Consider the following 57,671-nt stretch of genomic DNA (forward strand, 5'->3'; position numbering starts at 1 on the left):
GGTGTTATCGAACGGAAAAAACGGAAAAGGCAGAATCAATCGTTTTTGGTTTAACCCAAAATCGTTTTTGAAGTACCCGCCTTTATCCGCACGTTTCCGTCAAATCCGTGTGCGATGGTGTTATCGAACGGAAAAAACGGAAAAGGCAGAATCAATCGTTTTTGGTTTAACTCAAAATCGTTTTTGAAGTACCCGCCTTTATCCGCACATTTCCGTCAAATCCGTGTGCGACGGTGTTATCGAACGGAAAAAACGGAAAAGGCAGAATCAATCGTTTTTGGTTTAACCCAAAATCGTTTTTGAAGTACCCGCCTTTATCCGCACATTTCCGTCAAATCCGTGTGCGATGGTGTTATCGAACGGAAAAAACGGAAAAGGCAGAATCAATCGTTTTTGGTTTAACTCAAAATCGTTTTTGAAGTACCCGCCTTTATCCGCACATTTCCGTCAAATCCGTGTGCAATGGTGTTGTTTTTTCGAGGTAATAAATGTCTTTCAGAACCATAGAGTGGCGCGACAACAAGGTGATCATGATTGACCAGACCCGGCTCCCGGCCGAGGAGGTCTACAACGAATACACGGACTTCCAGGGGGTCGCCGAGGCGATCCGCGGCATGGTGGTCCGCGGGGCCCCGGCCATCGGCATCGCCGCCGCCATGGGGGTGGCCCTCGGCGCCCGCGAGATCATCGCTGACAGCTTCGACACCTTCTACCGCCAGCTCGAAAACGTCTGCGACGTGCTGGGCCGTACCCGCCCCACCGCGGTCAACCTGTTCTGGGGTCTGGAGCGCATGAAACGGGTGGCGCTGCAGCACAAGGAACTCGACCTCCACTCCATCCGTGAAATCCTGAAAGCCGAGGCGATCAGCGTCGAGGCGGAGGACCTGGCCATCTGCAAGGAAATCGGCCGCCACGGCGCCGCACTGGTCAAGGAAGGCGCGTCCATCCTCACCCACTGCAACGCCGGGGGCTTGGCCACCGCGGGTTACGGCACGGCGCTCGGCGTCATCCGCGGCGCGCACGAGGCGGGCAAGAACATCCGCGTCTTCGCCGACGAAACCCGCCCCTGGCTCCAGGGCGCGCGCCTCACCGCCTGGGAACTGATGAAGGACTCCATCCCGGTCACCCTCATCTCCGACAACATGGCCGGCTGGCTCATGAAGAGCGGGCAGATCGACTTCTGCGTGGTCGGCGCCGACCGCATCGCCGCCAACGGCGACACCGCCAACAAGATCGGCACCTACTCGGTCGCGGTCCTCGCCAAGGAAAACCGCATTCCCTTCTACGTGGCCGCACCGATCTCCACCCTGGACCTGAAACTCGCCAACGGCGACCAGATCCCCATCGAGGAACGCAGCTCCGAAGAGGTCACCAAGGTACAGGGGGTCACCATAGCGCCCGAAGGTGTCAAGGTGCGCAATCCCGCCTTCGACGTCACCCCCGCCCGCTACATCACCGGCATCATCACGGAAAAAGGGGTGGTGCGCGGCGACTACGAGAGAGAGCTGAAGGCACTGGTCGGACTATGAGCCGCATCGCCGACCTGGCCGCGCTGCTGCTTTCCGCGCTCTCGGAGCCGGACAAGGGGGACCTGTCCCACCAGTTGGAACAGGTCGGCTTCAGCTACGGCGCGCGCACAGTCGAAAACCTGAGGCTCCTCTCCGAACTGCTGCCGGGCGAGCGCCTGGTCGAACTGGCGCTCGCCGCCCTGGGCACCCCGCTTCCGGACATGGCGCTGAACGGCTTCGAGCGCATCAGCACCGTGGTGCCGCGCGAAATCCTGCTGGAGATCTGCTCCCGCCGGGCGCTCAACATCCAGTTGATGAACATCTGCGGTTCCTCCCCCTTCCTGACCAACATCATCTGCCGCGATCCATCCTACCTGCAGCGCCTCTTCATCGAGCGCGAAATCATGCAGCGTCGCAGCGAAGACGAGATGCTGCAGGCCCTGCGCGACCGCATCCCGGAGGGGACCAGCTACGCCGATCTCTTCTCGCACCTGCGCCGCTTCAAGTACGCCGAGATGCTGCGCATCGCCGCACGCGACCTCAACGGCCTCGCCACCCTGGAGGAGGTCACCGACGAACTTTCCTCGCTCGCCGCGGCCACCCTGCAAGTCGCCTACGAGTCAGCCTTCGCACAATTGGTGCAGGAGCACGGCACGCCGATGGAACTGGGCCCCGACGGCCCGGTGCAGGCGGAATTCACCATCATCGGCATGGGCAAGTTCGGCGGCAGGGAATTGAACTTCTCCTCCGACATCGACCTGATCTACTTCTACTCTTCCGACAAGGGAGAGAGTACCGGCATCCCGGACGGACGCGGCGGCTTCAAGGCCAAGCTCTCATTGCACGCCTTCTTCGTGAAGCTCGGCGAAATGGTGAGCCGCGCCATCTCCCAGGTCACCGAGGACGGCTTCGTGTTCCGCGTGGACATGGGGCTCAGGCCCGACGGCAAGGCCGGCGACCTGGCCAGTTCCATGCGTTCCGCCGAGGTCTACTACGAAGCGTGGGGCCAGTCCTGGGAGCGCGCCGCCATGATGAAGGCGCGCCCGGTGGCGGGCTCCATCGAGCTTGGTGAGCGGATCCTCGCCGCGCTGACCCCGTTCATCTACCGCCGCTACCTCGATTACAACCTGATCGAGGACATGATGGCGATGAAGAAGAAGATCGACGCCTCCCTGGCCAGGAACCAGGAGGGAGAGATCAACATCAAGCTCGGGCGTGGCGGCATCCGCGAGATCGAGTTCTTCATCCAGGCGCTGCAGCTGGTCTACGCCGGCAAGAACCCGCAACTGCGCGAGCGCAACTCCCTCAAAGCCCTGCAGACGCTGCATCAGGCCCGCATCATCAAGGAAGCCGACTGCACCGCCCTCTCCGACGCCTACCGCTTCCTGCGCACCGTGGAGCACCGCATCCAGGTGGTGCAGGAGCGGCAGACGCACGCCCTGCCCCGCAAGGACGAGGAACTGCACGCGCTGGCCAGGCGCTGCGGCTACCTCAGAAAGGACGGGCTTGAGCGCTTCCGGGAGACCCTGGAAGGGCACCGGCGCGCCGTCTCCGCCATCTACGGCGACCTCTTCCTCTCCCGCGACGAGAAGATCAAGGAGGAGGTGCTCCCCGAGGTGCACTTCTTCTTCGACCACAACGCCGACCCGGACCTGATCAAGGACATGCTCGAAGAGCGCCACTTCGAGCACCCCGACGCCGCCTACCAGAACCTCCTGGTGCTGCGCGACGGCCCGGCCAAGGTGAACCTGACCGAACAGGGGCGGCGCACCCTGGAGAAGATCGCCCCGCTGTTTCTGCAGGAGGTCTTCCACAGCCCCGACCCCGACCTGGCGCTGACCAACCTGGAACGCTTCCTCTCCTCGCAGAGGACCCGTTCCTCCATCTACGCCCTTTTGGCCGAGAACCGCGACATCCTGAAGCTCCTGACCTCCATGTTCGGCATGTCCGAGTTCCTCTCCAAGATCTTCATCGGCCACCCGGAACTGTTGGACAGCATGACCACGCGCGGCTACGCCTACCTGCAAAAAGAACGCGCCGCCATGGCCAAGGAACTGGACGATTTCATCACCCAGGCCGACGGTCTGGAAGAACAGTTGGATGCGATGCGCAGCTACCGCCACGAAGAGTTCCTGCGCATCGGCATGAACGACATCTACGGCAAGATGAAGCAACCCGAGGTGGCGCAGCAGTTGACCGACCTCGCCGACGTCACCCTCGCCACGGCCTGCTGCATAGCGACCGGGGAACTGGCCCGTTTCGGCCGTCCCATGGTGGTCGAGGAGGACGGTACCAGGCACGAGGCGGCCTTCGCCATCGTGGCCATGGGCAAGCTGGGCGGCTTCGAACTGAACTACCACTCCGACCTCGACGTCATCTACATCTACGACGGGCAGGGCTTCACCGACGGCGAGAAGAGCATCACCAACCGCGAGTACTTCGCCAAGCTTGGGCAGAAGATCATCCTGGTGCTGACCACCCAGACCCGCGAGGGCTACGCCTACAAGATCGACACCCGGCTGCGCCCCTCCGGCAACGCCGGGCCGCTGGTCACGTCCCTCGAATCCTTCCAGGCCTACCATGCCACCGAAGCCCAGATCTGGGAGCGCCAGGCGCTCACCAAGGCGCGTGTCACCTACGGCGATGCGCGGCTGAAGGAAAAGGTGGAACAGGTCATCGAGCAGACCGTGTACGGCTCCAGCGCCGACGACTCGGTACGCAAGGAGATCCACCGGCTCAGGATGCGCATGGAGAACGAGCTCGCCAAGGAATCGACCGGCAGCTACAACATCAAGACCGGCCGCGGCGGCATGGTCGACGTCGAGTTCATCATCCAGTTCCTGCAGTTGAAATACGGCTGCGAGCACCGCGAGATCCGCAGCTCCAACTCGCTGGAAGCGCTCGACGCCATGCGCATGCTCGGCATCGTTTCCGAACCCGATTGCCAGTCGCTGGCCGAGGGGTACCGTTTCCTGCGCCGCCTGGAGAACCGTCTCAGGATCATCCACGACTATTCTATGAACGACCTGGGCGGCCCGCTCAAGTACCTGAACAAGCTGGCCCGGAGGCTCGGCTATGACCCGATGCTGAAGAACCCCGGGCAGGCGCTCATGGCCGATTACGAGCGGGTCACCGAGGCGGTGCGCGAGGTGTACGGCAGGATACTGGGGGAGGAAAACACCAAAGGCGGTTAACAGGGATAAAGGGGATACAGGGGATAAGATCTAAAACCAATCTTTTGGTTTGAGACCAAAGTCCTTTATGCCTTAAAGGCCTTTATCCCCTTTATCCCCTTTATCCCTTTTATCCCTTTTATCCCTGTAAATGATGTTTTTTGGAGGTTTGCATTGGAAGTACGGATTTACTACGAAGACACCGACGCAGGCGGGGTGGTGTACCACTCCAACTACATAAGCTACATGGAAAGGGCCAGGACGGAATTCCTGAGGACGCACGGGCTCTCCGTGCGCGAGATGCACGACATGGGCATCATCTTCCCCGTGGTCCACATCGACGCCAACTTCCGCGCACCGGCCCGGCTGGACGACCTACTGGTGGTGCGCACCCAGATTGCGACGCTGAAGAACAGTTCCTTCACCGTCGCGCAGCAGGTGGTCAGAAAGGAAGACGACAAGCTGCTGGTGGAGGCCAAGGTGACCCTGGCCTGCGTCAGCCCGGAGATGAAGGCGCGCCGCCTGCCCAACGAGATCAGGGAGTTGTTTGCGAGGTTGTTGGAGGAGAACGGCTAGATGAGGAGAAGGGACAGGCTCCGTCAGGTGCCTGTCCCTTTGGCGGAACGCTTCTTTCAGCTCAGCCAGCTTCACCAAAAACAAAGGGGACAGGCACCTGACGGAGCCTGTCCCCTTTTAGCAAAGGAAACGGTCAGTGCGCGTCCGGGGTGGGCGGGTTCTTCTTCTCCCTGCGCTCCTCGAGCAGCATGTCCACCGCCAGGATGAAGACACCGACGCAGATGGCGGAGTCGGCGATGTTGAAGGCGGGCCAGTGGTGTCCTTTCCAGTGCACGTCCAGGAAGTCGATGACCTCGCCCAGGCGGACGCGGTCGATCATGTTGCCCAGCGCGCCGGAAAAGATCAAGGACAGCGAGGCGACGTTCCAGGTCTGGTCGTCCCGCATCTTGCTGACCGCCACCAAGATCACGATCACCGCGATGCTCGAAACCAGCAGGAAGAAGGGAAGCCGGTAGCTCGAAGAGGCCAGGATGCCGAAGGCGGCTCCCTTGTTGCGCAGATAGGTGATGTTGAAGAATCCCTCGATGACGGGATAGGAACTGTGCAGGGTCATGCTCTTGTCGATATAGAGCTTGCTCCACTGGTCCAGCACCAGCACCAGCGCCGAAACCGCCGCGAGGATCGAGTATTTTGGTTTCATAGCATCCTTTAGAAGTTGGCCCCAAGGTCCCCTCTCCCTCCGGGAGAGGGCTAGGGTGAGGGTATTGGCGGTGGCACCGCCCTCACCCGCCCTACGGGCACCCTCTCCCGCCTGCGGGCCGAAGCCCTGCGGTGGGCGTAGGCCCGGGGGGAGAGGGTATGGACGTTCCGAATTAGGTAATTCCTTCTTATTTCACCGCCGCGAGGCATTTCGGGCAGATGCCCGGGTGCCCGGCGTCTTCGCCCAGCTGCTCGCTGTAGCACCAGCAGCGCTCGCACTTGTCGCCGGGGGCCGCGCTGACACCCACCTCGAGCCCTTCCACCCCTTCCGCAACGTACACCTCGCCGGAGACTGCACCGGCAAGCTCCGCCTTGGAAACGATGAAGATCTCGGCCAGTTGATCCGCGTACTCCTTGAGGAGCGCTTCGGTCTCGCCGGACGCCTTGATGGCGACGGCGGCGTCGAGCGAGTGCCCGATCACCTTCTTGACACGGGCCAGTTCGAGCGCCTTGGAGACCTCGGAGCGGATCTTGATGATCTTCTCCCAGCGCACGGCCAGCGCCTCGTCCTTGACCTCCGGGGTGAGCGCCGGGAAGAGCGCCAGGTGCACGCTGCTCTCGCGGGTGCCCGGCATCTCGGCCCAGACTTCCTCGGCGGTAAAGGAGAGTACCGGCGCCACCATGCGCACCAGGGCGTCGAGCACCCTGTACATCACGGTCTGCCCGCTTCTTCTCGCCAGCGAATCCTTCTTCGAGGTGTAGACGCGGTCCTTGAGGATGTCGAGGTAGAAGGCGCTCATCTCGACGGTGCAGAAGCCGTTCACGGCGTGGTAGAGGATGTGGAACTCGCTGTCGGTGTAGGAGGCGAGCACCTTCTCCTTCAAGAGCTCCAGTTGGTGCATGGCCCAGCGGTCCAACTCCGGCATCTGCTCGAACGGGACGCAATCGGTGTCCGGGTTGAAGTCGTGGATGTTGCCCAGGATGTAGCGGCAGGTGTTCCTGATGCGGCGGTAGCTCTCGGAGAGCCGGGTCAGGATCTCCTGGGAGATGCGCAGGTCGTCGCGGTAGTCCTGTGCGGCGACCCACAGGCGCAGCACGTCGGCGCCGAACTTCTTGATGACGTCTTCGGGCGCCACCACGTTGCCCACGGACTTGCTCATCTTCCTCCCGGCGCCGTCCATGACGAAGCCGTGGGTGAGCACGTTCTTGTAGGGAGCGCGGCCGCGGGTGCCGACGCTGGCCAAAAGCGAGGAGTGGAACCAGCCACGGTGCTGGTCGCTCCCTTCCAGGTACATGTCGGCCGGCGAGCCGAGGTTGTCGCGCAGTTCGAGCACGGCGGCGTGCGAGGTGCCGGAGTCGAACCAGACGTCGAGGATGTCCCCTTCCTTCTCGAACTCGTTCTTGCCGCAGGAGGGGCAGGTGGTCCCTTCCGGCAGGAACTTGGCGGCATCCCAGTCGTACCAGATGTCGGAGGTGTGCTCGGCGAAGAGGTCGGCGACCTGGTGCATGATCTTGCCGTCGGCCATGACATGGCCGCAGCTCTTGCAGTAGAAGGCGGCGATGGGCACGCCCCAGGAACGCTGGCGGGAAACGCACCAGTCGGGGCGGTTCTCGATCATGCCGTAGATGCGCTCACGCCCCCACTTCGGGATCCAGTTGACGTTGTTGATCTCGGTGAGCGCCTTGCCGCGCAGGTCGTTCTTCTCCATGGAGATGAACCACTGTTCGGTGGCGCGGAAGATGACCGGCTTCTTGCAGCGCCAGCAGTGCGGGTAGGAGTGCGAGATCTCCTTGGAACCCAAAAGCGCGCCGACCTCGGTCAGCTTCTCGATCACGTTCTTGTTGGCGTCGAAGACGAACTGGCCGCCGAAGAACTCGATGTTCTCGTAGAAGCGGCCGCGGTTGTCGACCGGGTTGTAGATGTCGAGGCCTTCAGCCAGGCCCAGCTCGTAGTCTTCCTGGCCGTGGCCGGGCGCGGTGTGGACGCAGCCGGTACCGGCTTCCAGGGTGACGTGCTCGCCCAGGAGGATGATGGAATCCTGGTCGTAGAACGGGTGCCGGGCCAACTTCTTCTCCAGCAGCTTGGAGGGGAACTTGGCCAGCACGGTCCCCTCGGCGCCGATCTCCTTGAGGAAGCTCTCCTTGAGGCCGTCGGCCACGATGACCACGTCGCCGCTGTTGAGGGCGAGCGCCACGTAGTCGAGCTCCGGGTGCAGGGCGATGGCGAGGTTCGCCGGCAGGGTCCACGGGGTGGTGGTCCAGATCACCATGGACGGCTTCTTGCCGGCAAGCTCAGGCACCGCGCCGCCCAGGTCCTCTTTCAGCGGGAACTTCACGAACACGGAGGGGGACTTGTGGTCGGCGTACTCGACCTCGGCCTCGGCCAGCGCCGTGCCGCAGGAGGAGCACCAGTGTACCGGCTTCTTCCCCTTGTACAGGCCGCCGTTCTCGGCGAACGTGGCCAGTTCGCGGGCGGTAGCCCCTTCGTAGCTCGCGTTCATGGTCAGGTAGGGCTCGTTCCAGTCGCCGAAAATGCCCAGGCGCTCGAACTCGGCGCGCTGGATGCCGACGAACTTGGCGGCGTACTCGCGGCAGAGCTTGCGCATCTCCAGCTTGGAGATCTCGTGCTTCTTGGAACCGAGGTTCTTCTCCACCTGCAGTTCGATGGGGAGGCCGTGGCAGTCCCACCCCGGGACGTAGGGAGCGGCGAAGCCTTCCATACGCTTGCTCTTCAGCACGATGTCCTTGAGGATCTTGTTCAGCGCGTGACCGATATGGATGTGACCGTTGGCGTAGGGAGGGCCGTCGTGCAGCACGTAACGCGGCTTGCCTTTGCCGGCCTCCTCGATCTTGTTGTGTATGTCAACCTCGGCCCACTGCTTGAGCATCTCGGGCTCGCGCTGGGGAAGATTTCCCTTCATCGGGAAGTTGGTGATCGGGAGATTGAGTGTGTCCTTGTAATCCATGTAAGCGGCCTCCGCACTGTCAGTTTAAGCCATGAGAGAAACGACTTAAGCTACAAGCAATAGGGAGGAATGTCAAGCGCAAACAAGGATTTCCGCCCCTTACGGGATAGCCGGCGCCGGCCGCCGGGTAGGCTTTTTCGAACGGGAGGTGACAAATCCAACGGCAATGGTGTATAAGTTCGCTTGCGCCGTCAGTGCACCGGCTTCTGACGCACTATGACAGTCTTCTCTTGTTACGCTGGAGTTTTATGAGCCAAAAATCCGAGCTTTCCTACTGGGGCGGCATCGTCAAAGCGCTCGGCCTCGTGTTCGGCGACATCGGCACGAGCCCCATCTATACCCTCACCGTCGTCTTCACCCTGACCAAGCCCACCCTGTCCAACGTGTACGGCATCCTGTGCCTGGTGTTCTGGACCATGACCATCCTGGTCACCGCGGAGTACGCCTGGCTCGCCATGAGCCTGGGCAAGAAGGGCCAGGGGGGCGAGATCGTGCTCCGGGAGATCATCATCAAGCTCTTCCGGCAGGGGCGCGTGCTCGCCTTCGCGGGCTTTCTCTCCTTCCTGGGCGTCTCGCTCCTTTTGGGTGACGGCGTCATCACTCCCGCCATCTCGATACTCTCCGCAGTCGAGGGCCTGCTGCTCATCCCGGGACTCGAGACGACGCCACAGGGTGTGCTGGTCGGCATAGCCGCGCTGATCGCCCTCACCCTCTTCTTCTTCCAGTCGCGCGGCACGGACAAGATCACCGGCATCTTCGGGCCGATCATGATCCTGTACTTCGGCGCGCTCTTCGTCTCCGGACTGGTCTCCGTTTCCGGCACGCCGGAGATCGTCGGTGCCATCAACCCGATGCACGCCTTCAACTTCTTCCGCGAAAACGGCGTCGCCGGCTACTTCGTCCTTTCCGAGGTCATCCTGTGCGCCACCGGCGGCGAGGCCCTCTACGCCGACATGGGACACCTGGGCAAGAAACCGATCGTGCGCGCCTGGTACTTCGTGTTCGCAGCGCTCTACATGAACTACCTGGGCCAGGGCGCGTACCTGCTGCAGCACCCGGACAGCAAGAACATCCTGTTCTCCATGATCCAGAGCGAGTCGTCGCTGTTGTACATCCCGTTCCTGATCCTCACCATCTTCGCCACCATCATCGCGTCCCAGTCCATCATCAGCGGCGTGTTCTCCATCGTCTACCAGGGGATCACCACGCGCCTCATGCCGCTGTTCAAGGTCGACTACACCTCGACCCACATGCAGTCGCAGATCTACATCGGCGCCGTCAACTGGACCCTCATGTGCGCGGTCATCTTCGTCATGTTCTTCTTCCAGAAGTCGGGCAACCTGGCCGCCGCCTACGGCATGGCGGTCACCGGCTCCATGACCATCACCGCCATCATGATGATCATGGTCTTCTCGCGCACCACCAAGAAGTGGAAGGTGCCGGTGGTCTGCGTCATCGCCGCCATCGACGTGATCTACTTCACCTCGACCTTCCCCAAGTTCGTGCACGGCGCCTACTGGTCCATCATCCTGGCCTCGATCCCCTTCATCACCATCCAGGTCTGGACCCACGGCCAGCGCCACCTCTACCGCGCCCTGCGCCCGCTCGACCTCGACATCTTCCTGCTCTCCTACGAGCAGATCTACGCCAAGGCCAAGAACATCCCGGGCACCGCACTCTTCTTCATCAAGGCGCTCGACGTCATCCCCCCCTACATCGTGCACTGCATGATCCGCTCGAACATCATCTACGAGAGGAACGTGCTCATCTCCATCGTGCGCACCGACGAACCCTTCGGCAACATCGCACGCCACAAGAAGGACGTGGGGACCGGGCTGGAGTTCTTCCAGATCAGCGCGGGGTACATGGAGGTGCTGGACATAGAGAAACAGCTCAAGGAAAACGGGATCCAGGAGAAGGTCATCTTCTACGGCGTGGAGGACATCGAGACCAGGAACCCGGTCTGGAGACTGTTCGACCTGATCAAGAAGGTCACCCCGAACTTCGTGCAGTTCAACAAGCTTCCCGCCGCCAAGCTGCAGGGCGTGGTGACCCGGGTGGAAATGTAGATACTCCGGTACGTTGCGCGGTTTTTCTTGTCAGCCGCGCAGAGCGGTGCTATAAGTTGCGCGCTGTTACCTACCGGAGGCGTGCTCCATGCAGAAACACGAACAATCATACTGGGGCGGAGTAGTGAAATCGATGGGCCTTGTTTTCGGCGACATCGGTACGAGCCCCATCTATACCCTTTCCGTCATCTTCGCCCTCACCAAACCGACCCCCGACAACATCTACGGCATCCTGTCGCTGATCGTGTGGACCCTGTTCGTCCTGGTCACCGTCGAGTACGCCTGGCTCGCTATGAGCCTCGGCAGAAAAGGGGAAGGGGGCACCATCGTCCTGAAGGAGATCCTGGTCCGCCTGCTCAAGGGAGGGCGCGCCATGGGGTTCATCGGCATGCTCTCCTTCATCGGGGTCTCCCTGCTTTTGGGCGACGGCGTCATCACCCCCGCCATTTCCATACTCTCCGCGGTCGAGGGCCTGGAACTGATACCGGTCACGGCGAACCTCTCCGAGGCCGGCGTCATCGCCATCGCCGCCACCATCGCCATCATCCTCTTCATCTTCCAGTCCAAGGGAACCGACAAGGTCGCCGGCGCCTTCGGCCCCCTGATGGTGCTCTGGTTCTCGGCGCTCACCGTCTCCGGGTTGATCGCCATCGCGGGGCATCCCGAGGTGCTCAAGTCCATCTCCCCCTGGTACGCCATCAAGTTCTTCCTGGACAACGGCATGTCCGGCTTCTTCGTCCTCTCCGAGGTCATCCTGTGCGCCACCGGGGGCGAGGCGCTCTACGCCGACATGGGACACCTGGGGAGAAAGCCGATCGTACGGGCCTGGTATTTCGTCTTCGTCGCCCTGGTGATCAACTACCTGGGCCAGGGCGCCTTCCTGCTGGAGCACCAGCACGAGAAGAACACCCTGTTCGCCATGATCCACGGGCAGGCCCCATACCTGTACATCCCCTTCCTGCTGCTCACCATCCTGGCCACGGTGATCGCCTCGCAGGCCCTGATCAGCGGCGTGTTCTCCATCATCTACCAGGGGATCACCACCAGGATCATGCCGCTCATGAAGGTGGACTACACCTCGAGCCACCTGAAGTCCCAGATCTACATCGGCTCGGTGAACTGGACCCTGATGGTGCTGGTCCTCTTCATCATGCTGCTGTTCAAGAAGTCGGAGAACCTGGCGGCGGCCTACGGCCTCGCCGTCACCGGCAGCATGGCCATCACCGGGATGATGATGACCATGATCTTCGCCAACACCACCAAGAAGTGGAAGGTCCCCATCGCGGTCGCCGTCACCGTGGTCGACTTCGTCTTCCTGATCGCCAACCTGAACAAGCTGCCGCACGGCGGCTACTGGTCGCTGATCCTCGCCTCGGTGCCGTTTTTGACCATCCTGCTCTGGACCAAGGGGCAGCGCGCCCTGTACCGGGCCCTCAAGCCGCTGGACGTGGAGACCTTCCTCATGTCCTACGAGCAGATCTACGCGAAGAACCGCACCATCCCCGGCATCGGCCTGTTCTTCACCCGCGAGTGGGCGGTGGTGCCGCCGTACGTGGTGCACTGCATCATCCGCAGCAACATCATCTACGAGCGCAACGTCTTCATCTCCATCATCAGGACCGACGAGCCCTTCGGCGTCTCCTACAAGCTGACCGAGAACCGGGGCACGGGACTGGACTCCTTCGAGATCTTCGCCGGCTACATGGAGGTGATCGACATCGAGACGCTGCTCAAAAAGAACAACATCCACGAGAAGGTCATCTTCTACGGCGTCGAGGACATCACCACCAACAACCCGATCTGGAAGGTGTTCAACGCCATCAAGAAGCTGAGCCCGAACTTCGTCCAGTTCAACCAACTCCCCGCCAGCAAGCTGCAGGGGGTACTCACCCGGGTCGAAATGTAAGTCGCTTTTCCCCTCACCCTTTGGGAGAGGGGCAGGGGTGAGGGCGTCGCCATGGGCAACATGCTGCTGGTGCCATCTCCCTCACCCGCCCTGCGGGCACCCTCTCCCGCCTGCGGACCGAAGCCCTACGGTGGGCGAAGGCCCGGAGGGAGAGAGAACCTGAGACAGAACCTGAAAACGTAGACGCAAAAGGGCCGCCCCCTCGATGGGGGCGGCCCTTTTGCTATTGTGGCGCTTGGGGCTTGAGGGAGACTGGCTCCGTCAGGTGCCTGTCCCCTTTGCCTGAGGGGGACTGGCTCCGTCAGGTGCCTGTCCCCTTGTGCCTGAGGGGGACTGGCTCCGTCAGGTGCCTGTCCCCTTGTGCCTGAGGGGGACTGGCTCCGTCAGGTGCCTGTCCCCTTTGTGCTGGTGAAGATGGCAGAGCGCAATGGAGCGTTCCGCTAGAGGGACAGGCACCTATCGGAGCCAGTCCCTTCTCTCTAGACGGTGTCCAGCAGATGGCCCCAGTCGTCCTTCATCTGGATCCGGTGCAGGGCGTTCAGGCCGTTCACCTCGTAGAAGATCTGGTCCGCCTCCTCCTGGGAAAGCCCCACCTTGGGACGCACCCCCATCCAGTGACTGAAGCTGCCGGAGGGGGACTCCAGCGGGCGCGGCAGCGGCGGCCCGGGCTTGTATTTCCCTTCCACGAAGATCGCCGCCTCGTACTGGCGGCCGTGCTTCACCAGGCAGATTTCCAGCAAAGAGCCCGTGTTCTGCAGCACGCGCTCGATGATAACTTCCTGCACTTCCATATCGTCCGGCATCTCCGTGTATTCGCTCATAGCATCTCTCCGTTTCCCCGCTCAGGGGCATGTGTTTGATCCTTCCCTCTCTTCGGCGTACCGGCTCCTCGACTTTAGGTCTTTTGGCATTATTCGCTGCTGTTTCACTGACGGTCACGGCTCCTCCCGGCTTGCCAGGCGCAGCTTCACGATCAGCGGCAGGTGGTCCGAGGCGACCTGGGTCAGCTTGGTGCGCGGGATCAGTTCGCTCTCGACCGCGAGGTCGGGCGAAATGAAGATGTGGTCGAAGCGGACGATGGGCATGTTGCTCGGGAAGGTGAACTGGGTGTGCCCGAACTTGAGCCGCTCCTGCTCGTCCTGCAGCGCGTTTCTCAGGCGCTTGTGGATGCTCCAGCTGGGGAGGGCGTTGAAGTCGCCGCACAGCACCAGCGGGGGGCGGCAGTCGGGGTGCGCGAGCCACTCCGGGCCGGTCAGGACCTTGGCCTGGTAGTTGCGCTCCTGCGGGGTGAGTCCCAGGTGGGTGTTCACCAACTGCAGCTTCTGTCCGTACACGTCGATCTCCACCCAGATCACGCCCCGCGGCACCATGGTCCGGTAGCGGTTCTCAGGGTGCAGCCCCCCGGCCCGGACCAGCCGCATCGGGAACCGGCTGAAGACCACCTTGCCCCACCGCTCCCGTTCCAGGCTGTAGTGCACGTCCCTTCTGGAGAGCAGTGCCAGTTCATGGGCCAGGTCCTGGCAGGCGCCCCCGATCTCGGGACGAAAGCGCGCGCCGGGGAGCTCCTGGAGCGCCACGATGTCGGGCTGGTAGGTGTCGATGACCTGTGCGATGCGCGCGGCCGAGGTGTGCCGGTCGTTGCCGGTCAGCCGGTGCACGTTGTAGGTCATCACGGTGAAGGTGCCATCGTTTTCGGACATACGAGCCGCCCTTTTTGTGCCGAGGCCAGCGGAACGTAAAAAACAACGACAGGAATTATACCGGGTTTTACGATGGGTGCGGGGTGGAAGAGATCAAGCAGGCGGGATCAGGAGGATGGGGAGCAGCAGAAGGGACTGGCTCCGTCAGGTGCCAGTCCCTTTGGCGGAACGCTTTTTCAGCTCAGCCAACTTCCCCAGCAGTAAGGGGACAGGCACCTGGCGGAGCCAGTCCCCTCCAGCGGCAGGGGGGCATGCGTTGGTGGTGGGGTCAGTCCTTGGCGGACGAGACGTCGAAGCGGTCGATCTCGTTCTGCAGGACGCCGATCTGGCCGGCCAGCGCCGAGGTGCTTTCGCCGAGCACCTTGACCGCGCCCAGGTTGCTCTCGGTGGCGGACTTGATGCTCTCCACGGCCGGCAGCACCTGGTCGGCGCCCCTGCTCTGCTCGTCGCACGCCCTCTGGATGCGGCGGATCATCTCGGTGATGTTCTCGGTGGACTTGGCGATGAAACCGCCGACGTTGCTCTGCTCGCGGGTCGAACTCTTCACCTGGTCGGTGAGCATCTTCATCTTTTCCACCGCGTTCAGCACCAGGCTGCTCCCCTCCCCCTGCTCGCGGGTGGAGATCGCTATCTGGCGCACCATGGTGGTCACCTTGTCGGTGGTCTCCCTGATCATCAGGCTGCCGCGCGCCTGCTCGGCGGTGGCCCGGGCGATGCCGTTGACCTGCTCGGTCGCCTGCTGCACGCCGGCCACGATCTTCTCCAGCGCCTCCCCGGACTTGCGGGAGAGCTCCTCCCCCTGGGCAATGTTCTGTTCCGCCTGCCGGATGGCGCCGACCGCGCGGTCGGTTTCCTCCAGGACGCCGTTGATGACGTCGGAGATCTTCCTGGTGGATGCGCTGGTGCGCTCGGCGAGCTGCTTGATCTCGCCCGCCACGACCGCGAAGCCCTTGCCGTGCTCGCCGGCCTGCGCCGCGATGATGGCCGCGTTGAGCGCCAGCAGGTTGGTCTGCTCGGCCACGTCGTCGATGACCGAGAGGATGGTGCCGATGTCGCCGGCGCGCTGGGAAAGGGTCGCGATGACCTCCGAGGTGATGCGCGAGGAGGCCTTGATGGCGCTGATGCCGAGGATGGTGGACTCGACCGCGCTCTTGCCGATCTCGGCGTCCTGCTTGACCGCTTCCGAGATCTGCACCGTGTTGAGCGCGTTCTTTTCCACCTCTTTGATCGAGCTGTCCATCTCGACGATGGAGGAGGAGTTGATGCTGGCCTCTTCGAGGAGCAGGTCCGCGTTGCGACCGACCTGCTTGATGGAGGCCGCCATCTCGATGATGGCCGAACCTACCTCGTCCACCTGCTGCGCCAGCGCCTCGGCGTTGAGCGCCACCTCTTCGATGCTGGAGGCCATTTCCAGCACCGACGAAGAGCTCTCGGACGCCGACTGAGACAGCCCTTCCACCGCATGCGCCACCCCCTTGATCGAGGTGGTGATCTGGGTCATGGCGCTGGAAGCCTCGTGAACGGAGGTGGACTGCTGCTCGGCGGCCCACACCACCGTGCCCGAAACCTGCATCAGGTTCTCGGACACCGCACCCAGTTCGTTGCTGGAGTGGCTCACCTGCCGCACCATCACGGCGAGCTTGTCGGTCATGGCATTGAACTCGGTTGCCATGGCACCGATCTCATCCTGGGTCTCCACCTCGAGCCGACGATTGAGATCCCAGGTCGAGGTGACCGCCACGATGTGCTCCTTGAGGGTGGTGAAGAGATCGAGGCTCGGCTTGAGCGACAGGTACAGGATGGCAAGGGAGGCCAGCACGATGGTGATGAAGATCGCAATCTGGGCGGCCACCCCTTTCCACATGGTTACGAACAGCGGGCTGATCTCCTTGTGGGAGAACAGGAGCCCCGCGGTGCCGCCGGAGGCGTCCCGGACCGGGCTGATGCCGACCAGGTACTTGCCCCCGTTGAAGGAGACGATGGCGATGCTGGGTTCCTTGACCCCCTCGGTCATCTCGTTACCGACCTTCGCTGCGACCCCTATCGCCACCGCCTTGTTGGTGGGGTTGAGAATGCGGAAGGAATGCACCAGCTCGCTCTTCACCTCGGTGGACTTGCTCTTCAGGTAATCCTCGGTGAGAAAAAGGGCGACGTCGCTGCCGGTGATCTGCTTCATCTGCTGGAAGACGTGGTCGATCTCCTCGGCCACTTCCAGGTACCCCAGCGCGTTGCCCCGGTAGCTGACCGGCTTCACGCAGCGCAGCGAAAAGAAGTTCTTGCCCATCTCCAGCCCCCAGGTCATCTGTTTGGTGGCCTGGGCCTTCAGGAAGGTTTCCCGCTTCAGGATGTCGCCATCCTGCTCCGGCTTGTGCGCCCGCAGCAGCACCTTGCCGTCAGGCTGGATGAAATACATGTGGGTTATGTTGTTGTTCTGCTTGATCTCGCTGAAGATGGGTTTGGCGGCGGCAAGGAGCGCGTCCTTGTTGCCGGCGGCAAAGGGGGCTAATATCGCGTCGAGCTTGTCCAGGCCGGCATGGGCGCGGGCCAACCCTTCGGCGTCACCTTTCAGGAGCGCCTCGAAGAGGCGGCCGCTGTTGGCGGCTTCGTCCTTCAGTCCCTCCCGCATCTGGTACATCTGGTACTGGTAGGCGAACACCCCCAGGATGGCGATGCTGGCGACACACAAAGCGACAACGGAAACGATTACTCTCTTCTTGATCGACCACGTGGCAAACATCATTCGACTCCCGATTAGCATCGCATTACAATACAAGAATGGAGGTTATGTTTATAACTCATTCTCTTTAAAGAGAAAAGAGGTAAAGCGTTACCGTGTTGTGATTTAAATCCCATTATTCCAACTTCAGAGATGCACAATCACAATAAAAACCCATTCTGTTAAATTTTTTTATTACACCACATTGACTTGATACAGCCCGCTATTATCCTTTTCGAGTCTTCAGTAGACAAAGGTATGCGCGCCGGGCAGGATGTCCCGTCGAGGAGTGCGCCATGAACACCAGGAAGATCACCTTTACCAACGCAAGCGGCATGAAGCTGGCGGCGCGTCTGGAGCTTCCCGACGACGAGCGCCCGGTCGCCTACGCCATCTTCGCCCACTGCTTCACCTGCTCCAAGAACATCAAGGCCGCCGTCAACATCACGCGGGCCATGAGCAGCCGGCGCATCGCCGTGCTCCGCTTCGACTTCACGGGGCTGGGCGAGAGCGAAGGAGACTTCGCCGACACCACCTTCTCGTCGCAGGTAAGCGACCTGGTGGCGGCGGCGCGCTTCCTGGAGCGCGAGTACGAGGCGCCGCGGCTTCTGGTGGGACACTCCCTGGGGGGCTCGGCCGTGCTGGTTGCCGCCGGTGCACTACCTTCGGCGACGGCGGTGGCCACCATCGCGGCTCCCTACAGCCCATCCCACCTGCGCCGCCTGTTGGGAAAATCGGCCGAACAGGCGGAACGGCAGGGGGAGGCGACGGTGAACCTGGGCGGCAGCAACTTCACCATCAGGAAAAGCCTCCTCGACGACCTGGAAGCGCAGCGCCCCGCCGAGACGCTGGCGAACCTGCAGGGGGCGCTCCTGGTGCTGCATTCGCCGGCAGACACCATCGTGAAGATCGACAACGCCACCCAGATCTTCCAGGCCGCCCACCAGCCCAAAAGCTTCGTCTCGCTGGGGAGCGCCGACCACCTCATGTCGGAGGCGGCGGACTCGCGCTACGCCGGCGAGGTCATCGCCTCGTGGGCCACACGCTATCTCGATGGCGCCGAGGCGCAGCCCATGGCGCAGCGGCAGTTTCTGGCCGCCGACAACAGGGTCACCGCCCGCACCGGGCCCGAAGGCTTCCGCACCGAGATCTTCGCCAACGGCTTCAGCCTCACCGCCGACGAGCCCGTCAGCTACGGCGGCAGCAACGAGGGCCCTTCCCCTTACGAGTTCGTCATGGCAGGGCTCGCGGCCTGCACCTCGATGACGGTGCAGATGTACGCCCGGCGCAAGGGGTGGCCGCTCGTCGACGCGCTGGTGCGGCTATCCCATCACAAGATCCACGCCGAGGACTGCCGCGACTGCGAGTCCCAGGACCGGCGCATCGACAAGTTCGTCCGGGAGTTGGAACTGATCGGGGAACTGGACCAGGAGCAGAGGCAAAAGCTCCTGGAGATCGCCGAGAAGTGCCCGGTGCACCGCACCCTCACCAGCGAGATCCTGGTGGAAACGAGACTCAAGGAAAGCATGGTCGAACAATAAGGGCCGGCGAAATTGTTCTCAAGAGTTGCACCTCAGGTGCCGAAAAGAGGAGCAACGCCCGAGGTAAAGGGGGTCAGGAGGACACGTTATGGATGTAACCACCATAGCAACCATGCAGGTAGCAGGCGCCGCCGCTCTTGCCCGGGAGTCGGCCGCCATGGAGTTGATGAAGAACGCGGCCAATGCCCAGATGCAGATGGCCAATATCCTGGCCCAGCAGGCCGCCGCCGTGAACCCGCCGGAGGGCTTCTCGGTCTACGCCTGAACGGGCACGCCGACTACGCAAAAGGGCCGGGGGATCTTCCCCCGGCCCTTGTCGTTGCACACCTCTACTTCTTGCAGCAGCTCCCACCTTCGCAGCCGCAGCACCCCTTCTTCTTCCACAAGGTAGCGTACAGGATGTAGCACGCTCCGGCCACGATGGCGCCGGCAATGATCACATCGGCAACTCCCATTTTCAACCTCCCAGCCCCAGGAGACGTCCCCCCTGGTAGATGATGAGTGCCGCACCCCACGCCAGCGCGGTCTGGTACAGCAACCCTACGCCGGCCCATTTCCAGGTACCGAATTCCTGTCTCATGGCCGCAATGGCGACCACGCACGGCATGTAGAGGAGCACGAAAGCCATGAAGGCATAGGCGCTCAAAGGCGTGAATGAGCCGCCGATGGCAGCTTTCAGGCCCGCCCTATCTTCCTCCTGCTCCTCGGCCTGGGGGAGATAGAGCAGCGTCTTCACAGCCTTGACGCAGGCCTCTCCGAACGAGGTGGCCACTTCCTTCAGGTCCTCCTGCAGCGTCGGGACTTCCTTCTTCTCGTCTTTCTTGGGCGCGTAGATCTCGCCCATGGTGCCTACCACGATCTCCTTGGCGATGACGCCGGTGATGAGCGAGGAGGCGGCCTCCCAGGTGCCGAAGCCAACCGGCTGGAAGATGGGCGCTATGGCGGCGCCGGCCTGGCCGAGGTAGGAGTCGCGCTTATGCTCGACGCCCCACGGGAGGTTCAAAAGGAACCAGACCAGGACCGAGACCGCGAAGATGTAGGTGCCCGCCTTGAACAGGAAGTGCTTCCCCTTCTCCCAGGTGTGCACGCACAGGCTGTGCAGGCTCGGCATGCGGTAGGGGGGGAGCTCCATGATGAACATGGGCGCCTCGCCGCGGAACAGGGTCCTCTTGAAGATGAGCCCCATGCCGATGGCAAGCAGGATCCCCATGATGTAGAGCGACCAGATGACGGTGCTCGAGTTACTCGGGAAGAAAATACCCACGAAGAGCACGTAAACCGGCAGCCTGGCTCCGCAGGACATGAGCGGCACGAGCAGCGCGGTCAGCACCTTGTCCTTGGGGTTCTCGAGGGTACGGGTGGCGTAGATGCCCGGCACGTTGCAGCCGAAACCGAGCAGCATCGGGATGAAGGACTTGCCGTGCAGGCCGATGGAGTGCATGGTGCGGTCCATGACGAAGGCGGCGCGGGCCATGTAGCCGCTCCCCTCCAGGAAGGTGATGAAGAACATCATGGCGAAGATAACCGGCACGAAGACGAGCACGGAGCCCACGCCGGCGATGATGCCGTCGTTCACCAGCGAGACGGTCCAGTCCGGCGCGCCCAGCGGCGTCAGGATGGCGGAGGCCCAACGCTTGAACGGTCCTTCGGTCATGGCCCCGATCCAGTCACCAAAGGGGGCGGAAAGATCGAAGGTGAGCTTGAACAAAAGCCACATGGCGGCCATGAAGATCGGGATGCCCAGGAACCGGTTCAGCACGAGCTTGTCGATCTTCTCGGTCAGCTCGGTCTGGCGCAGTTCCGGCTTGTGCAGCACCTCGCGGGTGAGCCCGGAGGCGAGCGAGTAGCGGGCGTCGGCCATGATGGACTCGATGTCCTCGCCGTGTGCCCTCCTCAGGTGGTGCAGCGCCTGGTCCAGGAAGTCGAGGTTGTCCAGCCCGAGCTCCTTCATGACGTGGTCGTCCTGCTCCATGAGCTTCAGGAGCAGCCAGCGCTGCGGGTAGTTGTCGATCAGGGCCGGGTAGCTGGTGCGGAAGGACTTGGCCAGGTAGTCGCAGGCAACCTCGATGTCTTCACCGTAGTTGAGCTTTTTCGGGGCCCGCTGCTTCGGGGCGTCGGCCACCCGCAGCGCCGTCGCCAGCAGCTCGTCGAGACCGGTCTTCTTGGTGGCCGAGGTGGGCACCACGGCGATGCCCAGCATCTCTTCCATCGCCCTGGCATCGATGCGGTACCCCTTCTCAGTGGCCTCGTCGTAGATGTTGAGCGCCATCACCACCGGGATGCCCAGCTCCATGATCTGCACGGTGAGGTAGAGGTTGCGCTCCAGGTTGGTGGCGTCGACCACGTTGATGATCAGGTCGGGGCGCTCGTGGACCAGGTAGTCGCGCGCCACGATCTCTTCCTGGGAGTACGGGGAGAGCGAGTAGGTGCCGGGAAGGTCGACCAGCCGGATCTTCCTGCCGCCGAACTCGAAGAGGGCCTCCTTTTTCTCCACCGTCACCCCGGCCCAGTTGCCGACGTGCAGGCGGGTGCCGGCGATGGCGTTGATCAGGGTCGACTTGCCGGAGTTGGGGTTACCTGCCACCGCCACCGTGATGGTGCGCGCCGCGGCGCTGTGACCGGACAGCTCGGCGTCCAGTTCCTCCTCCTTGTGCTTCAGCTGCGTGCTCATCCTGCCACCTCCACCGCGATGCCTTCCGCCTCCTTCTTCCTGAGCGACAGGTTGTAGCTCTTGATGCTCACCTCGATCGGGTCGCCCAAAGGCGCCACCTTGAGCACCTTGACCTCCTCGCCCACCAACACTCCCATGTCCATCAGCCGCCTCTTCAGCGGGCCGATGGAACCGATCGACATGATCTTCCCCTTCTGCCCCGGTTTAAGCTTTGCCAGATTCATCACCCTATCTCCTCACCATGATTTTCATTGCCATGCGGCGGGCCAGCGCGATCCGCGACTCGTCCACCCTGAGCAGGATGGTGTTGCCGCCGTTGGTCAGCATTTCCACGTGTTTGCCGATCCGGAGCCCCATCTCCTCGATCCGGACCATGGTCTTTTCATGTTCGGCGTCCGGGCTGCCGGCGGCCGCCCCCCTGCCGAACATGATCTCGACGATCTCGCCGTTTTCTCCCGCGCTTAACAGTCCCAGAGGTATCATGGCTGCTCCTTTTCCTTTTCTTTACCCGATTAGCGAGAATCTCCCGCTAGTTCCCTCTCCCTCCGGGAGAGGGTGCCCGAAGGGCGGGTGAGGGAGGTGCCCCTCCCCTTTCTCTAGAAGCTGATCTTGGCGCGCAGGGCGAGGGCGACCACGTTGTCGCTGGCGCCGATGCCGGCCGGGTTGACCAGGTACTGCGCCACCGGCGAGATCTCGATCTGGTCGCTCACCTTGTAGCGGTAGTAGACCTCGGCAAGTTTCTCCTGGGCGTCGGCCACGGTCCGGGCCGCCTTCACCTGGCCGAAGGCAAAGCCGAGCACGTCGTCCTTGCGGCCCGCGATGAGCCCCTGGTAGTGGCCGCCGGCGCTCCAGGCGCGGGTCGCCGCATAGACGTCCTTGTCGCGCTGGCCGTAACGTGCGAAGAGGGTGAGCTTGTCGGTGACCTGCTGGTCGAAGCTTACGCCCACGCTGTAGGCGTTTTTGGCGACCAGTTTGCCGGCGCCGTCCGCGGGGGCGCCGTCGAAGGCCGCGTAGACCCGGTAGTTTCCTTCCAGGTCACCCGCCTTGTGCCTGTAGTCCAGTTCGGCGATGCCGAAGCCGTGGTCGAAGATGTCGGCGCTGTCCGAGCTGTCCGCGCTGTCGGCGTCGCCGCTGCCGTAACCGATGCCAAAGGTGAGCGGCTCCGCCAGTTTTGCCTGGATGCGGGCGCCCGGGCCGTTGGCCGGGAAGGGAAGCACCGCGGAATGCACGAAGGCGCCGGAGAGGAACTGGCTGTTCTCGTCGCCCGCAACGGCGTTGCTGTCGAAGTAATTGGAGAGATCCACCTTGCCGGCGGTGAAAAGGAGACGGTCGTTGAGAGCGGAGTGCTCGAGCCACGCCTCCCGGAAACGGACCCGGTCGCCGGTGGAGCCGGCCACGCCGTTCAGCCCGGAGAAGGAGGCCACCTTGGAGTCGATGCCGTCGCCGCCGGTCGCTTCGACGTCGATCACCGCGATGGTGCTCTCACCCACCTTGAAGTTGAAGACCAGGTCGGCGCGCCCCACCACGTCGGTGGAGTCCTTGGGCTTGTTGCCGATGGAGCCCTGCAGCACGCCGACCATCCCGCCGGAAAGGGCGATGTTCCTGGTGAGGGCGGTAAACCGGGTGCCGAGGTCCTCGTTGCGCGACTGGAAGGTCCTGGTGCCGACCAGGAGCATCTCGGCGCGCAGCTCCTCCTTGAGGTCGCTCAGGAGCAGGAGATCCTCCTTGTCCACCGCCTGGTTCCCCTCCTTGACCACCTTTTCCGCCATTTTCTCGGTGAGAAGATGCACCGCCAGCGCCACGTCCATACGGCTGCACGCGGCCTTTCCCGCCTGAAATTCCTTGGAGAAGAGCCCCTCCACCTGGTACTTGTTGCCCAGGCGCAGGATCTCCTGGCAGGCCTTTACTTTGCACTCCACCTTTTCAGGCACCACCAGGTCGGGGTGCAGAGCGAACGCCGTCCCTGAAGCAAGTAAAAGACTTCCCAGCAGGAACATCCCGGACACGGTTTTGTTCTTCACTTTGAACATGGATCTCTCCTCTTCTCTCTGTTGCGGCTCCGACTCATTCAAGGTCGCAAACCATAAGAAATGTGCTGTATCAGTTGGTCTTTTATGACTATTCCATCGTATCGACCGGGGGCTTCAAAACTGAAAACCATTTTCACTCATTGGAGAAAAAAAAGAGTTCTCCCTTGAACTCACAGTTTCAGTGTGAGCGACACCGGCGCCATGACGGCACCTGTCAGTAATTGAACCCGTGGTGAATCGTTAAGAGTGTCGGCCCGCCTGGGCCATGCAGCGGTTGCAGACCCCGCGCAACTCGATCTTCAGCGACTGGACCGTGAAGCCCATGGAGCGGGCCACTTCGGCCTGGTACCGCTCGATGGAACCGTTCTCGAACTCGGTGACGGTGCCGCAGTCGTTGCAGACCAGGTAATCGTGCCGCCGGCCGCCGGCCACCCCGTAGCGGGTCAACCCGTCTCCGAGGTTGATTTCGCGGGCTATGCCGGCGCTGGCGAAAAGCCGCAGGGCACGGTACACGGTGGCATGGCCTATATTGGGATGCTTGCCGCGCAAGATCAGGTACAACTCGTCGATATGGGTGGAGCGGTCAAGGTCGAGGAACGCATCGAGAATCAGGCTGCGTTGCAGGGTGCCCTTGAGCCCTTTGTTGGAGAGAAAAAGATGGAACTGCTCTTTCACCTTCCGCTTGGTCTGGTTCACGCGTGCCTCGGTACTACCGGAGGGAGCCCTCCCGGCATTCCATACAATGACATTCACTTTCAAGCAGACAACCCGGAAATCCACTGTCAGAAACGCGTGGGGGCAATGAGTGTCACCCCTGCGTATCATCCCCGGTTAAACCGTTGATTGTCTGGGGACTGAAACGGTCAGATGAGCGAGGGCAGTGGTTGGTTTTGAAAGTTGTTTTCGTTTATAGAGAAGGCCGGCGGGATTGTCAATATTTTTATTTTTAGAACTTTCCGATCCAGTCGCTTCACAGCACGGTGACTTTACCCGCCCAGTCGGAGCACAGCCGCTCCAGGCTACCTCCAGGGGAGGCGTGCGCTATGACAATAGTGTCGGCGAGGTCGATCATCATCTTGTTGCGCTGATAGCACTTCGACTCGCAGGGGTGGCTTACGCTCTGGGCATAGCGGGAAATGATCAGCAGGCGCCCCGCCGCCAGGTGCCGCTCCCACTCAGGGTGTAGCCGGTTCAGCCCCTGCGCCAGCGCGATGATGATGGGCTGGTTGCCCTGCAAAAGACGGCACAGCACCTCCTTTTCGATGGGCGAATGGTAGCCGGAGATGACGCAGGTGCCGGCCAGGCGCTGCGCGTCGGCCCAGCGGTACGCCTTCTCCGCCGCCTCCTGGGGAAACTTGCGTGAGCACAAAAACGCCACCTTGCGCAGGTCAAGCAGTGCCTCGTTGCCGATCGAATGCATGCGCCACCCCCTTGGCATGATGGCAAAGTATATCCGGCCGCTTCCATCCGGCCAGCCTCGTGGTAAACTTCTGCGCTTATTAAAGCAGGCTAACCACGCTGGCCAGGTGCGGGCTGGGGGGACTGGCTCCGCCAGGTGCCTGTCCCCTTGCTGCGTTGGTAAGCAGGCCACCACGACAAGGAGGATGACATGGGCATTTTTGACGACGTTGCCGGCAAGGTACGCGGCATGGCCGGCGGAGGGGACGCCGGCCTGATGCAGGGGATCATCGACATGCTGACCGACCGCCAAAGCGGCGGGTTGGGCGGCATCATCCAGGCCTTCAACCAGAAAGGGCTCGGGCACATCATCTCTTCCTGGATCGATACCGGCCCCAACCTTCCCGTTACCCCGAACCAGTTGCACGAGGTCTTGGGCCCCGAACGGGTGCAACAGTTGGCCAACAAGGCCGGGCTTTCCACCGACGAGACCGTCACCAAGCTGACCCGTTACCTCCCCGACGCCGTCGACCAGGCCACCCCGGACGGCAAGGTCCCGGAAGGAGGCCTCGTCGGCAAGGGTCTCGACTTCCTGAAGAGCCGGTTCTCGTAGGGGACTGGCTCCGCCAGGTGCCTGTCCCCTTGCTTGGTGCGTTGTGCTGAAGGGGGACTGGCTCCGCCAGGTGCCTGTCCCCTTGCTTGGTGCGTTGGTTAAGCAGAATGTAGCGTTCCGCTAAAGGGACAGGCACCCAAAGGAGCCTGTCCCTTCTGCCTCAGCAACACCATCCGCCCACAAACAAAAAAAACCATGCGCTCGCAACGGACCGTTACACCGTTGTTTTTTCGCCGCCGCGCACCCCTTGACAAGGTAAAAACGATGATTATCTTACGCTCAGAAAATGACTCACCGAAAGGAGGTAATCGACATGGCAAGTTGGGATGTTTTCAGGGAACTGGACAATCTGAGAAGGGAGATTGACGAAGCTTTCCGCGGCGCCGGCATGAACCGCCCCTTTGGGCCGACGTTCCTCTCGCCGGTGGCCTCCCGTCGTTTCCCGATGGTCAACTTCAACGAGGACGACGGTAACGTTTACGTGGAAGCCCTGGTGCCGGGGGTCGACCCCAAGGATGTTGAGCTTTCCGTGCTCAGGAACACCCTCACCATCAGCGGCGAGCGCAAACCCTTTGCCGAGATGAAGGGGATCGTGCACCGCACCGAGCTCGGCTCCGGCAAGTTCAGCCGCACCCTCGAGCTTCCGGTCGACATCGACGCCAACAAGATCACCGCCCAGTGCAAGGACGGCATCATGACCATAACCATGGCGAAAGCGGAACACGCCAAGCCGAAGAAGATCGAGATCAAGCTTTCTTAAGCGAGAATATAGGAAAGGAGGTCGTCAACATGGCACCCAACAGCTTGACCGAAAGAAACGACGAAATGAACGTCCAGACCCGTGAAGAGACGAGGTCGAACGAAAGATTCATCCGCCCGGCAGTGAACATCATCGAAACCGAGGAAGGCCTGTTCGTGACCGCCGACCTCCCGGGCGCAACCAAAGAGAACATCGACGTCAACGTGGAGAAGGGAGTCCTCACCATCAGCGCACCCGCAGCGCATTCCGTGCCCGGCAACGCGGTGTACCGGGAGTTCGAGCTGGGGAGCTACTTCCGCCAGTTCACCATCCCGGACAGCCTCGACCACGGCAAGGCCAAGGCCGATTTCGCCAACGGCATCCTGACCCTGCGCATACCCAAGGCCGAGATCGCCAAGCCGCGGCGCATCGACGTGCAGGTGAGCTGACAACGTTGCACAGGAGGTGAATGAGGGATGGCAAGCCTGGTACCTGAAAAGTGGCGCGAAGCCCTTGAACATGTACAGGACAAGGTGGGCACCCTGCTCAACAACCTGGTGCCCGCGAAGAAAGAGGAGCGAACGCTGGAAAACCTTACCGCCGACGCGATTCCGGCGTTCATGCAGCGCGGCGGACCGCTGGTGGACATGCACGAGACCGCGGAGGAACTCGTCATCCGCGCCGAAGTGCCGGGGATGAAGAAGGAAGACTTCAGCGTGGAACTGGTGGACCGGCGCCTGACCATCAGGGGTGAGAAAAAGGTGATGCGGGAGGAAAAAGGAGACTCCGGAGGTTTTCTCTCCGAATGCCGCTACGGCAGCTTCTCCCGCAGCGTCCTGCTGCCGTACCCGATCGAGGAGGACAAGATCAAGGCCGACCTCAAGCACGGCGTCCTCACCATCCGGCTCCCCAAGCCGGAACAGCAACGCGGCACGGGGCACCGCATCCCGATTTCTTGAGCAGCCCCGCAAGGAAAAAGGCCAGTCCGACGGACTGGCCTTTTTTTATCGCAGAACGGGTGCTCCGGTCTCCCTACAACCTCACCAGCACCCTCCCCCTGATGCCCCCCTGCAGGATGCGCCCGATCTTCTCCTCCAGCCCCTCCAGCGTCACCTCGGTCGCCATCTGGTCCAGCAGTGCCGGGCGCCAAGGGCCCGCAAGCCGCTGCCATACTTCCAGCCGCGTGTCGGTCGGGCAGCGCGAGGAGTCTATGCCGACCAGGGTCACGGCGCGCAGGATGAAGGGATGCACGTTGACCGGGAGCTCCGCCGAACCGACCAGACCGCAGCAGGTGACGGTTCCGCCGTAGCGGGTAGATTTCAGCACGGCGGCAAGGGTCTCCCCCCCGACCACGTCGATCGCCCCCGCCCAGCGCTCCTTCATCAGGGCCCGCTCCCCTCCCGCGGTCACCTCCTCGCGGGAAATGACCTCCGCCGCACCAATCTCCGCCAAAAAGGGGACATCCCCCATCTTTCCGGTGGCGGCCACCACCCGGTACCCCGCCCTGGCCAGCATGCTGACCGCCAGGGTCCCGACCCCGCCGGTCGCGCCGGTGACCAGGATGTCGCCGCTCTCCGGCCTTACCCCCGCCCGCTCCAGCTTCAGCACCGAAAGTCCGGCCGTGAACCCCGCCGTCCCCAGGATCATGCTCTCACGCAGGGTGAGCCCGGCCGGAAGCGGTACCCCCCATTGCGAGGGAACCCGGATGTACTCGCCCCACCCCCCGTCGGTTTCCATGCCCAGGTCGTGCCCCGTCACCACCACCTGGTCACCCGGCGCGAAGCGTCCGTCGCTGCAGGAAACCACCTCCCCCGCGGCATCGATGCCCGGCGTATGGGGGAACTGCCTGGTCACGCCCGGGTGCCCGGTGGCGGAAAGGGCATCCTTGTAGTTGAGCGAGGAATAACGCACCCGCACCAAAAGCTCTCCCGCATCGAGTTCGTCTATAGCCCGCTGTTTTATGCTCCTGGTGAAGGTCTGGTCCGCCCCCTTCTCAACCACCAGCGCCTTGAACCTGGTTCCTGTTTCCATGTAGTTCTCCGTGGGATTGTCTCTCTGTGTGATGAACCGACACAAGGATGATAACGGCTGGGAAAGGGAGGTCAAGCACAGTCACCACCTTGCAGTGAGCAGTTGCCATCAAGCGGACTGCGGCTACAATGTATGCCTGCACTCTGGATTAGACATTTCACATTATCTGCAGGAGGCCGACATGGAAAGGACGGAGATGATCGACAGGCTGAACGACCTGATCCAGTTGGACGTCGATGCTGTGGAGGCCTACGAGCAGGCCATCAAACACATCGGGTACAAGGACATCGCCAAGAGGTTTAGTGAGTACCAGGATGACCACCGTAACCACATCACCAACCTCACCGCGTTGGTACAGCAGATGGGTGGGACACCGACCAAGCCGACGCCGGACCTGAAGGGATACCTGATCGAAGGCTTCACCGCCCTCATGAGCCTCACCGGCGCCAAGCAGGCCCTGGAGGCGATGAAGGGGAACGAAAAGGTGACCAACCGCAAGTATCAGGAAGCCGTCGCCCAGCCCTTTCCCGAGGAAGTCATGGAGGTCTTGCGCACCAACCTGTCGCAGGAGCAGTGGCACCTCTCCTACATAGACGAGCTCCTCACCATCTCGCGCCGCGAACTCTGATGGAAACTACCTTGCCGAAGGAGGGGACTGGCTCCGCCAGGTGCCTGTCCCCTTTCGCTTGTGCGCTTGCGGAAGTTGGCTGACCTGAAAGTGGCGTTTCCGGCGCCGGAGCCCCAACGCCCCCCCTTTTGCCCTTCCCCTTCCCTTCAGCTTACCGCCTGCGGGTATACCTGCCGGGCAGTCTGGTCCGTCTCCCGTTTCGAAGCGACCACGGTATTGCGCCCTTTGAGCTTCGCCCGGTACAGCGCCCGGTCCGCGGCCTCCACCAGTTGCTGCCGGTCTGCGTCGAGGTCGGGGATCATGGCGGCAACACCTGCGCTTACCGTGACCACCCCGGCCACCGGAGAGTGGCTGTGCGGAATCCCGAGGGCCTCCACCGCGTTGCGGCATGCCTTGGCGATGGTCGCAGCATCGGCGAGGCCGATGCCGGAAAGAAGCAGCACGAATTCCTCGCCGCCGTAGCGCGCGGCGGTATCCCCCGGCCGCCTGGCAAAGCGCCCCAGTTCCTGTGCAACCAGCTTCAGGCAGTTGTCGCCGGCCTGGTGTCCGTAGTTGTCGTTGAAGTTCTTGAAGAAGTCGATGTCCAGGAAGATGAGCGCGATGGGGGACTCAGAGCGCACCGCACGCTGCCACTCCTGGTCGAGCATCACCTCGAAATGGCGCCGGTTGCCCAGGCCGGTGAGCGGGTCGGAGATGGAGAGCCGGCGCAGTTCCAGGGTGGCGTTCTGCAGCTGCCTGTTTTCGTGCTCCAGGAGGTTGGTGTTCAGGAAGTCGCGGCGCAGGTAGTTTTCCATCAGCGAATTGGAGAACGCCCCGATGATGATGGTGGCGATGATGCTGAAGCTGTTCTGGATCAGGATGGTGAGGTCGGTATGGTTGACGTAGATGGCCACCGCCTCGTACGCCAGCGTGGTGGCCACCGCCCAGCAGACCGCGTAACGCAGCCTGAGGCTCACGAAGGTGAACGCCCCCATGATGAGGAGCAGCAATCCCGAGTAGTAGTAATTCTTGGTGGGGGTCGGGTCGTAGTAGACCATGGAGACGATGCCCAGGCTTCCCACCAGCATCACCAGCGAGACGACCGGCTGCATGAAGCGCCTGAGCGGGGGGCAATAGGTGTAGGCAAGGCCCACGAGGACCGTGGGGCAAACCACGGCGTAGCGGATGAACCACATGTGGGCCCGGTCTGCGGGGAGGAGCAGGCCGTCCACCAGTCCGAAGACCGCGTAGAGGATGAAGCCGGTCAGCAGCGCCACGCGGACGTGCTTGAGGGTCTTGTCGCGGTAGTACTCGTCGAAGGCGGACTCCAGCGGCTGCGGAAACCGGACCGACTTGAGTCCCCCCTCCCCCAAAGCCTCCCTGGCCTTTTGCACCATCTCCATTTCAGGGCCGGGAGTCATCACGTTCACATTTATGTCGATGTTGTGCATATCTCACTCATAGGCCGCGTACGGCAAACTACCGGGAGTTATTCAAACTGACATAAAGCACGGTAGACATTATACCAGCTTTCATGAATGCACAACTAAATATTGGCTCTAATCCGGTGAGTCAACTCACAAAAAAATACAAAAAACCATATAATATCGGTTTACCGGCAGTTACGACGCAGCTAACTGGCAGCGGAAGCATTGCCTATCGGAGCCAGTCCCCTTTTACGTTTTCTGTCCAGGCTGCGGCACTTGAAGCGAGCGCTTTAGCTCCTCCCCCCTATTCGCCATTCATCACTTCGCCTTTGACAGGTATGCAGGATCTCTATATATTGCGATTGATTTGCTATAGCAAATGAGTTTTGTTATAGCCGATGTACCATCCACCTGCAGGGAGGGGAAGGAGGATGGCCAGTTTTCTGCTCATCCCCCCAATTGGGACAAATTCCAACCGCAGCAGCGTGCCAGATCAGCATGTTACGTCAGCAGGTCACGTTTCTTAATCGATATATATGCGGCAATGTGAGAGGATGACGGCAATTCTGCCTAATAAGTAGTTGGACAGAAAAAATGAATGATAAGACCACATTGATGATTTCCTGGATTTTATTGACCATGCTGATTCCGACATTCCTTTGGAACATGACAGCCGGAATGGCAGTTGGTTTCATTGTGGCCATAATTCGGTGGGATGAACTGAGATTTGCCGAAAAGGCAATAATCAACAGCAAAGAATTCTATTGGATAGGCGCATTAGTCTGGTGGGTGGTTCTGGCTATCATCTACCTGATCCTGAAAACAAGTGGGTCCCTAAGCACAGAGGCCATAGACCAGCAAGGCAAGGTGCTGATGCTACTGATGTCTTTGCCCTTCTTGCCCAAGATTGTCAGGCATGAATACCGGTTATTTGTGAGCATCAGAAATGATTGGAATAATCGGACCAGGTATTGAGCCCCAACAAAGCGCGTAGACCAGGACTCCGCGGTAGCAGAGAGCTTGTGAAAGCTGGAAGAAGTTGAACGCTCCGCCGGTCACGCCGCGAGACGTTGGTACACGCTCGGCATCAAACAAAGAAGGAGAAGGTGTGCGACCTGACAATGCTAATGCTATGGGGATGATAGCAATTCTCATCTCCACTCTGGGTCTACTTTTGGCCTTCGGGAAGATGCAGCAACAGGCTTCTTGGGGGAAACGGATCGCTATTGCTCTTTTAACAGGTTTCTTTCCCCTCGTGTTTTCCTCGATTGGCTTTGGTTACAAATGCCCCTCATCGTACTTCTCAACCGGAAATCGTGGCTTGTTGTTTGCGGCATGTGCAATGGCTATTGGAATATTTATTCAGAATAGAAAAATCGTCGTCACAAGTTGCATCGTAATCGTGATAGCAGGATTTAAGCTGAACATGCACTACGATTACTTGGTGAACAAAACTGGACAGTTTGGGTACGTCGGGACAGATGGTCATGGATACAATCAAGCATGCCCTGATGAAGGCTCACCTGAGGTCAAGCTGAGGCCGATATGGCACTCAAGATTGACTGAAGTTTATAAGGTAGAGCAATGAACGAAATGGAAGTCCCAACCAATCGGGTAGACGCGGTCTCCGCTGATGGATAAATGTTGAAGGGAGCCGGTAGAAGTGGAGCGCTCCGCCGGTCACCCTTAAGGCGTTGGCAAGGAAATGACATTAATCAGTATGGATGATCTTCAGCCAAGCCTAGTCCTGTTGTTTGTACTCATTTTCCCTCAAGCATGTGGTCTGGCGCTATTGCGGCGGGTATGGCGCTGTCAACATAGAGCCCTAGCCTCAGGCTTTGCACTATTTGTTGCTCCGGGCATTTTCTTGTCGTTGGCATCCGTTTTCTGGCAAATGCAGGTTCAAGCGGTCAAAAGTCATGGACTACGTGCTTGTGGCGCGTTGGGTGCAGCCGCTTCAATTTCAATAATCGCGGGAACTGTCGTTCACTTTGTTCTATCATGCGTGGCGTTGATCTTCATCTGGTACAGGTTCCGTAGGCACATCATCCCTGAGGACCGGAAGAGTGATGATGAAAGTAGGTGACAGATCATTGTCGCCACCATAAACACAGAGCAAAAGGAAAGCTTCCAACCATAACAGGTGGAGACGGTCTCCGCGGTTTGCGAGAGTTGGCAAAAGCTGGAAAGGCGGGACGCTCCGCCGCTCACCTGCAGCCCGTTGGCCAGAAGGAAAATGATGAAGCGCAAAGACAAGAATGAAAACTACGTAGAGCACCCACGATATGTGAAAGTGCCTCGAATAACTGGCTTGAACCCAGAGACCGATGATGAAAGCTCGTGGACCAAGGGCCAGATTTGATCAAAGGTGCTTGCTCATTTGTTTAACCTTGTGGAGGCATTATGGCGAATAGCCGCACAGTTGTTCCGTATCACCGTATCGCTCTTCTGCTGGTAACCCTTGCCCTGTTGGCCTCCTGGTCCATGCCTGCCTTTGCTGGCGCTATACGAGTCCCGTCGTCGGCAACACCCCCCCCTCCCCAGGGCGAATGGGTCGAGACGTGGCCCGACCCGGCTCAAATAGTTGGCGATTCCATCTGCAGTCCGGACCGGAAAGGGAATGTAAAGGGCCTGCTGATTGGCATACAGAAATATCCGAAAACGAAGTTCCCTGACCTGGATGGTTCGTCGAATGATGTAGCGCTGCTGAACCAGGCAATTCTTGAACGGTATCCGGCTGCCTCGGTAACCACGCTTCGGAACGAACAGGGAACCACAGACAACATCCGTTCCGTATTAAGGAGGCTGGGAGTCGAAGCTCAGTGTGGCGATTTTGTTGTTTTTTACTACTCAGGGCACAGCCGTCTCACTAAAACGTTGGGTAATGGTTATAGCTACCACCTTATGGGGGTAGATGCTGAAAATGAGGGGAACGGAGGGGTCATTCCCGCTCTGGAACTCTCCCAGTTGCTGACCAGCATCAGAAACCGGGGGTCCCACGTGCTGGCAGTGATTGACACCAGCCATGCCGCGGCCCTGCGCCTGGTGGAAAACCAGGAGCCGTTGAACATTTGGTCCTACAAAAAAATGCTCCCCGAGGAGATCACGCCCAAGGCGGAGGAACGTATCACACTAAGGCCTGGTGCAGGCGGCCTGTCTGTTTTTTACGCTTCGAAAGACGTCCAGCAGGCCGGTGAGTATGAGCGTACCGATGGCAAAAGTTACGGACTGTTCAGTTATTCGCTGGCTGCCGCTCTCACTACCGCGGATCCCGGCGCTTCCGTCCGGACCCTGGCCCTGAAAACCAAGGAGTACATGGGGCACGTGCGGGAGACGAGGCAGCATCCGGTCTACCAGAGCACTGATCCTGACGCTCCCATTCTCGCACCACAACAGCCATCATCCGGGTTGAAACTCGAGTTGCATGACCCGCCAGTCACACGCGGGGCGATCCGCATCGGCAAAAACAAGTTCACCGTAAAAGGCCGGATCAAGCAGCCCGGCAAAATTGTGGACCTCAGCATCAACTTCAGGTCGGTCAAGCCGGCGGATTTTGACAGGAAAACGGGAGAATTCACTATGAGGGATGTCGAGATGAAGCCGGGGCAGAACGAGCTGTCTGTTCTGGCGACCTTCTCGGACTTCCACAAGGAGGTCATGGTCATTCCCGTCGCTGTCGAGGGGAACCTGGAACAGATAGTGGGCTCGGGAAAGCAGTACGTCCTCACCATCGCCAATTCGGATTATTCCAAAACGAGCTACACGGTATTGAAGACACCCGGCAACGACGTGAAGGAAATTTCGACCTTGCTTGCAGGCCAATACGGCTTCGCCAGCAGCATAAAGGATCGTGACGGTAACCAGCACAATCTGACCTTGGTTGACGCCAGCAGGGACAAGATCACCGAAGTCATGGAGGTACTGGTTGACGCCCTGAGGCCGGAGGACAGCCTTTTGGTCTATTACGCGGGGCACGGCATCTACGACGAGACCAGCCAGCAGGCCTTCTGGGTGCCGGTCGACGGCTCCCGGCGCACCAAGCTGATAAGCGCCGACGAACTGACCACCCGGTTCTTCGCCAACATGCAGGCGCGGCATGTGCTCGTGGTCTCCGATTCGTGCTATTCAGGGGCGTTGAGTCGCGGCGGGGACACCGTCAAGGAGCGTACCGGCGAGGACCGGTCACGGTATATCGAGCGGATGCTGGCCAAGCAGACCAGGCAGTTGCTCTCCAGCGGCAACAACGAACCGGTTGCCGATGGGGGAGGGAATAACCACTCCATTTTTGCCCAAGCCCTCATCGAGGGACTACAGGAAATGGATGAAACCCTCTTTACCGTCTCCGACCTGTTCTACGGCCACATCAAGACGCGGGTCGCGGGCGCCAGGAGCGCGAACCAATCCCCGCAGTTGCAGATGATAAAGAAGTCCGGCGACGAGGGCGGGGAGTTCGTCTTCAAAAAGAAAAAAGCCCTGGGAACCCCATGAGCAGGGTGGTGCCACAGCAGGGTGGTGCCAAGCAGGGTGGTGCCAGGCATTGATAAATTGATAAGTCGGTGCTGAGTGACAAAGTTATCAAGAAATTGATAAATTTGGCGATGAGGCTCGGCGGATTTAGTCTGTTGGGTTTCAGGATGCAGGTGAAGACTGGTGAGAGCCGATCCAGTTAATGGAAGCTGGTGAAGGGCCGAGTTCAGCCAAGAGAGTTGAGGAACAGCGCCGCCAACCATCGCCAGGAGCACTCTCCGCGGATGATGGGATCAGATCGAAGTCGGAAGGAGCCGAGCGCTCCGGTGCTCAGGCGGGCGTTGAATTAGGCCGCAAGGGCGGCCATTACAAATTAAAGGAGGTTTCATGAAGAAGTTGCTGTTGCTGGCTGGGGGGCTGCTGCTGGGAGGGTGTACGTCGGTGGGAAGTGTTGGGATGGTAACCAAGAGCATGGCTGATCCTGGCTCACTACTCAAAAATGCCCAATCATTCAAAGAACTAGGACCGGTCGAGGGAGAGGCCTGCCGGTTTTTTATTTTGGCGATGGTGCCGTTCGGAGACTCCACCTTTTCCAGCGCAGTCGACGAAGCGCTTATAAAGTCAGGCGGTGACGCATTGCTTAATGTCACCGTTTCCAGCAGCCTTTACGGCTTCATCCCCATCTACAATTTCTTCAGCTACACCTGCACAAACGTCAAAGGAATTGCCATCAAGTTGAAACAGTGAGGTGAAGGGATCTAATCCAAAGCGAGGCATAGGTGCCAAGTTTTGAATCATGACGTTCCGAACAAAGGGGGACGTTGTTGATATTTTGAGTTTCATTTGACTAGTCGTTGCGTTCGAGCACTTTGTATTGCCAAAAATCAAAATCTCAACAACGTCCCCCCCAATGTTCCAGACGCTTTATTCGCAGGTCTTGCCTTGTTAGTCCTGGCTATCACAAAATTCAAGCACCGGCACCACTAACATCCCCCCTTACAGGTTTTGCCCCCATCCGTCTTTGCCTCCCACAACCTCACTAACCAGTGCAACTATTCACTACACCTGTGGTCCGCAGGCCTCCCACTTCCAGGGGGTCAGGCAGTCCTATTCTGAGACAAGGGAGACAGGCACCTATCGGAGCCAGTCCCCCTCCAGGAGTTCGAGGGGACAGTACTGGGCAGGCACCATAGTGGAACCGCCATTTACACAAAGGATTTTACAGGCCCAACTTGTCATGCGTCGGTGAGAACTTGCAAAGTGCCCACGACAAGTTGCTGTGCGTCCACAACAAATTGCTGTGCGTCCACGACAAATTGTTGTGCGTTCACGACAAGTTGCTGTGCGTCCACGACAAGTTGTTGTGCGTCCACGACAAGTTGCTGTGCGTCCACAACAAGTTGTTGTGCGTCCACGACAAGTTGTTGTGCGTCCATGACAAGTTGTTGTGCGTCCATGACAAGTTGTTGTGCCTCCATGACAAGTTGCTGTGCGTCCACGACAACTTGTTGCGTGTCCACGACAAGTTGCAACGCGTACGTGGTAAGTTACACATGTCCGTTGGAAGTTGAAACTCGCACGCCTGGGAGATGGGATGGTCCTGAGGTGATCGGGGGGAGAGCCGGGAGGAAAAAATAGAGGGGGATACCTGAGCGGTATCCCCCAAAGCTTGCGTTCTTAGTGATCGCTAGTGCTCGCTACGGAGGATCAACGGATGGCTTCCTCCAGTTGCAACGTTTTCAGGATTGAGTTTGCTCGCCCGGCACCTTAGCATCTTCAGACGAAGCCTGCGGTGCACTCGCCCTAATGCCCCTCCGTTCCTTGGCGAGATCGAAGCCGGACGTGATGAGCACCTCGGGATTACGCACAGCAGCCGCCTCTAAAACCGACGCGATCTCATCCATGTACGCAATCAATTGCGCCTGGATAACGTCTCGCTCGGCGATGTCGAGCTTACTGGCATAGCTGGCGGCCCTTTGGAACACCTCGTGGTACTTTGCCGCGAGGGCCAAAAACAACGACAGCAGTTCCGGATTGGCAGCCCATACCGACACCGGGATGTGCGGGTTGTCGGTCAGGCACTTCCACACCCTCAGCAAGAGGGTGTAGAACTGGCTCGGAGTCTTAGATCGATAGTTCCTCAGGATTCTACTCTGCGGTGGCCGTACCATATCCCTACCTCCTTTCCCCAGGCTGGCTGGGTTCCCGTTTGCTGCGCCTCTGAACATTAATAAAAACACATGCTAAAGTGTAGTTGTGCAAGACTTTTTTGCAAGAGGCGGGAGGGGTGAAAATTTTCTAAAATCAGCACAACTGCAAAAGTAGCTTCTCAGGGGGAGGTGAGGCTGGTGCGGGTCGGCACATGGTGGGGACTGGCCGCGTCTCAGCTGACGCTGGCAACCAGATTATCAGTTGAAACTTACACGGCGAGCATGATAACTTATGCGTCAATTAATGAACCGTCCTTACCTCAGTTTCAATGATGCTATCTCAATGACCACTGTAAGTTCCGAGGAGGGAAGTATGGCCCGTTATTTCGCGGCTACTGTCTTTTTCCTGGCTTTTCTTCTGACCCATACTGCACATGCCTTCCTCGACGGCAGGGACCTCCCCGGCCTCGCCCCCAAAGCCGTATCCTCTGCCGGCAAGAACCTCTCCTTCGAGAACCTGAGCAGCCTGAAAAAGAGGGGCGGGGGAAGAAGGTTCAAAGATAATGAGTTGCTGGTGAAGTTCAAGGAAAGGACTCCTGCCGAAAAGCAGAAGAACATCCATCTGATACACGGCTCCGAAAGAATCAAAGAGTTTCCGCGCCTGCGCCTGCACCACGTGCGGGTGAGGAGGGGGGTGACCCTGGAGGAGGCTATGGCGCGCTACCAGGCAGACCCGGACGTTGAGTACGTGGAGCCCAACTACCTCCAATCGGTGCAGGCAGTGCCCAACGATCCCAGATTCGGCGCGCTCTGGGGGCTGCAGAACACCGGCCAGACCGGCGGCAGCACCAATTCCGATATCAGGGCCGTCCCCGCCTGGGACATAACCACGGGAAGCAGTGACGTGGTCGTTGCCGTGATCGACGCCGGCATCGACTACACACACCCGGACCTGCAGCCTAACGTGTGGGTGAACGCCGGCGAGATCCCGGGTAACGGCATCGACGACGACGGCAACGGCTATATCGACGACGTCCACGGCATCAACAGTATCAACAGCTACGTGGACGCCGGCGGTCCGGCTGCGGCAGGTGACCCCATGGACGACGCCGGCCACGGCACCCATGTCTCCGGCACCATTGGCGCCGCCGGCAACGACGGCAGGGGCGTCGTCGGCGTCAACTGGTCGGTGAAGATGATAGGGTGCAAGTTCCTTGACTCCAGTGGAAGCGGCTGGACCTCCGACGCGGTGGAGTGCCTGGAGTACGTACGGTCTTTGAAGGAGCGCGGTGTCAACATCGTGGCCACCAGCAACAGTTGGGGCGGGGGCGGGTACTCTCAGGCCCTTTACGACGCGATCCAGGCACAGGGAGACACCCTCTTCATCGCCGCAGCGGGGAACTCCTATCTCAACATGGATTCCAGCAACAGCTACCCCGCCGGTTACGATCTGCCCAACATCATTTCGGTAGCGGCCACAACCCATTGGGATTTCTTGGCCAGCTTCTCGAACTATGGGAAAACCAGGGTCGACGTTGGAGCACCAGGCGTTGATATCCTCTCCACCCTCCCCCCGGGCGCCCGCGGCACTACCGACGGCTACGGCTACCTTTCCGGGACCTCGATGGCAACCCCGCATGTCACCGGACTCGCCGCGCTGCTCAAATCCCAAAACCCGGCACGCAACTCCGCCCAGATCAAAAACCTGATCATGACCGGCGGTGATAGCGTCACATCACTAAGCGGCGTCACCGTAACTGGGCGCAGAATCAATGCCTATAATTCGCTGACCTGCTCCAACCGCAAGCTCTTCGCTGTCGGGCCGCTGCCGAGAAAGGTGGTGGTGGGACAGACCTATACCGTTTCCGCCACCAGCATCACCTGCGATTCGGCAACCGGGCCGGTGAAAATGACCACCAGCGAGGGGGACGTGATCGACCTCAAGGATGACGGCGTCGCGCCGGACCTCTTCGCCGGCGACGGGACCTTCACCGCCAGGTGGACGCCGCGCAGCACGTGGGTCAGCGCCACCGTGAGCTCTCCGACAGGCTCCCAAACCGCTTTGTTTAACGACATCGAGATCGGCTACCATGTCCCCTGGGCGCGCGCCGACACCTTCTATTCACAGCAGCTCATCGCCAGCGGCGGGACACCTCCCTACACCTGGAGGCAGGCAGACGGTTACCTGCAGGGCGGCCTCTATTTAGGCCGTAACGGCGTCATCTCCGGGACCCCCAACGAATCGGGGACGTGCAACGGGTCCTGCCCCTTTTTGGCCGAGGTGACCGATGCCCTCGGCAACAAGGTGACCAGGTGGCTTAGGCTGAGCGTCATACAGTCCTGGGCGCAGGAGCAGTGGGGGGTGGCCTATGACAGCACCAACGAGGACAGGGCACTCGCCGTGGCCCTCGACGCCTCCGGCAACGCCTACGTCACCGGGGAGAGCAACAACGGCACCGACCTCGACCTCGTTCTCCTCAAGTACGCCACCGACGGCAAACTGTTGTGGAAGCAGAGCTACAATCGGGGGGACCAGGAGATCGGCCGCTCGGTCGCCTGCGACAAGAGCGGTAACGTGTACGTCGGCGGCGTCACCGGGGATCCGGGCAACCATCTCCTGCTCAAGTACGATGCTGCCGGAAATCTCCTTTGGGAGAAGGTTTGGGACCGCGGCGGCGATGACGCGGTATGGGGAGTCACCACCGACGCCTCCGGCAACGGCTACACAGTCGGGACATTTTCAGATCAACAGGTAACCCGCATCCTGCTCAGCAAGTACAGTCCATCTGGTGACACACTCTGGACCAGGGTTCACGACGCCGCGGCAGGTGACCAGTCCGGCTACTCTGCGGCCCTCGACGGCAGCGGCAACATCTTCCTGGGAGGGGCCGCCGCCACAGCGGACGGCTCCGACTTCCTCATCGCCAAGTACGACAGCTCAGGCAGCCTCCTTTGGTCCAAAACGCAGCATGAAGGGACCTCCAATGCCGTCAGCGCGGTCGCTGCCGACGCGGCCGGCAATGTCTATGCGGCCGGCTCCGCAGATTCCGGGGGCGATCTCCATGCCGTTATCATGAAATTCGATCCGGCCGGGAACCTGCTCTGGAAAACAACCCCTACCTACACATCCATCTGGGGCGTTCGCGATTTTGACCTCGCCCCACAGGGGATCTCCGTCGTCGGTGACAAGATATTTGTCGCCGGAACCTTCACCCCCCGGCCCGACACCAGCTTGCTGATCATCCGCTATGACTCCCTCGGCAACAAGATATGGGAGTACGGGCTCGATGTGGGCACGGACTCGCGGGACAAGGGAGGGACCATCGCCGCCAACAGCTCAGGGTTCACCGTTGCCGGTTACAGCTACAACGGCAACAACAACGATATACTCACGGCCCGCTTCACCGAGCCGCCTCCCCTGTATGACGTGACACTTACCGGTCTGTCGGGAGTGGTAAAGGGCAATCTGCTGGAGTACACACTGAAAGCCAAGAACAGCACCGTCGGCATCCCTCGCGTCAATGTCGGCCTCTACCTTTCCAGCGATGCCACCCTCTCGGCCGACGATGTGAGGATCGACCCCGAGGTGGAGACCGCCGTTGCGGCGGGAACGGAGAAGATGTACACCAACTGGTCGTACTTCGACATAGACAAGATGGCGAAAATTCCCGCCTCCCTTCCCGGCGGAAACTACTACCTCCTGGGCCTGGTCGACCCTGACAAAAAGGTCAACGAAACCAACGAGAACAACAATATCGCTGTCGGCAACAAGGTGGTGGTCAACAGCGACCTGACCGTTTCGGGAGCAACCGGCGCCTTCACCGATGGCAAGCTCAGTTACAGCGTCACGGTGAAAAGCAGCGCGAACTTCGCCACCCCGACCTCCACTACCGCCCTCTATCTCTCCAGCGAGCCTGGCGCGCGAGGCTATCTCATTGCTTCGCTGACCACCCCCACTCCGGCGGCGGGTACGGAAACGCTTCTCAGCGGCACCGTCCCGGTTCCCGCCACCGTCCCCCCCGGCACGTACTACGTCACCGCCATGGCCGACGGCACCAACACCATCGAGGAAAGCGACGAGAGCAACAACATCCGAAGCGGGAGTATGGTTACCCTGGCCAACGACCTCGCGCTGACGGCACTCTCCGGGAGCACCAGCGGCGGCACTCTCACCTACAGCGTCACGGTCAGGAACGCCGGCCCGCAACAGATCGCCCCGTCCATCGGGCTCTACTTCTCGGAAACCGCCACCGCATCGGCCACCGCACACCTGGTGAACCGCATCGATTCCCTCCCCATAGCCGGCAACAGCGAGGCCACCCTCACCGGCACGCTGGTTGTGCCGGCCACAGTCCCGTACGGCAGTTTCTTTTTGACGGCATTGGCGGACCCCGCCAACGCCGTAGCGGAAACTGACGAATCAAACAACGGCGCCGTTGCCGGGCGTGTCATGGTTGACTCCACCCCGCAACTGGTCGAGGTGACGTTCCGGGGTATCGGGGGAGGCTCGATAACGTTCACCCCCGGCGCCACCTGCACCGGAAGCTGCACGCAGTACTACCTCCCCGGGACCCAGGTCACCCTGACGCCCAAGCCAGATGACGCCTCACAGTTCGGGGGATGGCAAGGAGCCTGCACCGGAACCGGAAGCTGCACCGTTGTCGTTACCGCCGACCAGCATATCTCGGCCGCCTTCTTGCGCATGATCCCGGCGGTGAGCGCCGGCGACCGCCACGGACACGCGCTGGTCGGGGGGGAGTTGTGGAGTTGGGGGGGCAACTACTACGGGGCATTCGGGGACGGAACGACTAGCGCCAGCATCTCGCCGCGCCGGGTACCCGGGATGGCTGAGATCGTCGACACCAAAGCCGGCATGTATTTCAGCATGGCGCTGAAAGAGGACGGCACCGTCCTCTCCTGGGGCTACAACGGCTCTGGCCAGCTCGGTGACGGCACCACCACCAACCGCAGCTATCCCGCACCCGTGCGCGGCCTTTCAGGAGTGGCCGCCATCGAGGCTGCCGGTTATGGGGGGGGTGGCGCTGCTGCGTGACGGGACGGTCAGGGCCTGGGGCGACAACGGCTATGGGGCGGTCGGTGACGGAACCAACACCCGCCGCCTGCTCCCGGTAGAGGTGATTGGACTTTCCGGCGTGGTAGCCCTGTCCTCATGGTCCAGTCATATCCTCGCCCTCAAGGAAGACGGCACCGTGTGGGCCTGGGGGTGGAACGGGCATTACCAACTGGGGACAGAGAATGTGTCGGCTCGCTACACAGCGGCACCGGTGCCCGGAATCACGGACGTGATCGCCATTGCTGCAGGTGGCGCTCACAGCGTTGCCTTGAAGGGAGACGGCACCGTCTGGACTTGGGGGGGGAACTCCTCCGGCCAGCTCGGCGACGGCACCGACATCACTCGTTTCCAGCCACTCCAGGTTCCGGGCCTCACCGAGGCTGTGGCCATAGCGGCGGGCGACAACCACACGGTGGCGCTGAAGAACGATGGCACGGTCTGGGCTTGGGGCTACAACAATTACGGCCAGTTGGGAGATGGCACCACCACGAAGCGGTACACCCCGGTCCGGATCGCAGGGGTGTCCGGCGTGACCGCCATCGCAGCGGGAAGCAGCCAGACCTTCGCATCCAAAGGGGACCGGACCCTTTGGGCCTGGGGACAGAACTATTATGGCAATCTCGGCGACGGGAGCACCACGGTGCGGACCTCGCCGGTGCAGGTAAGCTTCGACACAGCGGCGCCGATTACCACGGCATCACCGGCCGGCGGCACCTTCAACCTGCCGCCAACGGTCACTCTCAGTTCCAGTGAGAGCGCGACCATTTACTATACGCTGGACGGTTCCACGCCGACCACCGCCTCGGCGATCTACATCACCCCCATCACCGTCTCGACGAGCGCCATCCTGAAATATTTCGCCAAGGACAGCGCTGGCAACCTGGAGGCGGTGAAAAGCGAGACCTATCGCTTGACCTCAGTCCCTCCCGTTGCCGACTTCAGCGCCACCCCTGTCAGCGGGTACTCCGCGCTCAGCGTCACCTTCCGCGACCTCTCCACCGGGCTTCCCAGCTCATGGCGGTGGGATTTCGGAGACGGCTTCACGAGCACGGAGCAGAACCCCACCCATATCTACACCAGCCCGGGAACCTATACGGTTTCCCTGACCGTATCCAGTGTCGGAGGGACCAGCAGCACCAGCAAGAGCAACTTTATCAGCGTCAGCGGACCGGGGTGGACGCTGCAGAGCGCCTACGATGCCGCCGCAGATGGAGGCGACATCAAGGCGCCGGCCTGGGAGCTGTTCGAAAATCCAATCTTTGAGCGCGCGATTTCGGTCAGGATCAGCGGGGGGTATGACAGCCCGTTACAGCAGGTCATCGGGAGGACCGTGATCCACGGCAAGATGACGGTGAAAAGCGGCAAGGTGTCACTCGGGAGCGTCGTTTTCAAGTAGGAGGGGCCTGCTCGTACTGCGAAGGGGTCAGGCACCATCTAATCTTTGAAGGGAAAGGGCGGGTTCAGGGCAAGGGGCACCATCTAATCTGCCAAGGCGAGGGGGACAGTACTTCGAAGGGGTCAGGCACATTCTAATCTTCACAAGGGCAAAGGGGACAGGCACCTGGCGGAGCCAGTCCCCATCATGGCACCACGACGTGCTTCGGCTGCTTCTTGTTCCGCACCTTCGCCAGTTCGGACGGCGTCAGTGGAGTATCGACATACGCGGTCCAATCGCCCACCCACGGAACCGGGAGCGGCTCGGCCAGCAAATCCTTTTGAAGCCCGCATCGACCTCGATGCGATGACCATACCCAATTGACTGCTGTTTCAACTAGACCTGCTCGTACGGGATTTCCTTCTATATACCGTGCTACTGTAAGAAAATACTCGTCACCTTGAACCTCAAAGCTCTTGAAACGCCCCTGCCAGAGATGGCCGCTGCTGTGGTAATGCTGGTGGTACCGACGGACATGCGTTGTCTGGAACCATTGCATGGCCGGGCTCAGCTCCTCTCCCTGCCTTGCCTTCAACAGCAGGTGGAAATGGTTCGGCATCAGGCAGTAAGCGTATAGGGTTATTCCATGTTGCTCCTTCGTTTCGGCAAGCAGTTTGAGGAAGGCCAGGTAGTCGCCATCTTTCTGAAACACACGTTGGCGACCGTTTCCTCTGTTGAGAACATGATAAATGCCATCGTCTTGGAACTCTCTCGTTGGGCGGGGCATGGGTTCCTCCATGGGCTAAGGGATAAGGGCGCGTGCAAAAGGCAAGGGGGACTGGCACCATTTAATCCAAGGCAAGGGGGACAGGCACCTGGCGGAGCCAGTCCCCTCAGTCCCCTTACGTCTTGCGGTCCAGACTGCGGTACTGGATGGCTTCGGAGATGTGATGTTCGGCGATGCTGGAAGCGCCTTCGAGGTCGGCGATGGTCCGCGCTACCTTCAGGATCCTGGTGTAGCTCCGGGCACTGAGGCCGAGACGGTCCGTCACCACCTCTAGCATCCGGCTCCCGGCCTCGTCGGGCTCACAGAACTTGCGGATCATCCGGGCGGTCATCTGGGAGTTGCTTCTCACCTTGGTCCCTTTGAAACGCTCCTTCTGCACCTCCCGCGACTGCGCCACGCGCGCGGCGATGGCGGCGGAACTCTCGCTCTCACCCCGGTCGGCGAGGTCGCGGTACTTCACCGCGGGGACCTCGATGTGGATGTCGATCCGGTCCAGCAGAGGCCCGGAAACCCGGGAGCGGTAGCGGTGGATCATGAGGGGCGTGCAGGAACACTGGTGCACGGGGTCGGAGAGGTAGCCGCAGGGACAGGGATTCATGGCGGCGACCAGCATGATGCGGGAGGGATAGGTGACCGAGGAGAGCGCCCGGGAGATGGTGACCCGCCCATCCTCCATGGGCTGACGCAGCACTTCCAGGACGTGCTGCTTGAACTCGGGGAGCTCATCCAAAAACAGGACGCCGTTATGCGACAGCGATACCTCGCCCGGTTTAGGGGTGTTGCTGCCGCCGATGAGCCCGACGTCGGAGATGGTGTGGTGCGGCGAGCGGAAGGGGCGGGTGGAGATGAGCGCGTGCTCCCGCTCCAACAGTCCCATGACGCTGTAGACCTTGGTGGTCTCGATCGCCTCCTCGAAGAGCATCGGGGGGAGGATGGAGGGGATGCGCCGGGCCAGCATGGTCTTGCCCGATCCCGGCGGGCCGATCATCAATAAATTATGTGACCCTGCGGCGGCGACCTCCAGGGCGCGCTTGGCATGCTCCTGCCCCTTTACCTCGGAGAAGTCGTCACCGGCCTCGCACCCCTGGCTGAACAGGGCCTCGACGTCGGCGCGGTACGGCTCGATGGGGAGATTGCCGTTCAGGAATTCCACCACCTGGGAGAGCTCGGTGACGCCGATCACCTCTACCCCCTCGACCACACCTCCCTCGCAGACGTTCTCGGCCGGGATGATGATGCCGGCAAGCCCCGCCTCGCGTGCGGCGACGGCGACCGAAAGGCAGCCGCGCACGGGCTTCACGCCGCCGTCCAGCGACAGTTCTCCCAGGAGGATGTAGCGCTTGAGCAGGTCTTCCTTGACGACGCCGGTGGCGGCGAGGATGCCGATGGAGATGGGAAGGTCGAAGGAAGCCCCCTCCTTCTTGACATCGGCGGGGGCCAGGTTGACGGTGATCTTGCGGTTGGGGAAATCGTAGCCGGAGTTCTTCAGCGCCGCCTTGACCCGGTCCTTGCTCTCCTTCACCGCTCCGTCGGGGAGGCCAACGGTGGCCAGTTGGGGGAGCCCCTGGGTGATGTCGACTTCAACGTCGACCAGGATGGCGTCGATACCTAAGAGCGCGCTGGCGAGAACCTTGGCAAGCATGAGAACCCCCAACTAACGGTGAAGGGTGAGTTCCTGCGGTGGCCACTGAACCTGGAAACCGTTCAACGTTCTATGTTCTACGTTCTACGTTATAAACCTCACTGAGTGCGCCCAGCAGGGAGCCCGGCCACGTGGTCGGCTGGCAGCCGCAGGATGTGGACCTGATCGAATGCCACGACTTGGGGGCAAGGGGGACAGGGGCAAAGGGGACAGGCACCTGACGGAGCCAGTCCCCCTCAATCAGTCCCCTCAATCAGTCCCCTCAATCAGTCCCCTTAATCAGGGTTTCAGCATTTCCAGGTAACGGTCGGCGTCGAGGGCGGCCATGCAGCCGGTACCGGCGGAGGTGATGGCCTGCTTGTAGTTGCGGTCCTGCACGTCACCGGCGGCGAAGACACCAGGGGTGCTGGTGGCGGTGGAGTTACCCTCGTAGCCGCAGTTGGTGCGGATATACCCCTCGTCCATCTCGAGCTGCCCTTCGAAGATGTGCGTGTTGGGCTGATGACCGATGGCGATGAAGCAGCCATGGACGTCGATGTGCTTGTCCGACCCGCTCTTGTGGCGCAGCCTGATGCCGGTCACGCCGGACTCGTCCCCGATCACCTCTTCCAGCTGATGGTTCCACTCGATGGTGACGTTGCCGCTCTTGGTCTTCTCGATGAGACGGTCGGCCAGGATCTTCTCGGCGCGGAACTTGTCCCTTCTGTGCACGACGGTCACGTGGCTTGCGATGTTGGAGAGGTAGAGCGCCTCCTCGACCGCGGTGCTGCCGCCGCCGATGACGGCGACCGGCTTGTTGCGGTAGAAAAAGCCGTCGCAGGTGGCGCAGGCGGAAACGCCCTTACCCTTGAAAGCGTGCTCGGACGGAAGCCCCAGGTATTTGGCCGAGGCGCCGGTGGCGATGATGAGGGCGTCGCAGCTGTAGCTGCCGCTGTCGCCTTCCAGGACGAAGGGAGGCTTCATCACCTGTGCCTTGTTGATATGGTCGAAGATGAACTGGGTGCCGAAGTGCTCGGCGTGCTGGCGCATGCGCTCCATGAGCTCCGGCCCCATCACTCCCGACGGGTCGCCCGGCCAGTTGTCCACCTCGGTCGTCGTCATCAACTGCCCCCCCTGCTGCAGCCCGGTAATGAGGACAGGGTTCAGGTTGGCGCGCGCTGCATAGATCGCAGCAGTGTACCCCGCGGGACCTGAGCCTAATATGATGAGACGGTGGTGAATCGGTTCCATTTGTACAGACCTCCGACAGAATTTTGCCGGAAAGATAACAGTATATAGTCCAAATTGCAAGGCGCCATGCCGCTAACACATTGACCCAATTAGGCAGCTCTGCTAAGATTCAAGCCGATATGCAATATAATGAAAAGGAGAAAACCATGAAAAAGCTCGCGGTATTATTAGCCTTGACCTGCGCACTTTCCGGTGCCACCCAGGCCATGGCCAAGGATATCAGTTTCAGCAGTCCTCTGACGCAGAAGCAGTTCAGGGACCTCACCAGGGAGGCGGGTGCCGCCATTTCTTACAAGAACATAGCCCCGGCTGAGCCGCTGGGGATCTCCGGATTCGACGTCGGCGCGGAACTGTCGGCAATAGACATCAGCAACAGCAGCTACTGGAACGCGGCGTACCGCGGCGACTCCCCCTCTTTCCTGGTGATCCCGAAACTGCGCGCCAGGAAGGGACTCCCGATGGGGATCGACGTCGGCGCCATGTACTCCTACGTACCCGACTCCAACATCAAGCTCTGGGGCATCGAGGTGAGCAAGGCGATCCTGGAAGGGACCGCGGCGACACCGGCCCTGGGAGTACGCGCCACCTACAGCAGGCTTTCCGGCGTCAACGACCTCGACCTGCAGACCGCCGGCATCGACGCCTCCATCAGCAAGGGGCTGCTCATCATGACACCGTACGCCGGCGTGGGCGGCGTCTGGGTAAACAGCGAGGCCAAAGGGCGCCTGAAGGCGCTGGCACCCGGCCTGGACACGGAAGATGTTTTCCAGCCCCGGGTCTTCGGGGGCATCAAGTTCTCTCCGCTTCCCCTGCTCGGGGTCACCGCCGAGGTGGAATACCAGGAGCGCTTGATCTATTCTTTGAAGGCCGGGCTCAGCTTCTAACCAACGGGGAGGGGGTCCGCCCCCTCCCATCGGGACACACCTATGCATGCTCATGCCGACAGTCACCTGGATCAGAGCATAACCGGACGCTTCAAGTACGCCATCCTGCTGACCTCGCTGACCCTGGTGGCGGAACTGGTCGGCGGTATCTGGACCAACTCGCTGGCGCTGTTGTCCGACGCGGCGCACGTGTTCCTCGACCTGTTCGCCCTGCTCCTCTCCCTGGGCGCCATCAAGCTCGCCTCCTACCCGGTCAGCGACACCCGGACCTTCGGCTGGCACCGCACCGAGGTCTTCGCCTCCTTCATCAACGGCAGCACCGTCTTTCTCATTGCCGGCATCATCTGCTACGAGGCGGTGGAGCGCATGCTGCAACCGCAGGCCGTCAAGAGCCTGGAGATGCTGATCATTGCCGCAGTCGGCCTGGTCATGAACCTCCTCTCCGCCGGCGCGCTGCACTCTCACTCCCACGATGACTTGAACGTCCACAGCGCCTTCCTGCACGTGATCGGCGACGCCGCCGCCTCGGTCGGCGTCATCGTGGGCGGCATCATCATGTACTTCACCGACTGGTACCTGCTCGACGCCATCATCTCCGTCGGCATCGGCTTCATCATCTTCTGGGGTTCCTGGCGGGTGATGCGTGAATCGGTGCACATCCTGCTGGAGGGGGTGCCTCGGGGCATCGACATCAACCAGGTCGCCTTTTCCATGCGTGAGGTCGAAGGCGTTGAAGACGTGCATCACCTGAACATCTGGACCATCTGCTCCCATATCATCGCCCTGTCGGCGCACGTCGTGGTGCCGGATGGCTCCCCCTCGGAGCAGAGTGCCATTTTGCGGAAAATCGAGGAGAAGCTGTTTCAGCATTTCCACATCAGCCACACCACGCTGCAGGTCGAGAACGCCCCCTGCACCGAGGTTGCCGGCGTGAAGCAGTTCCGGCACCGTCCCCGCGCCGCCGCGCTGGCGCATGCCCACGCGCACCCGCACCATCACCCGCACGGCACGTGCCAGGGGCACCATCACTGCCACGACGACCACACACATTAACCTGCGAATGGAAGAATAGATGCTCGATTACAACCTGATCCTCGACGCGGCCCAACGGCTCAAAAAAAGGGTGCGTCGCACGGAGCTGATCCAGGCCCACCACTTCAGCGAACGACTCGGCCTCCCCCTTTATTTCAAGTGTGAAAACCTGCAGCGCACCGGCGCGTTCAAGATCCGCGGCGCGCTCAACTTCATGACCGCACAGTCGCGCGAGGCCCTCGCCGGCGGCGTGATCACGGCCTCGGCAGGGAACCACGCCCAAGGCGTCGCCTTCTCCGCCGACCTCCTCGGCGTCAAGGCGGTGGTCTACATGCCGGAGAGCACGCCGCCGCAGAAGGTGTTCGCCACCCGCGATTACGGTGCGGAGGTGGTCCTGGAGGGGAAGAATTTCGACGAGGCCTGTGCCGCCGCGCTGCGGCAGGCCGAGCAGACCGGCGCCCTGTTCGTACACCCCTTCAACGATCCACTGGTAATGGCAGGCCAGGGGACCATCGGGCTGGAGCTGCTTGAGGACATACCGGATCTGGCCAACGTGCTGGTGCCCATCGGCGGCGGGGGACTCATCGCCGGGATTGCACGGGCCATCAAGGAAACCCATCCCCACGTGCGGGTCATCGGCGTCGAGTCAGCCGCGGCCCCCTCCATGCGTCAGGCGGTGAAAGCGGGTGAGGTGATCACCGTCCCGATCCGGGCCAGCCTCGCCGACGGCATCGCGGTCAAAACCGCCGGCAGCAACACCTTTCCGGTGGTGCGGGACTATGTCGACGAGATCGTGTTGGTGGACGAGGAAGAGATCGCCCTCGCCATCGTGTCGCTCATGGAGCGCAACAAGCTGATGGTGGAAGGTGCCGGTGCGGTTGGATTGGCGGCGCTGTTGAACGGTAAGGTGAAGAAGATTACGGGCAAGACCGTGGCGCTGCTGTCAGGCGGGAACATCGATGTGAAGACCATCGCGGTCGTTGTCGAGCGCGGTCTGCTGGCGGCGGGGCGGTATCTGAAGCTGAAGGTGGAGCTGGATGACGTGCCTGGGGCGCTGGCGCGGCTGGCCGCCGAGATCGCCGAGGCGCGGGCCAACATCTCCATCATTACCCATGATCGTCGTTCCGAGTCTTTGCCGATCGGCAAGACCGAGGTGTTGGTGGAGTTGGAGACCCGCGGCGCCGAGCATATCCATGAAGTTACCAAACACCTCACCAAACGCGGGTACATGATTGAGGTCATTAAGTAAAAACCTGAAATCATTGGCCACGGATAAAATCTGAGGACATCTGAGCGGATCTAAAACCGGATCAAGCACAAGAAAGTAAATCCCCCTGTCCCACCTTCGCAAAGGGGGGGGACGTCCATTGACGTGTAGCGCTTCTTGGCTGCTTATCCACGTTTCCCTAAGCTTTCTGAATACCCGGAAAAAAAAAGGGGACAGGCTACTTTACCATAAGGTAGCCTGTCCCCTTTCTTTTTGTTTCTCTCCTATGTCCTCAGATATTCTCCTTGTTAAAGGTTTATCTGAGCCTCTCTCCGTTTTTTTTCAGATTTTCTCCGTGGCTAATGGTTTTGGTGTGCCTTTATCACCCTTAGGAAGGCGTCCCCGTAGCGGGCGAGCTTGTGCTGGCCGACACCGGTGATCTTTAATAGCTCCCACTTGTCCTTGGGCATCTGCGCCGCCATCTCGGCCAGGGTGGCGTCGGGGAAGACGACGTACGGCGGCACCTGCTGCTCGTCGGCGATGTGCTTGCGCAGCTCCCGCAACTCGCCGAAGAGCTCGCCGTCATAACTCGGCTTCCTGGCAGCGGTCTTCTTCTCGACCACCCTCGTATTCCTCGGCTTGGCCAACTCCAGCGCCATCTCCCCACGCAACAGCGGCCGCGCTTTCTCCGTCAGCTTCAGCACGGAAAAGTTCGCCAGATCCTGCTCCAGGTAGCCAAGGTGTATCAACTGCCGCAACAGGTTGCCCCAAACCTCCTGGGAGTGGTGCTTGCCGATGCCAAAGGTGGAGAGCTGGTCGTGCTTCAGCTCGTGAATTCTCTGGTTTTGCGAACCCCGCAGCACGTCGATGACATGCCCCATTCCGAAACGCTGCCCGACCCGGTACACGCAGGAGAGCGCCTTCCTTGCGTCCTCGGTGCCGTCGAAACGCTCGGGCGGACTCTCACAGATATCGCAGTTGCCGCACCCGGCTGCCAAGCTGTCACCGAAGTACCCCAAGAGCACCTGGCGCCGACAGGTCTGCGCCTCGGCAAACCCCACCATGCAATTGAGCTTGTGCAACTCGATCCGGTTCTGCTCCTCGTTGCCGCCGTTGCCGATCAGCCCGCGGGCGACCGCAATGTCGCCGTACCCGAAGAGGAGCAGCGCGTCGGCAGGGAGTCCGTCGCGGCCAGCGCGGCCGGTTTCCTGGTAGTAGCTCTCGATGCTCTTGGGCATGTCGTAGTGGACGACGAACCGGACGTTGGACTTGTCGATCCCCATCCCGAAAGCGACCGTCGCGACCACCACCTTCACGTCGTCCCGCAGGAACGCTTCCTGGACGTCGTGACGCTCCTTGTCCGGCAGGCCGGCGTGGTAGGCCGCCGCCTTCACCCCCGCCTCGCACAGTTTCCTGGCCACCTCCTCCACCCGCTTGCGGGACAGGGCGTAGACGATCCCGGCCTCCTCCTTCCGCGTGGATAAAAATGCCATGAGCTGGCTGAACGGCTTGTTCTTCTCCATGACGCTGTAGCGAATGTTGGGGCGGTCGAAACCGGTGCAGAAGCAGGTAGCTTCCTGGAGCCCGAGCCGGGAGAGGATGTCGCCGCGGGTCTGTGCATCGGCCGTGGCGGTGAGCGCGATCATCGGGATCTGCGGGAAGATCTCGCGCAACTGGCCCAGTTGTGCGTATTCAGGACGGAAGTCGTGCCCCCATTGCGAGACGCAGTGGGCCTCGTCGACTGCAAAGAGGGAAATGGGGAGGGTCTTGATGCGGTCGATGAAACCGTCGGAGAGCAACCGCTCGGGCGCCACGTAGAGGAGTTTCAACTCTCCGGCATGGAATTCAGCCAGCACCCGGCGCGCCTCGGCCTCGCCAAGGGCAGAGTTGTAGCAGGCAGCGGCGACGCCGTTCTCGCGCAGCGCGTCGACCTGGTCCTTCATCAACGAGATGAGCGGCGAGACGATGAGGGCGGTGCCCGGCAGGCAAAGGGCCGGTACCTGGTAGCAGAGGGATTTGCCGCCGCCGGTCGGCATCAGCACGAAGGCGTCCTTCCCGGAGAGCACGGTCTCCACGATTTCCTGCTGGCGCGGCCGGAACGTTTTGAAGCCGAACACCTCGTTGAGGATCTGGATGTGGGAAAGCGACATATATAAACCTTCCTGTTGGTGACAATCTTCCGCTAGTCCCTCTCCCTCTGGGAGAGGGTGCCCAACGGGCGGGTGAGGGCTCTGCCGGCTCAGATAATCTGCTCTGGGCAACGCCCTCACCCTAGCCCTCTCCCGGAGGGAGAGGGGATAAACGACAAAGGCGCGGCCTGCGCCACGCCATAGATCAAAACAGGTCTGGGTACCTTGTCAACCGGGGCGTTGCTAGACCGCGTCGGCGGCAAGCAATGCGGCAAGGTCGAGGCCCGCAACGAACGCGCGCGTGCGGGGCGCCCCATTGCAAGGATCCAGCAGGCTCGGACGGAGCAGATCCTCATAGCTGTCGACGTCGTACCAGGAGGTAAGGAGCGCTGCGGTGAGGCCCGACGCTTCCGCCTGCCTGAGGCTCGTCTCCAGCACCTTGTGGCTGGACCAGGGGATGTCCTGAAAGACGGCGCCGTAGCCGTCTCTGACTCCAACCAGGTAATAGCCGCCGTCCTCTGCCGGACCGAAGACCGCATCGGCTTTCTGCTCGAGTTTGCGGAAGGCATCCTCGATGAAGGCGATGGGGAGGTCGGGGGAATCGGTCCCTATCACCACGCGGGCGCCATAGCCTCGCCCGGAGAGCTCCTGGAAAGCATGCTCCAGGCGCAGGCCCAACCCGCCCGTGCTCTGATGCACCAGGAGCGCATCCGGTGCGGCTTTCCTGAAGAACTCCGCGCTTCCCTCGTAGAAGATCACGACATCCGCCTCAAGCCCGGCAGCACGCTCGATGATATCCAGCAGCATGCAGCGGTAAAGCTCGGCTGCCTGGGGCGGCGACAAGGGAGGTGAAAGACGGGTCTTCACCCGTCCCGGGAGCGGCGTCTTGGCAAAGATGGCGAGCGCGCGTTTCATTAGAGAGCGAAACCTTAAGAGAGTTAAATGAAGGGGTAAAAGCTAGACTTGTCCACAATTTTCCTACTTTTCAACAAAGTTATCCACAGCCGGAGCCAGTCAAGCTGTTGACGTTGCCGGTCCAGCTACCCTTTTTTTCTCTCGATGGCGGCGTAGGCGGAGTGTTTGTGGATCGATTCGAAGTTCTCGGCCTCCACGGAAAACCACGTGATATTTTCCATAGATAGCAGACGCACCGTCGCCTCGCGCACCATGTCCTCGACGAAGCGGGGGTTCTCGTAGGCACGCTCGGTGACGAACTTTTCGTCCTCGCGCTTGAGCAGTGAATACACAGGTGACGAACCGCACTCTTCGATGATGTCGATAAGGTCCTCGATCCAGATGAATTCGCTGTAGCGGACCTGGACGGTCATGATGGAGCGCTGGTTGTGAGCTCCGTAGCTGGAGAGTTCCTTGCTGCAGGGGCAAAGCGAGGTGACCGGCACCTTGATACCGAGCACGAAGTCGAAATGGTCGGAAAGCGACGCGCTGAAGGTGCAGGTGTACTCCATGAGGCTCTTGGCCTTGGAAACCGGTGCCTTCTTCTCCACGAAGTAGGGGAATTCCATCTCCAGGTGCGCGTTGGAGGCGCCCAGCTTCTCCTTCATGGTGGAGAGGATCACCTCCAGCTTGTCCAGGGCGATGTCCTCCCGGTACTTGTTCAGGATCTCCACGAAACGGCTCATGTGGGTCCCCTTGAAGTGGTGCGGGAGGTCGACGTACATGTTGATGCGCGCGATGGTGTTCTGGAACTTCTTGTTCTTGTCCATCACCACGATGGGATAGGAGACGTCCTTGACGCCCACCTTCCCGATCGGGATGTTGCGGGTGTCGCGGGTCAACTGCACGTCGGTGAGGGTCTTGCCTTCTTTCTTCTGCTCCATATCTTTGCTCATGCCTTTCCTCAGCCGTTATCCCCCTCGCCCACCGGGAGAGGGGAAGGGGTGAGGGCGTTGCCACGGAGTGACGGAATCGCCTGTTGAGGCGCCCTCACCCCGACCCTCTCCCGGAGGGAGAGGGAGGGACGGTGGAATGATGGTAGTAGACCTGCCGGGGCTACCGCTGGACGTAACGTACCGGATCGGTGACGCCCAGCTCCGCGAAACCTTTCAAGCGCAGACGGCAGGAGTCGCACAGGCCGCAGGCGGCGCCGTCCTCGGTCGGGTCGTAGCAGGAATGGGTCTTGCCGTAATCGACGCCGAGGGTGAGGCCGGTCTTGATGATCTCGGCCTTGGTGAGGCTGATGAGCGGCGTGTGGATGGTCATTTTCTTCCCTTCCACGCCCGCCTTGGTGGCGAGGTTCGCCATCGCCTCGTAGGCGGCGATGTACTCGGGGCGGCAGTCGGGGTAGCCGGAGTAGTCGAGGGCGTTGACACCGATAAAGATGTCGAAGGCCCCAAGGGTCTCGGCCCAGCCCAGTGCAAAGGAAAGGAAGATGGTGTTCCTGGCCGGAACGTAGGTGACCGGGATCTCCTCGCCCACCCCTTCCTTGGGGACCGCGATATCGGAGGTGAGGGCGCTGCCGCCCATCATCCTCAGGTCGAACTCGACCAGCATGTGGTCCACCGCCCCCATCGGGCGCGCGTTCTTTTTGGCGAGGGCCACTTCGTGCTGGTGACGCTGCCCATAGCTGAAGCTCATGGCGTAGGGCTCGAAGCCCTGGTGCCTGGCGATGGCCATGCAGGTGGTCGAGTCGAGCCCACCGCTGTACAGGATTACCGCTTTTTTCTTCATCGTGCACCTCTGTCTCACGCTCCTCCCCCCGGAGGGGGGAGGCTGGGAGGGGGGATTTTTAAAGCCTCAAGGGGACAGGCACCTGACGGAGCCAGTCCCCCTCCTTCGGTGAAGGGCTGTAAAGTGGGGAAAGGAGACGGATCGCCAGTAGAGCAAAAGAAAAAGGCCGCGCCGGCGATTCCGGTGCGGCCTTGGTGACTACTCTACGAAGCTCTTCAGCTTCTTCGCCCGGCTCGGGTGCCGCAGCTTCCTGAGCGCCTTGGCCTCGATCTGCCGGATCCTCTCGCGGGTAACCTCGAAGTCCTGGCCGACCTCCTCCAGGGTGTGGTCGCTCTTCTCGCCGATGCCGAAACGCATCCTGAGCACCTTCTCCTCACGCGGGGTGAGGGTGGAGAGCACGCGGGAGGTCTGCTCGGAAAGGTTGGCCTTGATGACCGCCTCGAGGGGGCTTACCACGCCCTTGTCCTCGATGAAGTCGCCAAGATGGGAATCCTCTTCCTCGCCGATCGGGGTCTCCAGGGAGATGGGCTCCTTGGCGATCTTCAGCACCTTCCTTACCTTGTCCAGCGGCAGCGCCATGCGCTCGGCGATCTCCTCCGGGGAGGGCTCGCGGCCGATCTCCTGCACCAGCTGGCGGCTGGTACGGATCAGCTTGTTGATGGTCTCGATCATGTGCACCGGGATACGGATGGTGCGGGCCTGGTCCGCGATGGCGCGGGTGATGGCCTGACGGATCCACCAGGTGGCGTAGGTGGAGAACTTGTAGCCGCGCTGGTACTCGAACTTGTCCACCGCCTTCATCAGGCCGATGTTCCCTTCCTGGATCAGGTCGAGGAACTGCAGACCGCGGTTGGTGTACTTCTTGGCGATGGAGACGACCAGACGGAGGTTGGCTTCGACCAGCTCGCTCTTGGCCAGCTTGGCCTTGTGCTCACCTTCCTCGATGGCGAGCAGCGCGTTGGCGAGCTCGCTCGCCTTGAAGCCGGACTCCTGCTCGATCTTCTTCAGTTTCGCTTCGCTGGAGCGGTAGCGCTTCTCGAGCTTCTGCCCCTCTTCGAGCGACATGTTCATCTTCTTGGAGAAGTCGGCGTCGGAGGCGTTCTTAAGCCCTTCGAAGGCGGCCAGGAACACGTCCTTGACGGTGCTGGTTTCCTTCTCCTGTTCGGCGATCTCCTGCATGACGGTGTCGACCTTGCAGGAGAGCTCCTTCAGGCGCTGGGCGATCTTCTCGATGTGGCGGTCCTTGAGGCGCAGCGACTTGAGCGTCTCGGCCATCTTGACCTTCAGCTCGCCGTGCTCGGTGTTGAGCGCGTCGCCTTCCTTGGCGGAGACCTTGCCTTCCAGCGCGGTCTGGATCTGTTCCATGCGCTGCGACATCTCGTGGATCTCGTCGATGATGCCGAGAACGCGCAGTGCCTGCAGGTCCTCTTCACCCTCTTCCAGGACCTCTTCCTCGACGTCCTTGGAGATCTCGATGGCGCCGATCTGCTGCTTGCGCAGACGCTCGCCCAGGGAGATGACCTCGCGCACGGTGATCGGGGTGTTCAGGATGACGCTGGCCACGTCGCGCTCGCCGACTTCGATCCTCTTGGCGATCTCGACCTCGCCCTCGCGGGTCAGCAGGGATACGGAACCCATCTCGCGCAGGTACATGCGCACGGGGTCGCTGGTGCGCCCGAGGGTGCCGGGCTCGAACTCTACTTCCTCGCCCTCGCCGCCTTCGTGCTCTTCCTCTTCCTCGAGGTCCATCTTGATCTTGGGAATCTTCACCTTTTGGGCGGAGTCCACGATCTCGATGTCCATATCGCCAAACATGCTCATCACATCGTCGATCTGGTCGGAGGAGACGATGTCGGGGGGGAGCAGGTCGTTCACCTCTTCATAGGTGAGGAAACCTTTCTCCTTGCCCAGGTCGATAAGCTGCTTCACTTCATCCATGCTTTTCTTGGCCATTTACCACGCTCCGCTACAGCTTGAATCCAGCACAGCTACCGCTTGAATCCTACTATAGTAATTTCGATTTTTTATTACGCAACCGCTCAAGTTCAGACAGTATCTCCAGGTACCTGGGAGAATCCGGGTCGACCGTGGCCAACTCCCTTGCCAGGGCCTTGCCGTCCCCCTTGAGCGCTCGCCGTTCCAGGGCTTGGCAGCACTGTTCGAAGGCCTTGACCGGGTCAAGATCCTCCAAGTGCGCGTCCTCCACGAACAGCGAATAGAGACGGCTTCTTTCCTCGTGCGACTCGATCTGTTCCAACACCAGGGGGAGATCGAGATCCCCCGTTTCCGACTGTGCCACGATGGCCTGGGCCAGCTTGAGGTGGCTGGCGCTGAAGAGCTTATCGGCACCGTGATCGCGAACCCTTAGCACCACGTCCGGGTACTTGACCATCAGGGTCAGCAGCACCTCTTCGGTGCCTCGCTGCTGCGGCGCCCCTTTGGGCTGCGGACGCGGCGCCTGGACTTGGGCCGGGATCCCGACTTTCTGCAGCAGCATGGCGCGGTCGATGCCGAGCGCCCGGCAGATCTCCTTCTCGTAGAGTCCGCGCTCGACCGGGTCGCCGATCTTCTGCAGCCGGGGCGACACCTCGTTGACGAAGGCGACCTTCCCTTCTACGCTCCGCACGTCCATGCGCTTGAGGAGCCCCTTGTAGAAGGACTCAAAGATGGGAAGCGCCTTGTCCAGAAGCGGCTGG

Annotated in this window: 47 protein-coding genes (1 of these 47 running past the window's edge); 22 read left to right on the forward strand and 25 right to left on the reverse strand. The window is 61.0% G+C overall.

The window, feature by feature from the left end:
- The 4 genes from H7687_RS21840 to ybgC all read left to right on the forward strand — a co-directional run.
- On the forward strand, positions 1-187 hold a 187-nt coding region (locus H7687_RS21840), incomplete at its 5' end, for a hypothetical protein (protein WP_209005531.1).
- A 301-nt stretch (positions 188-488) separates the two neighbouring features.
- Positions 489-1,529, forward strand: coding sequence for an S-methyl-5-thioribose-1-phosphate isomerase (mtnA, locus tag H7687_RS15875; protein WP_183349157.1), 1,041 nt, complete (start codon positions 489-491; stop codon positions 1,527-1,529).
- Positions 1,526-4,702, forward strand: a complete 3,177-nt coding sequence (gene glnE / locus H7687_RS15880) for a bifunctional [glutamate--ammonia ligase]-adenylyl-L-tyrosine phosphorylase/[glutamate--ammonia-ligase] adenylyltransferase (protein ID WP_183349159.1) — start codon at positions 1,526-1,528, stop codon at positions 4,700-4,702. The genes mtnA and glnE overlap by 4 nt, the downstream gene beginning before the upstream one ends.
- A gap of 153 nt (positions 4,703-4,855) precedes the next feature.
- Complete coding sequence (gene ybgC, locus H7687_RS15885) at positions 4,856-5,257, forward strand: tol-pal system-associated acyl-CoA thioesterase (RefSeq protein WP_183349161.1); 402 nt, start codon at positions 4,856-4,858, stop codon at positions 5,255-5,257.
- A gap of 133 nt (positions 5,258-5,390) precedes the next feature.
- Here ybgC and lspA read toward each other — a convergent pair whose 3' ends face one another.
- Positions 5,391-5,897 (reverse strand): signal peptidase II, encoded by a 507-nt coding sequence (gene lspA / locus H7687_RS15890; protein WP_183349163.1) that lies wholly within the window; start codon positions 5,895-5,897, stop codon positions 5,391-5,393.
- Between the two features lie 187 nt (positions 5,898-6,084).
- Complete coding sequence (gene ileS, locus H7687_RS15895; protein WP_183349165.1) at positions 6,085-8,862, reverse strand: isoleucine--tRNA ligase; 2,778 nt, start codon at positions 8,860-8,862, stop codon at positions 6,085-6,087.
- 248 nt (positions 8,863-9,110) lie between these two features.
- Here ileS and H7687_RS15900 point away from each other — a divergent pair, with 248 nt between their 5' ends.
- Positions 9,111-10,931 carry a KUP/HAK/KT family potassium transporter gene (locus tag H7687_RS15900; protein ID WP_183349167.1) on the forward strand — a complete coding sequence of 607 codons (1,821 nt, stop codon included), beginning with the start codon at positions 9,111-9,113 and terminating at the stop codon, positions 10,929-10,931.
- A gap of 88 nt (positions 10,932-11,019) precedes the next feature.
- Positions 11,020-12,837, forward strand: a complete 1,818-nt coding sequence (locus H7687_RS15905; protein WP_183349169.1) for a KUP/HAK/KT family potassium transporter — start codon at positions 11,020-11,022, stop codon at positions 12,835-12,837.
- A gap of 479 nt (positions 12,838-13,316) precedes the next feature.
- On the opposite strand, the gene H7687_RS15910 is transcribed toward H7687_RS15905, so the two are convergent.
- From H7687_RS15910 to H7687_RS15920, 3 genes are all read right to left on the reverse strand, one after another.
- Positions 13,317-13,658 carry a hypothetical protein gene (locus H7687_RS15910; protein ID WP_183349171.1) on the reverse strand — a complete coding sequence of 114 codons (342 nt, stop codon included), beginning with the start codon at positions 13,656-13,658 and terminating at the stop codon, positions 13,317-13,319.
- 114 nt (positions 13,659-13,772) lie between these two features.
- Positions 13,773-14,537 carry an endonuclease/exonuclease/phosphatase family protein gene (locus H7687_RS15915; RefSeq protein WP_183349173.1) on the reverse strand — a complete coding sequence of 255 codons (765 nt, stop codon included), beginning with the start codon at positions 14,535-14,537 and terminating at the stop codon, positions 13,773-13,775.
- Positions 14,538-14,805: 268 nt separating this feature from the next.
- Positions 14,806-17,274 (reverse strand): methyl-accepting chemotaxis protein, encoded by a 2,469-nt coding sequence (locus H7687_RS15920; protein WP_183349374.1) that lies wholly within the window; start codon positions 17,272-17,274, stop codon positions 14,806-14,808.
- Between the two features lie 275 nt (positions 17,275-17,549).
- Here H7687_RS15920 and H7687_RS15925 point away from each other — a divergent pair, with 275 nt between their 5' ends.
- Together H7687_RS15925 and H7687_RS15930 are read left to right on the forward strand one after the other, a co-directional pair.
- The gene (locus tag H7687_RS15925; RefSeq protein WP_183349175.1) at positions 17,550-18,794 is read left to right on the forward strand and encodes a bifunctional alpha/beta hydrolase/OsmC family protein; all 1,245 of its coding nucleotides are present in this window, start codon (positions 17,550-17,552) and stop codon (positions 18,792-18,794) included.
- An 88-nt stretch (positions 18,795-18,882) separates the two neighbouring features.
- Positions 18,883-19,059 carry a hypothetical protein gene (locus H7687_RS15930; RefSeq protein ID WP_183349177.1) on the forward strand — a complete coding sequence of 59 codons (177 nt, stop codon included), beginning with the start codon at positions 18,883-18,885 and terminating at the stop codon, positions 19,057-19,059.
- A gap of 64 nt (positions 19,060-19,123) precedes the next feature.
- Here H7687_RS15930 and H7687_RS15935 read toward each other — a convergent pair whose 3' ends face one another.
- From H7687_RS15935 to H7687_RS15965, 7 genes are all read right to left on the reverse strand, one after another.
- The gene (locus H7687_RS15935; RefSeq protein ID WP_183349179.1) at positions 19,124-19,249 is read right to left on the reverse strand and encodes a FeoB-associated Cys-rich membrane protein; all 126 of its coding nucleotides are present in this window, start codon (positions 19,247-19,249) and stop codon (positions 19,124-19,126) included.
- Positions 19,250-19,251: 2 nt separating this feature from the next.
- Positions 19,252-21,465, reverse strand: a complete 2,214-nt coding sequence (gene feoB, locus H7687_RS15940; RefSeq protein ID WP_183349181.1) for a ferrous iron transport protein B — start codon at positions 21,463-21,465, stop codon at positions 19,252-19,254.
- Entirely contained in the window at positions 21,462-21,689 is a 228-nt protein-coding gene (locus H7687_RS15945) for a FeoA family protein (RefSeq protein ID WP_183349183.1), read from the reverse strand. The genes feoB and H7687_RS15945 overlap by 4 nt, the downstream gene beginning before the upstream one ends.
- Before the next feature lie 4 nt (positions 21,690-21,693).
- Complete coding sequence (locus H7687_RS15950; RefSeq protein WP_183349185.1) at positions 21,694-21,948, reverse strand: FeoA family protein; 255 nt, start codon at positions 21,946-21,948, stop codon at positions 21,694-21,696.
- Between the two features lie 113 nt (positions 21,949-22,061).
- Positions 22,062-23,495, reverse strand: a complete 1,434-nt coding sequence (locus H7687_RS15955) for a carbohydrate porin (protein ID WP_183349187.1) — start codon at positions 23,493-23,495, stop codon at positions 22,062-22,064.
- A gap of 240 nt (positions 23,496-23,735) precedes the next feature.
- Entirely contained in the window at positions 23,736-24,191 is a 456-nt protein-coding gene (locus H7687_RS15960; RefSeq protein ID WP_246404961.1) for a Fur family transcriptional regulator, read from the reverse strand.
- 274 nt (positions 24,192-24,465) lie between these two features.
- Positions 24,466-24,915: a DNA-processing protein DprA gene (locus H7687_RS15965; protein ID WP_183349189.1), complete on the reverse strand. Its 450-nt coding sequence runs from the start codon at positions 24,913-24,915 to the stop codon at positions 24,466-24,468.
- Between the two features lie 189 nt (positions 24,916-25,104).
- Here H7687_RS15965 and H7687_RS15970 point away from each other — a divergent pair, with 189 nt between their 5' ends.
- From H7687_RS15970 to H7687_RS15985, 4 genes are all read left to right on the forward strand, one after another.
- On the forward strand, positions 25,105-25,506 hold the full coding sequence (locus H7687_RS15970) for a YidB family protein (RefSeq protein ID WP_183349190.1): 402 nt from the start codon (positions 25,105-25,107) through the stop codon (positions 25,504-25,506).
- A gap of 313 nt (positions 25,507-25,819) precedes the next feature.
- Positions 25,820-26,266, forward strand: a complete 447-nt coding sequence (locus H7687_RS15975; RefSeq protein ID WP_183349191.1) for an Hsp20/alpha crystallin family protein — start codon at positions 25,820-25,822, stop codon at positions 26,264-26,266.
- 29 nt (positions 26,267-26,295) lie between these two features.
- On the forward strand, positions 26,296-26,694 hold the full coding sequence (locus tag H7687_RS15980; RefSeq protein ID WP_183349192.1) for an Hsp20/alpha crystallin family protein: 399 nt from the start codon (positions 26,296-26,298) through the stop codon (positions 26,692-26,694).
- 27 nt (positions 26,695-26,721) lie between these two features.
- Positions 26,722-27,204: an Hsp20/alpha crystallin family protein gene (locus H7687_RS15985; protein ID WP_183349193.1), complete on the forward strand. Its 483-nt coding sequence runs from the start codon at positions 26,722-26,724 to the stop codon at positions 27,202-27,204.
- 73 nt (positions 27,205-27,277) lie between these two features.
- Here the strand turns inward: H7687_RS15985 and H7687_RS15990 are convergent, their stop codons facing one another.
- Positions 27,278-28,276: a YhdH/YhfP family quinone oxidoreductase gene (locus tag H7687_RS15990; RefSeq protein WP_183349194.1), complete on the reverse strand. Its 999-nt coding sequence runs from the start codon at positions 28,274-28,276 to the stop codon at positions 27,278-27,280.
- Positions 28,277-28,457: 181 nt separating this feature from the next.
- On the opposite strand from H7687_RS15990, the gene H7687_RS15995 reads away from it, so the two are divergent.
- Positions 28,458-28,904, forward strand: a complete 447-nt coding sequence (locus H7687_RS15995; protein ID WP_183349196.1) for a DUF2383 domain-containing protein — start codon at positions 28,458-28,460, stop codon at positions 28,902-28,904.
- Positions 28,905-29,050: 146 nt separating this feature from the next.
- Here the strand turns inward: H7687_RS15995 and H7687_RS16000 are convergent, their stop codons facing one another.
- Positions 29,051-30,334, reverse strand: coding sequence for a diguanylate cyclase (locus H7687_RS16000; protein ID WP_183349204.1), 1,284 nt, complete (start codon positions 30,332-30,334; stop codon positions 29,051-29,053).
- A 570-nt stretch (positions 30,335-30,904) separates the two neighbouring features.
- Between H7687_RS16000 and H7687_RS16005 the strand changes: the two genes are divergently transcribed.
- From H7687_RS16005 to H7687_RS16020, 4 genes are all read left to right on the forward strand, one after another.
- A complete protein-coding gene (locus tag H7687_RS16005) occupies positions 30,905-31,285 on the forward strand; it encodes a hypothetical protein (RefSeq protein ID WP_183349206.1) in 381 nt (126 codons plus the stop codon).
- A 133-nt stretch (positions 31,286-31,418) separates the two neighbouring features.
- Positions 31,419-31,898 carry a hypothetical protein gene (locus H7687_RS16010; RefSeq protein ID WP_183349207.1) on the forward strand — a complete coding sequence of 160 codons (480 nt, stop codon included), beginning with the start codon at positions 31,419-31,421 and terminating at the stop codon, positions 31,896-31,898.
- An 815-nt stretch (positions 31,899-32,713) separates the two neighbouring features.
- Positions 32,714-34,798, forward strand: coding sequence for a caspase family protein (locus H7687_RS16015; RefSeq protein ID WP_183349209.1), 2,085 nt, complete (start codon positions 32,714-32,716; stop codon positions 34,796-34,798).
- A 366-nt stretch (positions 34,799-35,164) separates the two neighbouring features.
- Complete coding sequence (locus tag H7687_RS16020; RefSeq protein WP_183349211.1) at positions 35,165-35,524, forward strand: hypothetical protein; 360 nt, start codon at positions 35,165-35,167, stop codon at positions 35,522-35,524.
- A gap of 488 nt (positions 35,525-36,012) precedes the next feature.
- On the opposite strand, the gene H7687_RS16025 is transcribed toward H7687_RS16020, so the two are convergent.
- The gene (locus H7687_RS16025; protein ID WP_183349213.1) at positions 36,013-36,234 is read right to left on the reverse strand and encodes a hypothetical protein; all 222 of its coding nucleotides are present in this window, start codon (positions 36,232-36,234) and stop codon (positions 36,013-36,015) included.
- A gap of 282 nt (positions 36,235-36,516) precedes the next feature.
- Complete coding sequence (locus H7687_RS16030) at positions 36,517-36,948, reverse strand: hypothetical protein (protein ID WP_183349215.1); 432 nt, start codon at positions 36,946-36,948, stop codon at positions 36,517-36,519.
- Between the two features lie 352 nt (positions 36,949-37,300).
- Between H7687_RS16030 and H7687_RS16035 the strand changes: the two genes are divergently transcribed.
- Positions 37,301-41,980: a S8 family serine peptidase gene (locus H7687_RS16035; RefSeq protein WP_183349217.1), complete on the forward strand. Its 4,680-nt coding sequence runs from the start codon at positions 37,301-37,303 to the stop codon at positions 41,978-41,980.
- Entirely contained in the window at positions 41,955-43,397 is a 1,443-nt protein-coding gene (locus H7687_RS22125; protein ID WP_183349219.1) for an RCC1 domain-containing protein, read from the forward strand. Before H7687_RS16035 ends, H7687_RS22125 begins: the two co-directional genes overlap by 26 nt.
- Positions 43,398-43,581: 184 nt before the next feature.
- Here the strand turns inward: H7687_RS22125 and H7687_RS16045 are convergent, their stop codons facing one another.
- The 3 genes from H7687_RS16045 to trxB form a co-directional block, all read right to left on the reverse strand.
- Complete coding sequence (locus H7687_RS16045; RefSeq protein ID WP_183349221.1) at positions 43,582-44,163, reverse strand: REP-associated tyrosine transposase; 582 nt, start codon at positions 44,161-44,163, stop codon at positions 43,582-43,584.
- 115 nt (positions 44,164-44,278) lie between these two features.
- Positions 44,279-45,805: a YifB family Mg chelatase-like AAA ATPase gene (locus H7687_RS16050; RefSeq protein ID WP_183349223.1), complete on the reverse strand. Its 1,527-nt coding sequence runs from the start codon at positions 45,803-45,805 to the stop codon at positions 44,279-44,281.
- Positions 45,806-46,084: 279 nt separating this feature from the next.
- Complete coding sequence (gene trxB / locus H7687_RS16055; RefSeq protein ID WP_183349225.1) at positions 46,085-47,035, reverse strand: thioredoxin-disulfide reductase; 951 nt, start codon at positions 47,033-47,035, stop codon at positions 46,085-46,087.
- A gap of 146 nt (positions 47,036-47,181) precedes the next feature.
- Between trxB and H7687_RS16060 the strand changes: the two genes are divergently transcribed.
- The 3 genes from H7687_RS16060 to ilvA are packed head-to-tail and all read left to right on the forward strand — an operon-like array spanning position 47,182 to position 50,200.
- Complete coding sequence (locus tag H7687_RS16060; RefSeq protein ID WP_183349227.1) at positions 47,182-47,919, forward strand: hypothetical protein; 738 nt, start codon at positions 47,182-47,184, stop codon at positions 47,917-47,919.
- 42 nt (positions 47,920-47,961) lie between these two features.
- Positions 47,962-48,972, forward strand: coding sequence for a cation diffusion facilitator family transporter (locus tag H7687_RS16065; RefSeq protein WP_183349229.1), 1,011 nt, complete (start codon positions 47,962-47,964; stop codon positions 48,970-48,972).
- 19 nt (positions 48,973-48,991) lie between these two features.
- A complete protein-coding gene (ilvA, locus tag H7687_RS16070) occupies positions 48,992-50,200 on the forward strand; it encodes a threonine ammonia-lyase (RefSeq protein WP_183349231.1) in 1,209 nt (402 codons plus the stop codon).
- Positions 50,201-50,517: 317 nt separating this feature from the next.
- On the opposite strand, the gene recQ is transcribed toward ilvA, so the two are convergent.
- From recQ to dnaG, 6 genes are all read right to left on the reverse strand, one after another.
- The gene (recQ, locus tag H7687_RS16075; protein WP_183349233.1) at positions 50,518-52,308 is read right to left on the reverse strand and encodes a DNA helicase RecQ; all 1,791 of its coding nucleotides are present in this window, start codon (positions 52,306-52,308) and stop codon (positions 50,518-50,520) included.
- A gap of 222 nt (positions 52,309-52,530) precedes the next feature.
- Positions 52,531-53,202 carry a TIGR04282 family arsenosugar biosynthesis glycosyltransferase gene (locus H7687_RS16080; protein WP_183349235.1) on the reverse strand — a complete coding sequence of 224 codons (672 nt, stop codon included), beginning with the start codon at positions 53,200-53,202 and terminating at the stop codon, positions 52,531-52,533.
- Positions 53,203-53,327: 125 nt separating this feature from the next.
- Positions 53,328-54,125, reverse strand: a complete 798-nt coding sequence (gene folE2 / locus H7687_RS16085; protein ID WP_183349376.1) for a GTP cyclohydrolase FolE2 — start codon at positions 54,123-54,125, stop codon at positions 53,328-53,330.
- Between the two features lie 172 nt (positions 54,126-54,297).
- On the reverse strand, positions 54,298-54,993 hold the full coding sequence (gene queC, locus H7687_RS16090; RefSeq protein ID WP_281376723.1) for a 7-cyano-7-deazaguanine synthase QueC: 696 nt from the start codon (positions 54,991-54,993) through the stop codon (positions 54,298-54,300).
- A 180-nt stretch (positions 54,994-55,173) separates the two neighbouring features.
- Positions 55,174-56,928, reverse strand: a complete 1,755-nt coding sequence (gene rpoD, locus H7687_RS16095) for an RNA polymerase sigma factor RpoD (RefSeq protein ID WP_183349244.1) — start codon at positions 56,926-56,928, stop codon at positions 55,174-55,176.
- A gap of 52 nt (positions 56,929-56,980) precedes the next feature.
- Positions 56,981-57,671, reverse strand: the final stretch of a protein-coding gene (gene dnaG / locus H7687_RS16100) for a DNA primase (protein WP_183349245.1). Its footprint extends 1,067 nt past the window's final position; only the last 691 of its 1,758 coding nucleotides appear in the window; its start codon lies off the right edge, out of view; it ends in the stop codon at positions 56,981-56,983.

The organism is Geomonas paludis, assembly GCF_014193585.1.
Taxonomy (GTDB): domain Bacteria; phylum Desulfobacterota; class Desulfuromonadia; order Geobacterales; family Geobacteraceae; genus Geomonas; species Geomonas paludis.

Bases quoted from the DNA above. Each gene is read 5' to 3' on its own strand.
- folE2 (WP_183349376.1), bottom strand. From the start codon at position 54,125: ATGGAGCAGAAGAAAGAAGGCAAGACCCTCACCGACGTGCAGTTGACC.
- H7687_RS16015 (WP_183349209.1), top strand. From the start codon at position 32,714: ATGGCGAATAGCCGCACAGTTGTTCCGTATCACCGTATCGCTCTTCTG.
- H7687_RS15985 (WP_183349193.1), top strand. From the start codon at position 26,722: ATGGCAAGCCTGGTACCTGAAAAGTGGCGCGAAGCCCTTGAACATGTA.
- mtnA (WP_183349157.1), top strand. From the start codon at position 489: ATGTCTTTCAGAACCATAGAGTGGCGCGACAACAAGGTGATCATGATT.
- H7687_RS15965 (WP_183349189.1), bottom strand. From the start codon at position 24,915: ATGCATTCGATCGGCAACGAGGCACTGCTTGACCTGCGCAAGGTGGCG.
- H7687_RS15925 (WP_183349175.1), top strand. From the start codon at position 17,550: ATGAACACCAGGAAGATCACCTTTACCAACGCAAGCGGCATGAAGCTG.
- lspA (WP_183349163.1), bottom strand. From the start codon at position 5,897: ATGAAACCAAAATACTCGATCCTCGCGGCGGTTTCGGCGCTGGTGCTG.
- rpoD (WP_183349244.1), bottom strand. From the start codon at position 56,928: ATGGCCAAGAAAAGCATGGATGAAGTGAAGCAGCTTATCGACCTGGGC.
- H7687_RS15900 (WP_183349167.1), top strand. From the start codon at position 9,111: ATGAGCCAAAAATCCGAGCTTTCCTACTGGGGCGGCATCGTCAAAGCG.
- H7687_RS15980 (WP_183349192.1), top strand. From the start codon at position 26,296: ATGGCACCCAACAGCTTGACCGAAAGAAACGACGAAATGAACGTCCAG.
- H7687_RS16025 (WP_183349213.1), bottom strand. From the start codon at position 36,234: ATGGACGCACAACAACTTGTCATGGACGCACAACAACTTGTCGTGGAC.
- H7687_RS16005 (WP_183349206.1), top strand. From the start codon at position 30,905: ATGAATGATAAGACCACATTGATGATTTCCTGGATTTTATTGACCATG.
- trxB (WP_183349225.1), bottom strand. From the start codon at position 47,035: ATGGAACCGATTCACCACCGTCTCATCATATTAGGCTCAGGTCCCGCG.
- H7687_RS15945 (WP_183349183.1), bottom strand. From the start codon at position 21,689: ATGAATCTGGCAAAGCTTAAACCGGGGCAGAAGGGGAAGATCATGTCG.
- H7687_RS16030 (WP_183349215.1), bottom strand. From the start codon at position 36,948: ATGGTACGGCCACCGCAGAGTAGAATCCTGAGGAACTATCGATCTAAG.
- H7687_RS15935 (WP_183349179.1), bottom strand. From the start codon at position 19,249: ATGGGAGTTGCCGATGTGATCATTGCCGGCGCCATCGTGGCCGGAGCG.
- H7687_RS15995 (WP_183349196.1), top strand. From the start codon at position 28,458: ATGGAAAGGACGGAGATGATCGACAGGCTGAACGACCTGATCCAGTTG.
- glnE (WP_183349159.1), top strand. From the start codon at position 1,526: ATGAGCCGCATCGCCGACCTGGCCGCGCTGCTGCTTTCCGCGCTCTCG.
- feoB (WP_183349181.1), bottom strand. From the start codon at position 21,465: ATGAGCACGCAGCTGAAGCACAAGGAGGAGGAACTGGACGCCGAGCTG.
- H7687_RS15955 (WP_183349187.1), bottom strand. From the start codon at position 23,495: ATGTTCAAAGTGAAGAACAAAACCGTGTCCGGGATGTTCCTGCTGGGA.
- H7687_RS16045 (WP_183349221.1), bottom strand. From the start codon at position 44,163: ATGCCCCGCCCAACGAGAGAGTTCCAAGACGATGGCATTTATCATGTT.
- H7687_RS16035 (WP_183349217.1), top strand. From the start codon at position 37,301: ATGGCCCGTTATTTCGCGGCTACTGTCTTTTTCCTGGCTTTTCTTCTG.
- H7687_RS15990 (WP_183349194.1), bottom strand. From the start codon at position 28,276: ATGGAAACAGGAACCAGGTTCAAGGCGCTGGTGGTTGAGAAGGGGGCG.
- H7687_RS16065 (WP_183349229.1), top strand. From the start codon at position 47,962: ATGCATGCTCATGCCGACAGTCACCTGGATCAGAGCATAACCGGACGC.
- H7687_RS15905 (WP_183349169.1), top strand. From the start codon at position 11,020: ATGCAGAAACACGAACAATCATACTGGGGCGGAGTAGTGAAATCGATG.
- ileS (WP_183349165.1), bottom strand. From the start codon at position 8,862: ATGGATTACAAGGACACACTCAATCTCCCGATCACCAACTTCCCGATG.
- recQ (WP_183349233.1), bottom strand. From the start codon at position 52,308: ATGTCGCTTTCCCACATCCAGATCCTCAACGAGGTGTTCGGCTTCAAA.
- H7687_RS16020 (WP_183349211.1), top strand. From the start codon at position 35,165: ATGAAGAAGTTGCTGTTGCTGGCTGGGGGGCTGCTGCTGGGAGGGTGT.
- H7687_RS15975 (WP_183349191.1), top strand. From the start codon at position 25,820: ATGGCAAGTTGGGATGTTTTCAGGGAACTGGACAATCTGAGAAGGGAG.
- H7687_RS16000 (WP_183349204.1), bottom strand. From the start codon at position 30,334: ATGCACAACATCGACATAAATGTGAACGTGATGACTCCCGGCCCTGAA.
- H7687_RS15970 (WP_183349190.1), top strand. From the start codon at position 25,105: ATGGGCATTTTTGACGACGTTGCCGGCAAGGTACGCGGCATGGCCGGC.
- H7687_RS15930 (WP_183349177.1), top strand. From the start codon at position 18,883: ATGGATGTAACCACCATAGCAACCATGCAGGTAGCAGGCGCCGCCGCT.
- H7687_RS15910 (WP_183349171.1), bottom strand. From the start codon at position 13,658: ATGAGCGAATACACGGAGATGCCGGACGATATGGAAGTGCAGGAAGTT.
- ilvA (WP_183349231.1), top strand. From the start codon at position 48,992: ATGCTCGATTACAACCTGATCCTCGACGCGGCCCAACGGCTCAAAAAA.
- H7687_RS15915 (WP_183349173.1), bottom strand. From the start codon at position 14,537: ATGTCCGAAAACGATGGCACCTTCACCGTGATGACCTACAACGTGCAC.
- H7687_RS15920 (WP_183349374.1), bottom strand. From the start codon at position 17,274: ATGTTTGCCACGTGGTCGATCAAGAAGAGAGTAATCGTTTCCGTTGTC.
- H7687_RS15950 (WP_183349185.1), bottom strand. From the start codon at position 21,948: ATGATACCTCTGGGACTGTTAAGCGCGGGAGAAAACGGCGAGATCGTC.
- H7687_RS16060 (WP_183349227.1), top strand. From the start codon at position 47,182: ATGAAAAAGCTCGCGGTATTATTAGCCTTGACCTGCGCACTTTCCGGT.
- H7687_RS16050 (WP_183349223.1), bottom strand. From the start codon at position 45,805: ATGCTTGCCAAGGTTCTCGCCAGCGCGCTCTTAGGTATCGACGCCATC.
- H7687_RS22125 (WP_183349219.1), top strand. From the start codon at position 41,955: ATGGGGGGGGTGGCGCTGCTGCGTGACGGGACGGTCAGGGCCTGGGGC.
- H7687_RS16080 (WP_183349235.1), bottom strand. From the start codon at position 53,202: ATGAAACGCGCGCTCGCCATCTTTGCCAAGACGCCGCTCCCGGGACGG.